Origin of the sequence: Streptomyces sp. NPDC047028, from assembly GCF_040644095.1 — a bacterium.
Classification (GTDB): Bacteria; Actinomycetota; Actinomycetes; order Streptomycetales; family Streptomycetaceae; genus Streptomyces.
Map to the genome: position 1 here is coordinate 1 of NZ_JBEYVS010000036.1, position 57,671 is coordinate 57,671.

A 57,671-nucleotide genomic window follows, 5' to 3' on the forward strand; every position below is an offset into this window, starting at 1 on the left:
GGCGCGTGGGCGCGACCAGGGGGGCGGCAGCGCCCCTGAAAGGGGCGCGGGGCTGTGTCGATGTGCGGCTCCGCCGCGTGGGCGCGACCAGCGGTGCGGCAGCGCCCCTGAAAGGGGCGCGGGGAACTGCGCGACAAGCCCCCACGCACCCGCGGACGAACTCGAAGGGCCGGACCCCGTCACGCGGGGGCAGGAAGGCGGCAGCCCCCGAACCGGCCGCCGAACCCACCCGCACCAAGAACAACCGCCGAACCGCCGGAGGCTCACGCGTCGTAGACGTCCGCCTTCCGCGGCGTAGGATCCTGCACCGCCCCGCTGAGGAACGCCGACCGCGTACCGAACTTCTCCGTGTTCACCCCGTTCTCGTCGAGGACGCGGATCGCCGCCGCGTGCACCACCCGCAGCACCGGCGTGGCTGCGCGCAGCGCGTCGTCGGCCATGAAGCGGTGCCGCCAGGGCTGGTCGGCCCAGGAGTGCCGCAGGCCGAACGGCTCGGGCAGGACGATGGAGCCGCCGAGCCAGTTGAGCGCGGGCGGGTACCAGGTCAGCGGGGCGCGCGCGGCGAGCCGTACCACCTCGTCGGTGCCGATCAGCGGCAGCGCGACCGTGCGGGTCTCCCAGGGCTTGAGGGACTTGGAGACCTCCTTGGTCGGCGCCTCCGGCTTGGTGGTGAACAGGGGGTTCACCGGGCCGAGGGCATGACCGGTGACCTCGATGCGGAGCGTCTCGTGCAGCACGGTCACCGTGATCAGCATGGTGATGACCAGCTGCCCGTCCCACAGGGTCCACTGCACGCCCAGGTAGTGCCGGTCGCCGCTGCCGAACTGCTGCTTGTTGCAGATCTCCTGTATCGCGTGCGTCTTGACCTGGAACACGTCGACGTCGGTGCCCTCGGGCCGGGACACCGCCTTGGCGTTCTCGCCGATCGGCGTGACGATCCAGTGCCGTATGGAGGGCCGGGGGAAGCCGCCGGTGTTCAGCGGGCCGCGCTCCAGCATGCGGAGCTGGTCGTGGATCGCCTTGACGACGTCCCAGCTGCGGAAGGGGTGGATCTCCCGGTCGGGGTCGGCCGGCACGAGGTCCTCGGCGAGCTGCCAGGAACCCCAGCGGGTGCCCATGCCGAGTATGCCCTTGGGGCCGGCGTAGAAGACGGAGTTGGACTGCTGTTCGGCGCTGAGCCGGGCCAGTGACTGGCGCAGCTGCTCGGCGGCGGTCTCGCCGGGGCTGCGCGGCACGGCCTCGGGGACCTTGGCGCCGACGCTGCTGCCGGACAGCAGGCCGTCCCAGCGGGCGCGCAGGTCGCCTGCGGTGCGTTCGCAGATCTGCTTGGCCCAGAACCAGCCGAGGACGGGGGCGACGACGGCCGCGCGCGCGTACCACCCCCAGAACCCGCCGAAGGGCATCTTCAGCAGGAAGAGGGCGGCGAGCACGCCGACGCCGAGGAGCAGGGCGGTGGCCAGCGTCCCGGCCCGCTTGTCGTCGCGTTTGGTGACGAGGGTGCGCAGCTGGAAGACGAGGAGCCAGCCCAGCATGCCGGGCAGGAAGAGCAGTCCGCAGAGCACGGTGACGGCGGTGAGCCGGTTGTCGCGTTCGCGGCGGATGTTGTTCGCGGCCAGGCAGTGCTCGACGACGACCTGGGGTTCGGCGCCGAAGGACTGGATGAGCGGTTTGCGGCCGGGGCCGAGCATGCGGTCGGCGACCGCGCGGGAGAACGCCTCGCCGAGGTTCGGCTTCAGCAGGTTCAGCCGGCCGGGCTTGAGGGTCGACTCGTGCCATTCGTTGTCGGCCTTCTTGATGTCCTCGAAGGCGTTGTCCCGGTAGGCCGCCGAGGCCAGCGCGAAGGTGGCCGCCTGGCCCTCGTCGCCGGAGACGGGCACCTGCGGCCCGTCCCACTCGGTTGAAAACGACATTCCCGCCCCCTCGCCGCCGGTGCTTCTGCGGCCTTCCCGACTTCCTCGCCCCGCACACCTGTTGACCGGTCCGTCGTACCGGTGTCGCACGAGTACGGCACCGTTGCGGCACGACGGGATCAGGTGATCAGCGTATCCGCAGCCGCCGACAGTCCGTCGGCGGACGGCCGAAGCCGCCCGCCCACGGGACACATCGAGCCGCGCCGGGCTACGGTTTCTCGCCCGCCTGTTCGCGGATCCGTTCGGCGATCTGCGGCGGCATGGGTTCGTGCCGCGCGTAGGAACGGCCGAAGCGGGCGGTGCCGTGCGAGATCGACCGCAGGTCAACCGCGTACCGGCCGATCTCGAACTCGGGCACCTCGGCCCGTACGAGGGTGCGCCCGGAGCCCACCTGTTCGGTGCCGAGCACCCGGCCGCGCCGGCCGGACAGGTCGCTCATCACCGCGCCGACGTAGTCGTCGCCCACCAGCACGGACACCTCGGCGACCGGTTCCAGCAGGTGGATCCGGGTCTCCGCCGCCGCCTCGCGCAGGGCGAGCGCGCCCGCGGTCTGGAAGGCGGCGTCGGAGGAGTCCACCGAGTGCGCCTTGCCGTCGAGCAGGGTGATCCGTACGTCCACGAGCGGGTAGCCGGCGGCGACCCCCTTGGCGGCCTGGGCGCGCACGCCCTTCTCGACGGAGGGGATGAACTGCCGGGGCACCGCGCCGCCGACGACCTTGTCCACGAACTCGATGCCGGACCCGCCGGGCAGCGGCTCCACCTCGATCTCGCAGATCGCGAACTGCCCGTGCCCGCCGGACTGCTTGACGTGCCGGCCGCGGCCGGCCGCCTTGTGCGCGAACGTCTCCCTGAGGGAGACCCGGTGGGGTACGACGTCGACCTGGACGCCGTAGCGGCTGCGCAGCCGTTCCAGGGCCACGTCCGCGTGGGCCTCGCCCAGGCACCACAGGACCACCTGGTGGGTGTCCTGGTTCTGTTCCAGGCGCATCGTCGGGTCCTCGGCGACCAGCCGGCCGAGCCCCTGGGAGAGCTTGTCCTCGTCGGCCTTGCTGTGGGCCTGGATGGCCAGCGGCAGCAGCGGGTCGGGCATCTGCCAGGGCTCCATCAGCAGCGGGTCGTCCTTGGCGGAGAGCGTGTCCCCGGTCTCGGCGCGGCTCAGCTTGGCCACGCACACCAGGTCGCCGGCGACCGCGTGGGAGACGGGGCGCTGCTGTTTGCCGAAGGCCATGGACAGCGCGCCGGTCTTCTCGTCGGCTTCGTGGAGGGCGCGGCCCTCGTGGCCGCGGTCGGCGAGCCCGTGCCCGGAGACGTGCACCGGCTGGTCGGGGCGCAGGGTGCCGGAGAAGACGCGGACCAGGGAGATGCGGCCGACGTAGGGGTCGGAGGAGGTCTTGACGACCTCGGCGACGAGGGGGCCGTCCGTGTCGCACGCCTTCAGTTCGCGCCGCTCGCCGTCGACGGTGGTGACGCCGGGCATCGGGTGCTCGAACGGGGTGGGGAACCCGCCGGTGACCAGTTCCAGCAGTTCGACGGTGCCGAGACCCTGCCGGCCGCCGTCGGCGGCGGGCGCGGCGGCCAGCACGGGGAAGAAGGTGCCGCGGGCCACGGCCCGTTCCAGGTCCTCGACGAGCGTCTTGACGTCGACCTGTTCGCCGCCGAGGTAGCGGTCCATGAGGGTCTCGTCCTCGCTTTCGGCGATGATCCCCTCGATGAGCCGGTCGCGGGCCTCCGCGATGCCGGGCAGCTGTTCCTCGCCGGGTTCGGACTCCTTGCGCTCGCCGGTCGAATAGTCGAACAGGCGCTGCGAGAGCAGCCCGATCAGCCCGGTCACGGGCGCGTGCCCGTCCGGACCCTGGGGGCCGTGCAGCGGCAGGTAGAGGGGGAGGACGGCGTCGGGGTCGTCGCCGCCGAACGCCTCCGCGCAGATCCGGGTCATCTCCTCGAAGTCGGCGCGGGCCGCCTCCAGGTGTGTGATGACGATCGCGCGGGGCATGCCGACGGCCGCGCACTCCTCCCACACCATGCGGGTCGAGCCGTCCACGCCGTCCGAGGCCGAGACGACGAAGAGGGCCGCGTCCGCGGCGCGCAGACCGGCCCTCAGCTCCCCGACGAAGTCGGCGTATCCGGGGGTGTCGAGCAGGTTGATCTTGATGCCGTCCGATTCGACGGGCACCAGGGAGAGCTGTACGGAACGCTGCTGCCGGTGCTCGATGTCGTCGTAGTCGGAGACCGTGCCGCCGTCTTCCACACGGCCCGCCCGGTTCACCGCGCCCGCGGTCAGCGCGAGCGCCTCCACCAGGGTCGTCTTGCCCGCTCCGGAGTGGCCGACCAGCACCACATTCCGTACGGACGCGGGCCGGTCGGCCGTCAGAGCCCTGCCGGCGGCCCCGGGGTGGTGTGTCTGTGCCTTGTCGCCCATGATCCTGCCTCCCGTGCACGGTGAGGTCACTGTGGGCGCGGACGCACTGGCTCCGCGGCGGTGCGGCTCCGGCGACGCCCGCGGTCCTTCGAGCTTTCCACTCCCGTCACGCCCCGTCCATACGACGGACGCCGGCCGTGCCGCGCGTGACGCCCCGTCCGGCGGCTTCGGGTGCCCGGCGGCCGGTCACGCGCGCGCGTGGCTACGATGGGCCAGCCAGTGGCCACCAGGGGCCGCGGCGACACCGACCGTCGGGAAGGCCATGCTGAACAAGTACGCGCGTGCATTCTTCACGCGTGTCCTCACACCGTTCGCCTCGTTCCTCATCCGCAGGGGCGTCAGCCCCGACACGGTCACCCTCCTCGGTACGGCCGGCGTGGTCGCGGGTGCGCTGGTCTTCTACCCCATGGGTGAGTTCTTCTGGGGCACGGTCGTCATCACGCTGTTCGTCTTCTCCGACCTGGTCGACGGCAACATGGCCCGTCAGCTGGGCCGGTCCAGCCGCTGGGGCGCCTTCCTGGACTCCACGCTCGACCGGGTCGCCGACGGAGCGATCTTCGGCGGCTTCGCCCTGTGGTACGCGGGCCGGGGCGACGACAACCTGCTGTGCGCGGTGTCGATCTTCTGCCTGGCCAGCGGCCAGGTGGTGTCGTACACCAAGGCGCGCGGCGAGTCGATCGGGCTGCCGGTCGCCGTCAACGGGCTGGTCGAGCGGGCCGAGCGACTGGTGATCTCGCTGGTCGCGGCCGGTTTCGCGGGCCTGCACAAGTTCGGTGTCCCGGGCATCCAGTGGCTGCTGCCGATCGCCCTGTGGATCGTCGCCGTCGGCAGCCTGGTCACGCTGGTCCAGAGGGTGGTCACGGTGCGCCGCGAGTCCGCCGAAGCGGAGGCCCAGGCACAGGCAGAGACCGACGCGCAGGCAGAGGCGGAGGCCGGGGGAGAGCCGGGGCCGGCCGGGCAGGCGTCGCGGGGGAGTGAGGCGGCGAAGTGAGCACCGTCGAACGGCTCACCGACACGCTGTACGGGCTCGGCTGGAGCACCGTCAAGAAGCTCCCCGAGCCGGTCGCCGTGCGGCTCGGCACCACCATCGCCGACCTCGCCTGGAAACGCCGCGGCAACGGTGTCCTGCGGCTGGAGGCGAACTACGCGCGCGTGGTGCCCGACGCCGGCCCCGAGCGGCTCGCCGAGCTCTCGCGCGCGGGCATGCGCTCCTACCTGCGCTACTGGATGGAGTCCTTCCGGCTGCCGGCCTGGAGCGCCGAACGGGTGCGCACCGGCTTCGACCCCAAGGACGTCCACCACCTCACCGACGGCCTCGCCTCCGGCCGGGGCGTGATACTTGCCCTGCCCCACCTGGCCAACTGGGACCTGGCCGGCGCCTGGGTCACCACGAAACTGGAGACACCGTTCACCACGGTCGCCGAGCGCCTGAAGCCCGAGACGCTGTACGACCGGTTCGTCGCCTACCGCGAGGGACTCGGCATGGAGGTCCTGGCGCACAGCGGCGCCTCCGCCTTCGGCACCCTGGCCCGGCGGCTGCGTGACGGCGGCCTGGTCTGCCTGGTCGCCGACCGCGACCTGTCCGCGTCCGGCGTCGAGGTCGGCTTCTTCGGCGAGCGCGCCCGGATGCCGGCCGGACCGGCGCTGCTCGCCCAGCAGACCGGCGCGCTGCTCCTGCCGGTCACCCTCTGGTACGACGACTCACCTGTCATGCGGGGACGCGTGCATCCCCCGATCGAGGTACCCGAGTCAGGTACGCGGGCCGAGCGGACGTCTGTCATGACACAGGCGCTGGCCGACGCCTTCGCCACCGGGATTGCCGACCATCCGGAGGACTGGCACATGCTCCAGCGGCTGTGGCTCGCCGACCTCGATCCGGCGAAGGGACCCTCGTGAGAATCGGGATCGTCTGCCCGTACTCCTGGGACGTGCCCGGTGGCGTCCAGTTCCACATCCGCGACCTCGCCGAGTACTTCATCCGCCTCGGCCACGAGGTGTCCGTGCTCGCCCCGGCCGACGACGACACCCCGCTGCCGCCGTACGTCGTCTCGGCGGGGCGCGCGGTCCCGGTGCCGTACAACGGCTCGGTGGCCCGGCTGAACTTCGGGTTCCTCTCGGCCGCGCGGGTGCGCCGCTGGCTGCACGAGGGCAAGTTCGACGTGATCCACATCCATGAGCCGACGTCCCCGTCGCTGGGCCTGCTGACCTGCTGGGCCGCGCAGGGGCCCATCGTCGCGACGTTCCACACGTCCAACCCGCGCTCGCGCGCGATGATCGCCGCGTACGCCATCCTCCAGGCGGCCCTGGAGAAGATCAGCGCGCGGATCGCGGTGAGCGAGTACGCCCGCCGCACCCTGGTCGAGCACCTCGGCGGGGACGCGGTGGTCATCCCCAACGGCGTCGACGTCGACTTCTTCGCGAAGGCCGAGCCGAACCCCGACTGGCAGGGGGAGACCATCGGCTTCATGGGGCGGATCGACGAGCCCCGCAAGGGCCTGCCCGTCCTGATGCGGGCCCTGCCGAAGATCCTCGCCGCCCGCCCGGGGACCCGGCTGCTGGTCGCGGGGCGCGGTGACGAGGAGGAGGCCGTCGCCTCGCTGCCCGTGGAGCTGCGATCGCGGGTGGAGTTCCTCGGCATGATCAGCGACGAGGACAAGGCGCGCTTCCTGCGCAGCGTCGACCTGTACGTGGCGCCCAACACCGGCGGCGAGAGCTTCGGCATCATCCTGGTCGAGGCGATGTCGGCGGGCGCCCCCGTCCTCGCCTCCGACCTGGACGCCTTCGTCCAGGTGCTCGACCAGGGCGCGGCCGGCGAGGTCTTCGCCAACGAGGACGCGGACGCACTCGCCGAGGCAGCCGTACGCCTCCTGGAGGACCCGGTGCGGCGGGCCGAACTGCGCGCGCGGGGCAGCGCGCACGTCCGGCGGTTCGACTGGTCGACGGTCGGCGCGGACATTCTCTCGGTCTACGAGACGGTGACCGCCGGAGCGGCGGCGGTCGCCACGGACGAACGGGGCCCGGGCCTGCGCGCCCGCTTCGGCCTGGCCCGGGACTGACCGCCGGGACTACCCCGCCGGTGCGGGACGAGTGCGTGACCGGCGCCCCGTCCCGCCCCGGTAGCCTTGCCGCCCGTGACCGCAACCCTCATCTGGATCCTCGTCGCGCTCGTGGCGATCGGGGTGTACCTCAGCTGGACGGCCGGACGGCTGGACCGGCTGCACGTGCGGATGGACGCCGCGCGGGCCGCGCTCGACGCCCAGCTGCTCAGGCGGGCCTCCGTGGCGCAGGAGCTGGCGACGTCCGGGGTGCTCGACCCGGCCGCGTCGATCGTGCTGTACGAGGCCGCGCACGCCGCCCGGCAGGCCGAGGAGGAGCACCGGGAGGTCGCGGAGAGCGAGCTCAGCCAGGCCCTGCGGGCGGTGTTCGAGGACCCGCGCCAGGTGGAGTCCGTCCGGGAGGCCCCGGGGGGCGAGGAGGCGGCCCGTGAGCTGGCCGAGGCGGTCCGCAGGGTCCCCATGGCCCGCCGCTTCCTGAACGACGCCGTGGGGGCCGCCCGCAGGCTCCGCGAGCACCGCAAGGTCCGCTGGTTCCGGCTGGCCGGCCACGCCCCGTTCCCGCTGGCCTTCGAGATGGACGACGAGCCCCCCACGGCGCTGGCGGAACGCGTCGCCTGAGCGCGCCGCTTTAGCCCCTTGACCGGCCACGGCGCTCAAAACGATCCACCGGCTTGTCATTGGCCCTTGCTGTGGCCTGGTCCTCTCGCGTTTCCTCGGTGGTGCAGAAAACCCTCTTTTCCCACCAGTGAGGTCACCCGTGTCCACCACCGAATTCCAGGCTCCCGAGACCGGCACCGCCCGCGTGAAGCGCGGCATGGCCGAGCAGCTCAAGGGCGGCGTGATCATGGACGTCGTCACGCCGGAGCAGGCGAAGATCGCCGAGGACGCGGGCGCCGTCGCCGTCATGGCGCTGGAGCGGGTCCCGGCCGACATCCGCAAGGACGGCGGCGTGGCCCGCATGTCCGACCCCGACATGATCGAGGGCATCATCGAGGCCGTCTCGATCCCGGTCATGGCCAAGTCCCGCATCGGCCACTTCGTCGAGGCCCAGGTGCTGCAGTCCCTCGGCGTCGACTACATCGACGAGTCCGAGGTCCTCACCCCGGCCGACGAGGTCAACCACTCCGACAAGTGGGCGTTCACCACCCCCTTCGTCTGCGGTGCCACCAACCTGGGCGAGGCCCTGCGCCGCATCGCCGAGGGTGCGGCCATGATCCGCTCCAAGGGCGAGGCTGGCACCGGCAACGTCGTCGAGGCCGTCCGCCACCTCCGCCAGATCAAGGGCGAGATCGCCAAGCTCCGCGGCTGCGACAATAACGAGATCTACGCCGCCGCCAAGGAGCTGCGTGCCCCGTTCGAGCTGGTCAAGGAGGTCGCCGAGCTCGGCAAGCTGCCGGTCGTGCTGTTCTCCGCCGGCGGTGTGGCCACCCCGGCCGACGCCGCGCTGATGCGCCAGCTCGGCGCCGAGGGCGTCTTCGTCGGCTCCGGCATCTTCAAGTCCGGCGACCCGGCCAAGCGCGCCGCCGCCATCGTGAAGGCCACCACCTTCTACGACGACCCGAAGATCATCGCGGACGCGTCCCGCAACCTCGGCGAGGCCATGGTCGGCATCAACTGCGACACCCTGCCCGAGGCCGAGCGCTACGCCAACCGCGGCTGGTAATCCCCTCATGCCGAACGAAGTCCCTGTCATCGGCGTCCTGGCCCTCCAGGGCGACGTACGGGAGCACCTCGTCGCCCTGGCCGCGGCCGACGCCGTGGCCAGGCCGGTAAGGCGCCCCGAGGAACTCGCCGAGGTCGACGGCCTCGTGCTGCCCGGCGGCGAGTCCACGACGATCTCCAAGCTGGCCGTCCTCTTCGGCGTGATGGAGCCCCTCCGCGCGCGCGTGCGCGCCGGCCTGCCCGTCTACGGCACCTGCGCGGGCATGATCATGCTCGCCGACAAGATCCTCGACCCGCGCTCGGGCCAGGAGACCGTCGGCGGGATCGACATGATCGTGCGCCGCAACGCCTTCGGCCGGCAGAACGAGTCCTTCGAGGCGGCGGTCGACGTCCGGGGAGTCGAGGGCCATCCTGTGGAGGGCGTCTTCATCCGCGCCCCCTGGGTGGAGTCCGTGGGCGCCGCGGCCGAGGTGCTCGCCGAGCACGACGGCCACATCGTCGCGGTCCGCCAGGGCAACGCGCTCGCCACGTCGTTCCACCCGGAACTGACCGGCGACCACCGCGTGCACGGCCTCTTCGTCGACATGGTGCGCGCGAACCGGACGCGGTAGTCCTAGTAGGATCTCCGAGTCGAGACAGAGATTGGTTACGCGAAGGAGACAGGCAGATGTCCGGCCACTCTAAATGGGCCACGACGAAGCACAAGAAGGCCGTGATCGATGCCAAGCGCGGCAAGCTCTTCGCGAAGCTGATCAAGAACATCGAGGTCGCTGCGCGCATGGGCGGCGTCGACCTCGAGGGCAACCCGACGCTCTTCGACGCCGTTCAGAAGGCCAAGAAGCAGTCGGTGCCGAACAAGAACATCGACTCCGCGATCAAGCGCGGTGGCGGCCTCGAGGCCGGCGGCGCCGACTACGAGACGATCATGTACGAGGGCTACGGCCCGAACGGTGTCGCGGTGCTCATCGAGTGCCTCACCGACAACCGCAACCGCGCCGCCTCGGACGTGCGCGTCGCCATGACCCGCAACGGCGGCTCCATGGCCGACCCGGGCTCGGTGTCGTACCTGTTCAACCGCAAGGGCGTCGTCATCGTCCCCAAGGGCGAGCTGACCGAGGACGACGTCCTCGGCGCCGTCCTGGACGCGGGCGCCGAAGAGGTCAACGACCTCGGCGAGAGCTTCGAGGTGCTCAGCGAGGCCACCGACCTGGTCGCGGTCCGCACCGCCCTCCAGGACGCCGGGATCGACTACGACTCCGCCGAGGCCAACTTCGTCCCGACCATGCAGGTCGAACTGGACGAGGAGGGCGCCAAGAAGATCTTCAAGCTGATCGACGCGCTGGAGGACAGCGACGACGTGCAGAACGTCTTCGCCAACTTCGACGTCAGCGACGAGGTCATGGAGAAGGTCGACGCGTAACGCGGCCGAGGGCTGCGCGGGTCTCACGGGCCGACGGGACACCCCGTCGGCCCGTCGCCGTACCGGGCGCGCGCCGTGCCGGGCACGGTTGCGGGGCGTTGTCAGTGGCAGCCGATAGCCTGCACGAACAGGCGGTCGACGGGAGGGGACAGCGGTGCGGGTGATGGGGGTGGACCCGGGTCTGACGCGGTGCGGCGTCGGCGTGGTCGAGGGCGTCGCCGGGCGGCCGCTGACCATGCTCGGCGTCGGCGTCGTCCGCACGCCCGCGGACGCCGACCTCAGCCACCGGCTGCTCGCCGTGGAGCAGGGCCTCGACGCCTGGCTCGACGAGCACCGCCCCGAGTTCGTCGCCGTGGAGCGCGTCTTCAGCCAGCACAACGTGCGCACGGTCATGGGCACCGCCCAGGCCAGCGCCGTCGCCATGCTGTGCGCCGCCCGGCGGGGCATCCCGGTCGCCCTGCACACCCCCAGCGAGGTCAAGGCCGCCGTCACCGGCAGCGGCCGCGCCGACAAGGCCCAGGTCGGCGCGATGGTCACCCGGCTGCTCAGGCTCGCCGCGCCCCCGAAGCCCGCCGATGCCGCCGACGCCCTCGCCCTCGCCATCTGCCACATCTGGCGCGCCCCCGCCCAGAACCGGCTGCAGCAGGCCGTGGCAACCAACCGCCTCCAGCAGGCCGCCGCCCGGCACACCGCCCACCCCACGAAAGGCCGTACGGCATGATCGCCTTCGTCAGCGGCACGGTCGCCGCACTCGCCCCCGACGCAGCGGTCGTCGAGGTCGGCGGCGTCGGCATGGCCGTCCAGTGCACTCCGGACACCCTGTCCACGCTCCGTCTCGGGCAGCCCGCGAAACTCCACACCTCCCTCGTCGTCCGCGAGGACTCCCTCACCCTGTACGGCTTCGCCGACGACGACGAGCGCCAGGTGTTCGAGCTGCTGCAGACGGCCAGCGGAGTCGGCCCCCGCCTGGCCCAGGCGATGCTCGCCGTGCACAGGCCGGACGCCCTGCGCCGCGCCGTGGCCACCAGTGACGAGAAGGCCCTCACCGCCGTCCCCGGCATCGGCAAGAAGGGCGCCCAGAAACTGCTCCTGGAACTGAAGGACCGGCTCGGCGAACCCCTCGGCGCCCCCGCGGTCGGCGCCCCGGTCACCCAGGGCTGGCGCGACCAGCTGCACGCGGCGCTCATCGGCCTCGGGTACGCCACCCGCGAGGCCGACGAGGCCGTCACCGCCGTCGCCCCCCAGGCCGAGGCCGCCGGCGGCACCCCGCAGGTGGGGCAGCTGCTGAAGGCGGCCCTGCAGACCCTGAACCGCGCACGCTGACCCCCCGACGATCGAGGCACACTCCATGAACTGGGACGACACGACCGGCACCCCCGCCCCCGAGCGGCTGGTGGGCTCGGTCGCCGACCGGGAGGACCAGGCCGTCGAGGCCGCCCTGCGCCCCAAGGACCTCGGTGAGTTCATCGGCCAGGAGAAGGTCCGCGAACAGCTCGACCTCGTCCTGCGCGCCGCCCGCGCCCGCGGCGCCACCGCCGACCACGTGCTGCTGTCCGGCGCGCCCGGCCTCGGCAAGACCACCCTGTCGATGATCATCGCCGCCGAGATGGGCGCCCCCATCCGCATCACCTCCGGCCCCGCCATCCAGCACGCCGGCGACCTCGCCGCGATCCTCTCCTCCCTCCAGGAGGGCGAGGTCCTCTTCCTCGACGAGATCCACCGCATGTCCCGGCCCGCCGAGGAGATGCTCTACATGGCGATGGAGGACTTCCGCGTCGACGTCATCGTCGGCAAGGGCCCCGGGGCCACCGCCATCCCCCTCGAACTGCCCCCGTTCACCCTCGTCGGCGCCACCACCCGGGCCGGCCTGCTGCCGCCCCCGCTGCGCGATCGCTTCGGCTTCACCGCGCACATGGAGTTCTACGAGCCGCACGAACTGGAGCGCGTCGTGCACCGCTCCGCCGACCTCCTCGACGTCGAGATCCGCCCCGACGGCGCCGCCGAGATCGCCGGCCGCTCCCGCGGCACGCCCCGCATCGCCAACCGCCTGCTGCGCCGCGTCCGCGACTACGCGCAGGTCAAGGCGGACGGCGTGATCACCCGCGAGATCGCCGCCGCCGCCCTCGCCGTGTACGAGGTGGACGCGCGCGGCCTCGACCGCCTGGACAGGGGCGTGCTGGAGGCCCTGCTCAAGCTGTTCGGCGGCGGCCCGGTCGGCCTGTCCACCCTCGCCGTCGCCGTGGGGGAGGAGCGCGAGACGGTGGAGGAGGTCGCCGAACCGTTCCTCGTCCGGGAGGGGCTTCTCGCCCGCACACCGCGCGGCCGGGTGGCCACCCCCGCGGCCTGGGCCCACCTCGGCCTCACCCCGCCCCGCCAGGCCGGCGGCGGAAACGGACAACAGGACCTGTTCGGGGCGTGACGGCTTCGTAACGGCGCGGGATTGGCCGGACCAGGAACCCTGGTGCCATGCTGAGCGTTGTTCCATGCGCGTGGACTCGCTTAGACTCCGCCGATGCCGCCCTTGCGGGCGGCGCCGACACACCCCCATCCAACAGGCCGCTCACCGCGCGGTCGCGCGAAGGAAATTCCGTCCTGTGAATATCTTGACCCTTCTCCCGTTCATCGTGCTCATCGCCGCCATGTTCCTCATGACGCGCTCCGCCAAGAGGAAGCAGCAGCAGGCCGCCTCCATGCGGAACGAGATGCAGCCCGGCTCCGGCGTGCGCACGATCGGGGGAATGTACGCCACGGTCAAGGAGGTCACCGAGGACACGGTCCTCCTCGACGCCGGACCGGGCGTCGAACTGCTCTTCGCCAAGAACGCGATCAGCGCCGTCCTCAGCGACGACGAGTACAACCGCATCGTCCACGGCATCGAGCACGACCTGAAGTCCGACGCCGACCTCGTCCCGGACGACGCCTCCTCCCTCACCGAGCCGCTCACCGGGACCGACGAGTCCGACGCCGCTGCCGCCGCCTCCGACGACAAGCCCGTCGACTTCGGTAAGAAGGACCCCGCCGAGGACAAGGCCGGGGACAAGGCCGCCGACGCCGACAAGGCCGACGTGACCGAGGCCGCCGACACCACGGCGGACGAACAGCCGAAGAAGACCGACGGCGACTCCGACGCGAAGTAGGCACGCCCCGGGGGACGCGGCGCGCCCCGCTCGCGCCCCGCGTACCCCGAGTGCGTCTGTTTCCCGCTGGGGAGCCCGACACCATGTCATGGCCGACCGCGCCGACCGGGCGCGGGGCGGCCCGAGAGGGAGTACGAGAAGGTGGCAGCACCTAAGAGGGGCCGGAGCGCGAGCGCCCAGAGCAAGCCAGGGCGCTCACTGGCCTTCATCCTGATCGCCATCGTGGCGCTCACCGGGGGAATGTTCCTCGCCGGAAGCACCACGCCACGTCTCGGCATCGATCTTGCCGGTGGTACGAGCATCACGCTCAAGGCGAAGGCCGACCAGGGGTCGGCGATCAACAAGGCCAACATGGACACCGCGGTCGACATCATGAACCGCCGTGTCAACGGTCTTGGCGTCTCCGAGGCGGAGGTGCAGACCCAGGGGAACGACCACATCATCGTCAACATCCCCAAGGGCACCAACTCCAAGCAGGCCGTGCAGCAGGTCGGCACCACGGCCAAGCTGTACTTCCGCCCCGTCCTGGCGCAGGGGCCCAGCGGCCCCGCCCCGTCGAGCCCCTCTCCGAGCGCCTCCTCCAGCGGCAAGACGTCGCCCAGCCCGTCGAGCAGCGCCTCGTCGAAGTCCGGCGAGAAGGCGTCCTCGTCCTCCACCGCGTCCCCGAGCAGCAGCACCGGCACGCAGGGCCGCGCGGTCACCGACGCCCTCAGGGCCGACGCCAAGAAGTCGCCCACTCCGTCGGGCAGCGCCTCGTCGACGCCAAAGACCTCGCCCAGCCCCTCGGCCTCCGGCGGCGCCTCCGCCGATGCGGCCAAGCTCCAGGCCGTGTACGCGGCTCTGGACTGCACCAAGCCCGACGAGCGGGCCAAGGTCGTCCAGAACACCAAGCCCAGTGACCCCATCGTGGCCTGCGGCGAGGAGAACAAGGTCTGGTCGAAGTACATCCTCGGCCCGGCCGCCGTGGACGGTACCGAGGTCAAGAAGGCCAGCGCGGTCTTCGACACCCAGGGAGCGTCCGGCTGGCAGGTCCAGATGACGTTCACCGGCACCGGGTCGAAGAAGTTCGCGGACATCACCGGCCAGCTCGCCCAGAAGCAGGGTGCGCAGACCGAGTTCGGCATCGTCCTCGACGGTGACGTCGTCTCCAGCCCCACCGTCCACGAGTCCATCACCGGCGGTCAGGCGGAGATCTCCGGCAGCTTCACCCAGTCCGAGGCGCAGAGCCTCGCCAACGTGCTGTCGTACGGCGCCCTGCCGCTCTCCTTCCAGAAGGAGACCATCACCACGGTCACCGCCGCGCTCGGCGGCGACCAGCTGCACGCCGGTCTCCTCGCCGGTGCGATCGGCCTCGCGCTGGTCGTGATCTACCTGGTGGCCTACTACCGCGGCCTGTCCCTCGTCGCGATGGCCTCGCTGGCCACGTCCGCCGCCCTCACCTACGTGCTCATGTCGCTGCTCGGCCCGGCCATCGGCTTCGCGCTGAACCTGCCGGCCGTCTGCGGTGCCATCGTCGCCATCGGTATCACCGCGGACTCGTTCATCGTGTACTTCGAACGCATCCGGGACGAGATCCGCGAGGGCCGCACGCTGCGCCCGGCCGTGGAGCGGGCCTGGCCGCGCGCCCGGCGCACCATCCTGGTCTCCGACTTCGTGTCGTTCCTCGCCTCCGCCGTGCTGTACATCGTCACCGTCGGCAAGGTGCAGGGCTTCGCGTTCACGCTCGGTCTGACCACCGTGCTCGACGTCGTCGTGGTCTTCCTGTTCACCAAGCCGCTGATGACGCTCCTCGCCCGCCGCAAGTTCTTCGCGGACGGGCACAAGTGGTCCGGACTCGATCCGAAGAGTCTCGGTGCCAAGCCTCCGCTGCGCCGTACCCGCCGTCCCGCCGGTCCCTCCGCCGGCCCTGTCGACCCGAAGGAGGCATGAGCGATGTCGAAACTCGGCAACCTCGGCGCTCGACTGCACCGCGGCGAGATCAGCTACGACTTCGTCGGCAAGCGCAAGATCTGGTACGGCGTCTCGATCCTGATCACCATCACGGCCATCCTCGGCCTGGCGGTGCGCGGCCTGAACCTGGGCATCGAGTTCCAGGGCGGCGCGGTCTACACGACGCCGCAGCACATGAGCGTCTCCGTGGCCCAGGCCGAGGACTACGCGCACACCGCCTCCGGCCAGGAGGCGATCGTGCAGAAGCTCGGCAACGGCAGCCTGCGCATCCAGATCGCCGGCATCGACACCGGCAAGTCCGACCAGATCAAGCAGGAACTGGCCAAGGACCTGAAGATCGACTCCAACAAGCTCGCCGCCGACCTGGTCGGCCCGAGCTGGGGTGAGCAGATCGCCAACAAGGCCTGGGAGGGCCTCGGGATCTTCATGGTCCTCGTGGTGATCTACCTGGCGATCGCCTTCGAGTGGCGCATGGCCGTCGCCGCCCTCGTCGCGCTGATCCACGACATCACGATCACGACCGGTATCTACGCCCTGGTCGGCTTCGAGGTCACCCCCGGAACGGTCATCGGTCTGCTGACCATCCTCGGTTACTCGCTCTACGACACGGTCGTCGTCTTCGACAGCCTCAAGGAGCAGACGAGGGACATCACCAAGCAGACCCGCTGGACCTACGCCGACATCGCCAACAAGTCCATCAACGGCACCCTGGTGCGGTCCATCAACACCACGGTCGTCGCGCTGCTGCCGGTGGCGGGCCTGCTGTTCATCGGCGGTGGCTTCCTCGGCGCCGGCACGCTGAACGACATCTCCCTGTCGCTGTTCGTGGGTCTCGCGGCCGGTGCCTACTCGTCGATCTTCATCGCCACGCCGCTCGTCGCGGACCTCAAGGAGCGCGAGCCGCAGATGAAGGCCCTGCGCAAGCGGGTGCTGGCCAAGCGGGCGCAGGCCGCGGCCGAGGAAGAGATGGTCGAGGCCCGCTCCGGCGGCGTCGCCGGCTCCGGCGGCGACGAGGACGACGCGGCGCCCGCCGTGGTCGGCCCGCGCAACCAGCCCGCGTCCCGTGGGCGCGGCCGTGGCGGCCGTCCCTCGGGGAAGCGCCGATGACCGACATCAAGGAGCTGCTGCTCAGCCGGATCCGCGACGTGGCGGACTATCCGGAGCCGGGAGTGATGTTCAAGGACATCACTCCGCTGCTGGCCGACCCGGCGGCGTTCACCGCACTCACGGACACCCTGGCCGGGATCGCGACGGACAGCGGGGCCACCAAGGTCGTCGGGCTGGAGGCGCGCGGGTTCATCCTGGGCGCCCCGGTCGCCGTCCGGGCGGGCCTGGGCTTCATCCCCGTCCGCAAGGCCGGCAAGCTGCCCGGGGCGACGCTGCGCCAGGCGTACGAGCTGGAGTACGGGTCGGCGGAGATCGAGGTGCACGCCGAGGACCTGACGGCCGGGGACCGGGTGCTGATCGTCGACGACGTGCTCGCCACGGGTGGTACGGCGGAGGCCGCGATCCAGCTGATCCGGCGGGCCGGCGCCGAGGTGTCCGCGCTCGCGGTCCTGATGGAGCTGGGGTTCCTGGGCGGGCGCGGGCGGCTGGCCGCGGCGCTCGGCGGGGCGCCGCTGGAGGCGTTGCTGCAAGTCTGAGCGGCGGGCGGGCGAAGCCGGGGCTCGGCCCCGGTTTCGCCTCCGGCCGCGTTTCCTTTTGCGCCCGCACCGCCCGTGCGGCTTTCGGCGTCGGGTGCGGGTGGCCCTCGTGGGGCGCCTGAACCGTCGGTGTCCGCGCGTCCGCTTCGGGGTCCCGGAATCCGGCGCACGCCCCTCGTGTTGCACAGGTAGACGGTCCTCACGTCTGGCTGGACGCGATGGCGAGGCGGAGGATCGCTACCATGGGGTCTCCGGAGCCTGACCGGGGGACCCGGATCGTGCACGAGGAGCCCTCTTGCCAGACGAGGCCCAGCCACTGACCGCCGCCAAGCCCGAGTCCGCCTCGGGACCCGCGGCCAAGCCCGCGCCGGACGCGCACAGCGCCAAGAGTGCGACGAACGACGTACGCGGGCCGGTGAAGCACGCCCCGTCCGCGCCCGTCGAGAAGGCTGCCGAGGCCGCCCGCCCCAAGCCGGCGCCGCCCGCCCCGCCCGCGGTGCGGCAGCCCGCCGGCCAGCCCGCCCGCAGCGGCTCCTCCAACCGTGTCCGCGCCCGCCTCGCCCGCCTCGGCGTGCAGCGCGCCAACCCGTACAACCCGGTCCTGGAGCCGCTGCTGCGGATAGTGCGCAGCAACGACCCGAAGATCGAGAACGCCACGCTCCGGCAGATCGAGCGGGCCTACCAGGTCGCCGAGCGCTGGCACCGGGGCCAGAAGCGCAAGAGCGGCGACCCGTACATCACCCACCCGCTCGCGGTCACCACCATCCTCGCCGAGCTGGGCATGGACCCGGCCACGCTGATGGCCGGGCTGCTGCACGACACCGTCGAGGACACCGAGTACGGCCTGGACGACCTGCGCCGCGACTTCGGCGACGTGGTCGCCCTCCTCGTCGACGGCGTCACCAAGCTGGACAAGGTCAAGTTCGGCGAGGCCGCGCAGGCCGAGACCGTGCGCAAGATGGTCGTCGCCATGGCCAAGGACCCCCGCGTCCTGGTCATCAAGCTCGCCGACCGCCTGCACAACATGCGCACCATGCGCTACCTCAAGCGCGAGAAGCAGGAGAAGAAGGCCAGGGAGACCCTGGAGATCTATGCCCCGCTGGCGCACCGGCTGGGCATGAACACCATCAAGTGGGAGCTGGAGGACCTCGCGTTCGCGATCCTCTACCCCAAGATGTACGACGAGATCGTGCGGCTCGTCGCCGAGCGCGCCCCCAAGCGGGACGAGTACCTGGCCATAGTGACCGACGAGGTCCAGGCCGACCTGCGCGCCGCCCGCATCAAGGCGACCGTCACCGGCCGCCCGAAGCACTACTACAGCGTCTACCAGAAGATGATCGTCCGCGGCCGTGACTTCGCGGAGATCTACGACCTGGTGGGGATTCGTGTACTTGTCGACACGGTCCGCGACTGCTACGCGGCCCTCGGCACCGTGCACGCGCGATGGAACCCGGTCCCCGGCCGGTTCAAGGACTACATCGCGATGCCCAAGTTCAACATGTACCAGTCGCTGCACACGACGGTCATCGGCCCCAACGGCAAGCCCGTCGAACTGCAGATCCGCACCTTCGACATGCACCGCCGCGCCGAGTACGGCATCGCCGCGCACTGGAAGTACAAGCAGGAGGCCGTCGCAGGCGCCTCCAAGGTCCGCTCCGACGCGCCGAAGAGCAGCGGCAAGGACGACCACCTCAACGACATGGCGTGGCTGCGCCAGCTCCTCGACTGGCAGAAGGAGACCGAGGACCCCGGCGAGTTCCTGGAGTCTCTGCGCTTCGACCTGTCCCGCAACGAGGTCTTCGTCTTCACGCCCAAGGGCGACGTGATAGCGCTGCCCGCCGGCGCCACCCCGGTGGACTTCTCGTACGCCGTGCACACCGAGGTCGGCCACCGCACCATAGGAGCCCGGGTCAACGGGCGTCTGGTACCGCTGGAATCCACCCTGGACAACGGCGACCTCGTGGAGGTCTTCACGTCCAAGGCGGCCGGTGCGGGTCCGTCCCGCGACTGGCTGGGCTTCGTGAAGTCGCCGCGCGCCCGCAACAAGATCCGGGCCTGGTTCTCCAAGGAGCGCCGCGACGAGGCCATCGAGCAGGGCAAGGACTCCATCGTCCGCGCGATGCGCAAGCAGAACCTGCCGATCCAGCGCATCCTCACCGGCGACTCGCTCGTCACGCTCGCCCACGAGATGCGCTACTCCGACATCTCCGCGCTCTACGCGGCGATCGGCGAGGGTCATGTCTCCGCGCAGAACATCGTGCAGAAGCTCGTCCAGGCCCTCGGCGGCGAGGAGGCCGCCACCGAGGAGATCGACGAGACGGTCCCGCCGGCCCGCGGACGGAGCCGCAAGCGCCGCTCCAGCGCCGACCCGGGTGTCGTCGTCAAGGGCGTCGAGGACGTGTGGGTGAAGCTGGCCCGCTGCTGCACGCCCGTGCCCGGCGACCCCATCATCGGCTTCGTCACGCGGGGTAGCGGTGTATCGGTTCACCGCACCGACTGTGTCAACGTGGAGTCACTGTCCCGCGAGCCCGAGCGCATCCTCGAGGTCGAATGGGCGCCCACCCAGTCCTCGGTGTTCCTCGTCGCCATCCAGGTCGAGGCCCTGGACCGGTCCCGGCTCCTCTCGGACGTCACCCGGGTCCTGTCCGACCAGCACGTCAACATCCTCTCCGCGGCCGTCCAGACCTCCCGCGACCGGGTGGCCACCTCCCGCTTCACCTTCGAGATGGGCGACCCCAAGCACCTGGGACACGTCCTGAAGGCGGTCCGAGGGGTGGAGGGCGTGTACGACGTCTACCGCGTCACCTCGGCGCGCAGCCGGTCGTAGGGGCACACGCCCACGCGAGCTGCGCACGCGTAAGGCCCCGTACGCTCCGTACGGGGCCTTACGCGTGACTGCTGAGGAGCTTAGCCGCCGAACTCCTGCAGGCCCTTCAGTGCCTGGTCCAGGAGGGCCTGGCGGCCTTCCAGCTCCCGCGCCAGCTTGTCGGCCTTCGCGGTGTTGCCCTGCGTGCGGGCCTGCTCGATCTGGCCGTTCAGCTTGTCCACGGCGGCCTGCAGCTGGCCGGTCAGACCCTCGGCACGCGCACGCGCCTCCGGGTTCGTCCGGCGCCACTCGGCCTCCTCGGCCTCCTGCAGCGCCCGCTCGACCGTGTGCATCCGGCCCTCGACCTTCGGACGCGCGTCGCGCGGGACGTGGCCGATGGCCTCCCACCGCTCGTTGATCGACCGGAACGCGGCCCGCGCCGACTTCAGGTCGCCGATCGGCAGCAGCTTCTCGGCCTCCTCGGCCAGCTCCTCCTTCAGCTTCAGGTTCTCCGCCTGCTCGGCGTCCCGCTCGGCGAACACCGAGCCACGAGCGGCGAAGAAGACGTCCTGCGCGCCGCGGAAGCGGTTCCACAGGTCGTCCTCGTGCTCGCGCTGGGCGCGGCCCGCGGCCTTCCACTGCGCCATCAGGTCGCGGTAGCGGGCCGCCGTCACACCCCAGTCCGTGGACCCCGACAGCGACTCGGCCTCGGCGACCAGCCGCTCCTTGGTCTGGCGGGCCTCCTCGCGCTGCGCGTCCAGCTGCGCGAAGTGCCCCTTGCGGCGCTTGGAGAACGCCGACCGGGCGTGCGAGAAGCGGTGCCACAGCTCGTCGTCCGACTTGCGGTCCAGCCGCGGCAGCCCCTTCCAGGTGTCCACCAGCGCCCGTAGCCGCTCACCGGCGGCCCGCCACTGGTCGGACTGCGCCAGCTCCTCCGCCTCGACGACCAGCGCCTCCTTGGCGTGCCGGGCCTCGTCCGACTGCTTGGCCCGCTGCGCCTTGCGCTCCTCACGCCGGGCCTCGACGGTCTGCACCAGCTTGTCCAGCCGGGTCCGCAGGGCGGCCAGGTCACCGACCGCGTGATGCGCGTCCACCTGCTCGCGCAGATGACCGATCGCTACCTGGGCGTCCTTCGCGGACAGGTCCGTCGTCTGTACGCGCTTCTCGAGGAGGCCGATCTCGACAACCAGGCCCTCGTACTTGCGCTCGAAGTAGGCCAGCGCCTCCTCGGGGGAGCCGGCCTGCCAGGATCCGACGACCTGCTCGCCGTCGGCCGTACGCACGTACACGGTCCCCGTCTCGTCGACGCGGCCCCACGGGTCGCTGCTCACAGCGCCTCCTCCACATGATGCCTGCGGGGGCCTCGAACACCCCCGGGCATCGTCCACAGTTTCGTCACGGCCAACATAGGCGACCAGCGGGTTGCCTGTCCGCATCCCGCGCGACCGAAATCGTCTGTCGGCCGTCTCGAGCGGTCAGGACTTGGTGACCGTCGCCTTGTTGATCACAACGGTCGCGTTCGGGGCACCGTCACCCTGGCCCGTGTTCTCACCGGCCGCCGCGATCTTGTCGAGCACCTTCAGGCCGGCCTTGCCGACCGTGCCGAACGGGGTGTAGCTGGGCGGCAGCGGACTGTCCTTGTAGACCAGGAAGAACTGGCTGCCACCGGTGTGCTTCTGGCCGGTGTTGGCCATCGCCACCGTGCCCGCCGGGTACTTGTTGCCCTTGAGGCTTTTGTCCTTCAGGTTCTCGTCCGGGATCGTGTACCCGGGGCCGCCGCTGCCGGTGCCCGTCGGGTCGCCGCACTGCAGCACGTAGATGCCGTTGGTCACCAGACGGTGGCACTTCGTGTGGTCGAAGAAGCCCTTGCCGGCGAGGAAGTCGAACGAGTTCACCGTGTGCGGGGCCGCCGACGCCTTCAGGTCGATGTCGATGTCGCCGCACGTCGTCGCGAGCTTCATCGTGTACTTCGCCGACGTGTCGATCGTCATCGCCGGCTCCTTCTTCCAGCTCAGCTTCTTCACCGAGCCCTTGGCCGGCTTCTCGCACGGATCCGGCGCCTTCTTCGTCGGCGAGGCGCTGGGCGTGACGTCGGCGGCCGCGTTCGTCTTCTTGTCGTCGCCGTTCTTCATCACGCCCGTCGTGTACAGCGCGACACTGCCGATCACGACCACGCCGAGCACCGACGCGATCACGGAGTTGCGCATGCGTGACTTGCGTCGCGCGCTGGTGCGCCGCTGCTGCTGCCGCAAGAACTTCTCCCGGGCGAGCTGACGCCGCCGCTGCTCCTGGCTGACCACCGGGTTCTCTCCTCATGCGTGTCGTGTGCCGTCCGGTACGCGTGTGTGCTGTGATCCGAACAGCCGCGTGTAGCCCCGTACCGTATATGGGTTGGCTGAGGAAACGGCAGCGCCGGTAGGCTCTGGGGCACAGGCCGGCCGCCCCCGAGCGCCGTGCAGACCACCCCGTACCGACACAACGAAGGACGATCGTGCTCATTGCCGGGTTCCCCGCCGGGGCCTGGGGGACGAACTGTTATCTCGTCGCCCCCGCCGCCGGTGAGGAGTGCGTGATCATCGACCCGGGCCACCAGGCCGCGCAAGGAGTCGAGGAAACGCTGAAGAAGCATCGGCTCAAGCCCGTCGCCGTCGTCCTCACCCACGGCCACATCGACCATGTGGCCTCGGTCGTCCCCGTGTGCGGCGCACACGACGTGCCGGCCTGGATCCACCCCGCGGACCGCTACATGATGAGCGACCCCGAGAGGTCGCTCGGCCGTTCCGTCGGCATGCCGCTCATGGGCGAGCTGACCGTGGGGGAGCCGGACGACGTGCGGGAGCTGACCGACGGCGCCGAGCTGAAGCTGGCCGGCCTCGGCTTCTCCGTCGCGCACGCACCGGGCCATACCAAGGGGTCGGTGACGTTCCGGATGCCCGAGGCGGCCGACATCCCGTCGGTCCTGTTCTCCGGGGATCTGCTGTTCGCCGGCTCCATCGGACGCACGGACCTGCCGGGTGGCTCCATGGCGGACATGATCGAGTCGCTGGGCCGGGTGTGCCTGCCGCTCGACGACTCCACCGTGGTGCTGTCCGGCCACGGCCCCCAGACGACCATCGGCCAGGAGCGCGCCACCAACCCGTACCTGCGGGAAGTGGCCGCGGGCCAGGGAGCCGCCGAGGCTCCCCGACGAGGAATGTGACGAGAGAGCTTCCGTGAGCACCTTCCAGGCCCCCAAGGGCACGTACGACCTGATCCCGCCGGACTCCGCGAAGTACCTGGCGGTCCGCGACGCCATCGCCGCCCCGCTGCGCAACTCCGGTTACGGCTACATCGAGACGCCGGGCTTCGAGAACGTCGAGCTGTTCGCGCGCGGGGTCGGCGAGTCCACCGACATCGTGACCAAGGAGATGTACGCCTTCGAGACCAAGGGCGGCGACATGCTCGCCCTGCGTCCGGAGGGAACCGCCTCCGTGCTGCGCGCCGCGCTGGAGGCCAACCTGCACAAGTCGGGCAACCTCCCCGTCAAGCTCTGGTACTCGGGCTCCTACTACCGCTACGAGCGCCCGCAGAAGGGCCGTTACCGCCACTTCTCCCAGGTCGGTGCCGAGGCGATCGGCGCCGAGGACCCGGCGCTGGACGCCGAGCTGATCATCCTCGCCGACCAGGCGTACCGCTCGCTGGGCCTGAGCGACTTCCGGATCCTGCTCAACAGCCTGGGCGACAAGGAGTGCCGCCCCGTCTACCGGGCCGCGCTGCAGGACTTCCTGCGCGGCCTGGACCTGGACGAGGACACTCTGCGCCGCGCCGAGATCAACCCGCTGCGCGTCCTGGACGACAAGCGCGAGTCGGTGCAGAAGCAGCTCGGGGACGCCCCGCTGCTGCGGGACTACCTGTGCGACGCGTGCAAGGCGTACCACGAGGAGGTGCGCGAGCTGATCACCGCGGCGGGCGTGGCCTTCGAGGACGACCCGAAGCTGGTGCGCGGCCTGGACTACTACACGCGTACCACCTTCGAGTTCGTCCACGACGGTCTCGGCTCCCAGTCGGCGGTGGGCGGCGGCGGCCGCTACGACGGCCTGTCCGAGATGATCGGTGGCCCCGCGCTGCCGTCCGTCGGCTGGGCCCTCGGCGTCGACCGCACGGTCCTCGCGCTGGAGGCGGAGGGCGTCGAGCTGGGCCTGCCGTCCACCACGTCGGTGTACGCGGTCCCGCTCGGCGAGGAGGCCCGCCGGGTGCTGTTCGCCAAGGTCACCGAGTTGCGCAAGGTCGGTGTCGCGGCGGACTTCTCCTACGGCGGCAAGGGCCTGAAGGGCGCCATGAAGAACGCCAACCGCAGCGGGGCGCGCTACGCGATCGTGGCGGGTGAGCGTGACCTCGCCGAGGGCGTCGTCCAGCTGAAGGACATGGAGTCCGGCGAGCAGACGGCGATCGGCGTCAACGAGATCGTGGCGGAACTGGAGTCCCGCGTGGGCTAGTTCGCCGGGGACCGGGGCTTTGCGGCCCCGGTCCGTGCGCCGTCAGGCCCGCAGGTAGGCGAGGACGGCCAGGACCCTGCGGTGGGTACCGTCCGCCGGCGGCAGGTCCAGCTCGCCGAGGATGCTGCCGATGTGCTTGCCGACCGCGGCCTCGGACACCACCATCTCCCGCGCGATCGCGCCGTTGGACCTGCCCTCGGCGACCAGGGCCAGCACCTCGCGTTCGCGCGGGGGTGAGCCGCTCCAGCGGATCGCGGCGGCGGCGCAGCAACTGGCGCACCACCTCGGGATCGACCACGGTCCCGCCGTCCGCCAATCGACCGCACGGCTCGGCCGGCCCGGCAGTTCGAGGTCCACGTCGACCGGGACCGGGCGACGCTCCGCCGCGTCGGCGACGGCGGCCTCGAGGCCGTAGTCGGTGAGAACGGCGGGGTTGATGCCGCGGATGAGCTCACGCAGCTCCGCGAGGGCCTTGCCCACCTCGTCGGCGGCCCGGGCGAGTTGGTCGGCCGGCGGGCCGGGCGGGGCGTCGAGCCGGGCCAGACCGAGGGCCACGGTCAGTGGCACGAGACGCTGCTTGGCGCCGTCGTGCAGATCGCGTTCGAAAGGTAGTGCGTGGTCAGCAGGATCGTCGTGCCCTCGTGGCCAGCAGCCGGATCAGGTCCCAGAACCGCCGCCGCGCGGCCGGGTCGAAACCGGTCGTCGGCTCGTCCAGAGCAGCAGCTCGGGGCCGCCGAACACCCCCAGGGCCACGTCCAGGCGGCGGCGCCGGCCGCCGGAGAGGGTCTTGATCCTGCTGTCCGCCTTCGGGCCGAGAGCGACCAGCTCGATCACCTCACCGGTGTCGCGCGGGCGCGGGTAGTAGCGGGCGAAATGCCCTACCGTCTCGGCGACCGTCAACTCGGCGGGCGCCGATTCGTCCTGCCAGACGATTCCCACACGGGACCTCCACGCGCGCGTGCCCCTCGCCGGGTCCGCGCCGAGGACCGAGACCTCGCCCGCGTCCCGCGACCGGTGGCCCTGGAGGATCTCCACCTTGGTGCTCTTGCCCGCGCCATCGGGTCCGAGCAGGCCGAACGCCTCGCCGCGCCGGATGCCGAGATCGATGCCGTCCACCGCGGTCACGTCGCCGTACTGCTTGCGCACCCCCCGTACGTACACCGCGAGTTCTTTCGCGTGTGCTGTCATGCGAGCGATCATCGGCCAGAACCGAACGGTCCGGGGCCCCCGTGCGTACTTCGTTGTGTCCACCGAACGGTGGACACACAGGGGGGTACGGCACAATGACCCCTGCCCGAAGTAGGTCCCAACCTCAAGCGACGGATCGGCGTGATGAGCAAGACGACAGTGACAGACGTCTCCGCGGAACCCGGGCCCGAGCGTGCCGCCGACGCACCCGGCGCGGTGGGCACCAGCCGTGCGCTCGCCCTCCTGCTGGTGATCACCGGCGCGGCCGGACTGCTCGCCGCGTGGGTCATCACGATCGACGAGTTCAAGCTCCTGAACGCCAAGATCGCGGGGAAGACCTTCACCCCGGGCTGCAGCCTCAACCCGATCGTGTCCTGCGGCAGCGTCATGCAGAGTAAGCAGGCGAGCGTCTTCGGCTTCCCCAACCCGATGCTCGGCCTGGTCTGCTACGGCATCGTCGTCTGCGTCGGCATGAGCCTGCTGACCCGCGCCCGCTTCCCCCGCTGGTACTGGCTCACCTTCAACTTCGGCACGCTCTTCGGCGCCGGCTTCTGCTGCTGGCTGCAGTTCCAGTCCCTGTACCGGATCAACGCGCTGTGCCTGTGGTGCTGCCTGGCCTGGGTTGCCACCCTCACCATGTTCTGGTACGTCACCTCGTTCAACGTCCGCAACGGCTTCCTGCCCGCCCCCCGCCGGCTGAAGTCCTTCCTGGACGAGTTCACCTGGGTGCTGCCCGTGCTGCACACCGGCGTGATCGGCATGCTGGTGCTGACCCGCTGGTGGGACTTCTGGACCAGCTGACGCCCTGCATGACCGGCCTTCTGGACGGCTGACACCCTGAATGACCGGCTGACGCCCACCCCGGCGACGGCCGGACTGTCAGTGCCGTGTCTTAGGGTTTCAGCGTGGAACCCGACCTCTTCACCGCCGCGGCGGAAGAACGCCAGGAGAAGGACCCGGCAGGCAGCCCCCTGGCGGTGCGGATGCGCCCGCGCACCCTCGACGAGGTCGTGGGCCAGCAGCACCTCCTCAAGCCCGGCTCGCCCCTGCGCCGGCTCGTCGGCGAGGGTTCCGGCGGCCCCGCCGGCCCCTCCTCGGTGATCCTCTGGGGCCCTCCCGGCACCGGTAAGACGACGTTGGCGTACGTCGTCTCCAAGGCCACCAACAAGCGGTTCGTGGAGCTGTCCGCGATCACCGCCGGCGTCAAGGAGGTCCGGGCCGTCATCGACGGCGCCCGCCGCGCCACCGGCGGCTACGGCAAGGAGACCGTCCTCTTCCTCGACGAGATCCACCGCTTCAGCAAGGCCCAGCAGGACTCCCTGCTCCCGGCCGTCGAGAACCGCTGGGTCACCCTGATCGCGGCCACCACGGAGAACCCGTACTTCTCGGTGATCTCCCCGCTGCTCTCCCGCTCCCTGCTGCTCACCCTGGAACCCCTCACCGACGACGACGTCCGGGGCCTGCTGCGCCGGGCGCTGGACGACGAGCGCGGCCTCAAGGGCGCCGTCTCCCTCCCCGAGAACACCGAGGCACACCTGCTGCGGATCGCCGGCGGCGACGCCCGCCGCGCCCTCACCGCCCTGGAGGCCGCCGCCGGGGCCGCCCTCGACAAGGGCGAGAGCGAGATCGCCCTGACCACCCTGGAGGAGACGGTCGACCGGGCCGCGGTGAAGTACGACCGCGACGGCGACCAGCACTACGACGTCGCCAGCGCCCTGATCAAGTCCATCCGTGGCTCGGACGTCGACGCCGCGCTGCACTACCTGGCCCGGATGATCGAGGCCGGCGAGGACCCCCGCTTCATCGCCCGCCGCCTGATGATCTCCGCCAGCGAGGACATCGGCCTCGCCGACCCGAACGCGCTGCCGATCGCCGTCGCCGCCGCCCAGGCCGTCGCCATGATCGGTTTCCCGGAGGCCGCGCTCACCCTCAGCCACGCCACCATCGCCCTGGCCCTCGCCCCCAAGTCCAACTCCGCCACCACCTCGATCGGCGCCGCCCTCGACGACGTGCGCAAGGGCCTGGCCGGACCGGTCCCCGGCCATCTGCGCGACAGCCACTACAGGGGCGCCACCAAACTCGGCCACGGCCAGGGCTACGTGTACCCGCACGACCTGCCCGAGGGCATCGCCGAGCAGCAGTACGCCCCGGACGCGCTGAAGGACCGCGCCTACTACACCCCGACCCGGCACGGCGCCGAGGCGCGGTACGCGGACGCGGTGGAGTGGACCAGGACACACCTCGGTCGCAAGCGGTCCTGAGCGCCCTGTAGACTTCCCCGAAGTGCTGACTCCCGTGCTGTCAGAGCGGGAGAGCCAGCCGGAGCCCCGGCCCCCAGGGGCCGGCTCCAGGAGCGTCGCGCACCGTCGATCGGTGTCGCGGGCAGCCCACCACCATCCGGGAATCCGGGAGCGGTCGGTGGGCCACTCGCGTGCTGCACGTATGTGCCCAGACCAGGGGAGCGGCTGCCCACCCGGCCCGGCAACGGACCAGGAGGGTTTCCCCGGCTGCGGATGCGACCTCCCGAGAACCACTGACAAGCCGAAACTGAGAGAAGAGACGAAAGACAGTGGCTAACCAGTCCCGTCCCAAGGTCAAGAAGTCGCGTGCCCTCGGCATCGCGCTGACCCCGAAGGCCGTCAAGTACTTCGAGGCCCGCCCCTACCCGCCGGGTGAGCACGGCCGCGGCCGCAAGCAGAACTCGGACTACAAGGTCCGTCTGCTGGAGAAGCAGCGTCTGCGCGCGCAGTACGACATCTCCGAGCGCCAGCTGGTCCGCGCCTACGACCGTGCGTCCAAGGTCCAGGGCAAGACCGGTGAGGCCCTGATCGTCGAGCTGGAGCGCCGCCTCGACGCGCTGGTCCTGCGTTCGGGCATCGCCCGCACGATCTACCAGGCCCGCCAGATGGTCGTCCACGGCCACATCCAGGTCAACGGCCAGAAGGTCGACAAGCCGTCCTTCCGCGTCCGCCCGGACGACGTCGTGCAGGTCCGCGACCGCTCCAAGGACAAGACGCTCTTCCAGATCGCCCGCGAGGGTGGCTTCGCCCCCGACGGCGAGACCCCGCGCTACCTGCAGGTGAACCTCAAGGCCCTGGCGTTCCGCCTGGACCGCGAGCCGAACCGCAAGGAAGTTCCGGTCATCTGCGACGAGCAGCTCGTCGTCGAGTACTACGCCCGCTGACCCTGGTCCCGGCGTAAGACTCTCAGCCCGCCGTCTCCCCGCCCTTCCGGGTGGGCGAGGCGGCGGGTTCGCGTTTCCCCGCGTCCCCGCCCGCGCCGGACTCCCCGGCTCCCTCGCCGTCGCCCGGTGGCACCGGCCCCCGCGGCGTGGGCAGCGCCCGCAGCGGCCGTCCGCCACCGTGCCCCAGCGCCCGGGCCACCGCCGCGCGGCGGTCCAGCGCGGCGCCCTCCTTCAGGCACTCCCCGTACCGCGCCTCACCCAGGGCCTCGCGCGCCGCCGCCGCGCACAGCTCGTGCGGCGCGTTGTAGTACGCGGATCCGAACAGCGGCAGCCCCACCGAGGGCCACAGCCGCCCCGCCGCGCCCTGCAGCACCGCCGCCTCCGCCGGATCGCCCTGCGTCACCGTCACCAGGGCCAGCAGCTCGATCGTCAGCACCGAGCCGAGCAGGTCGTGGAAGGCGTGCGCGTGCTCCAGGCAGTCCGCCAGCAACTCCCGCGCGGTCACCGGATCACCGCCCTGCCAGGCCGCGTACGCCAGCACGTACAGGGCGTACGACCGCGCCCACCGCTCCCCGTGGTCCTCGCACACCCGGCGCACGTCCTCGCACAGCCGCACAGCCTCCGGCAGGTCCCCCTGGAAGGCCCGCGCCATCGCCAGCTCGACCTGCCCCATCAGGACGTTGGAGTTGAGCTCGCCGATCTCCTGGTACCGCCCCAGCGCCGAGCGCAGCAGCGTCTCCGCACGCTCCATGTCGTCCGTGACCAGCGCCAGACAGCCCGTGCGGTGCTCCGCGTACGCCACGGCCGTCGCGTCCCCGGCCCGCTCGGCCTGCTCGCGGCACTCGCGCAGCGCGGCCAGCGCCGGCACCGTGTCGCCCTGCAGGATCGCCACGTAGCCGAGCACCCACAGCGCCTTCAGCCGGGACTGCTCGTACGCCGAGTCCAGTTCCACGCTGCGCTCCAGCCAGCGCCGCCCCTCCGACAGCCGCCCGCAGCCCGCCCAGCAGAACCACAGCGAGCCCGCCAGATACTGGCCGAGGTGCGCCTCGTCCGGCTCGCTCAGACAGAACTCCAGGGCCGTGCGCAGATTCGGCAGCTCCGCCTCGGTCCGCGCCGCCACCTCCCGCTGCCGCGGCGAGAACCAGTCCAGCTCGCACCAGGTCGCCAGGCCCAGGAACCAGTCCCGGTGCCGCCGGCGCAGCCGCCCCGCGTCCCCGGTCGCCGCCAGCCACTCGGCGCCGTACTCCCGGACGGTGTCGAGCATCCGGAAGCGGGAGCCCGCCGGGGTCTCCTCGCGCCAGAGCACCGACTGCGCGAGCAGCTCGGAGAGCACGTCGAGGACCTCGTCCGCGAGCAGCCCGTCGCCACTGCACACGTACTCGGCCGCCTCCAGGTCGAAGGTCCCCGCGAACACCGACAGCCGCGCCCACAGCAGTCGCTCGGCGGGCGTGCACAGCTCGTGGCTCCAGCCGATCGTCGTCCGCAGCGCGTGGTGCCGGGGCAAAGGGCCGCCCGGGACCGGGTACGGCGCCGGGCCCGGGGACGCGTCCCGGCCGCCGGTCAGCAGCCGGAACCGGTCGTCCAGCCGCTCCAGCAACTGCCCCGGGGACAACGCCCGCAGCCGTCCCGCGGCCAGTTCGAGAGCCAGCGGGATGCCCTCCAGCCGGCCGCACAGCTCCCGCACCTGCGGGCAGTCCCGCACCTCCACCCCCTGCTGCCGGGCCCGGTCGGCGAACAGCTCCACCGCCTCGTCCGCGCCGAGCGGCGCCAGCGGGAACAGCCGCTCGCCCGCCAACCCCAGCGGCCGCCGCCCCACCGCCAGCACCCGCAGCCCCGGCAGCCCGCGCAGCAGCTGTGCGACCAGCTCGGCAGCGGCCCGCGCCAGATGCTCGAACCCGTCCAGCACCAGCAGCGCCCGGCCGCCCGCGAGATGGTCCAGCAGGGTCCGCAGGGGCGGCCGCGTGGTGTGGTCGGTCAGCCCCAGCGCCTCCACGACGGCGTACGGCACGAACCGCGGATCCCGGACCGCCGCCAGCTCGACCCACACCCCGTCCGGCGCCGCGGCCCGCGCCGCCAGCCGCGACTTCCCGATGCCGCCGGCCCCGGTCAGGGTGACCAGCCGCGCGCTCTCCAGGGCCCCGGCGAGCGCGGCGGTCTCGGCCGATCGCCCGACGAAAGCGGTGAGTTCCAGGGGGAGACCACCGTCCGCCGAGGGACCGGGGCGCTGAGGATCTCGCATGGGACACGGAGCGTACTGAACTGTGTTCAGTCCGTACAATCGCTGCTACCGGCGTGGGCCGTCCACAGGCCGTAATCCGGTACGGAGCGCCGGGTGCGGCGCGATAGGCTCGGGACACTGCATTTTCAAGGTTCCGAAGCTCAGAACACGTTTCAGAGAGCGGGTGCGCACAGTGTCCGGTGGAGAGGTGGCCGGGATCCTGGTGGCCGTCTTCTGGGCGATCCTGGTCTCCTTCCTCGCTGTGGCGCTCGCGAGGCTGGCCCAGACGCTCAGGGCGACCACCAAGCTCGTGGCGGACGTGACCGACCAGGCCGTCCCGCTGCTCGCCGACGCCTCCGCGGCCGTGCGGTCCGCGCAGACCCAGATCGACCGGGTCGACGCGATCGCCTCGGACGTGCAGGAGGTCACCTCCAACGCCTCCGCGCTCTCGACCACCGTGGCCTCCACCTTCGGCGGCCCCCTGGTGAAGGTCGCGGCCTTCGGCTACGGCGTCCGGCGGGCCCTGGGCGGCCGCAAGGAGGACGTGCCCGCCAAGGCGCCGGGGCGTACCGTGATCGTGGGCCGGACCGTCCCGGCCGCGCGGCGGAGCAGGCGCGGGAAGAAGGACTAGGTCAGGGATGTTCCGCCGTACGTTCTGGTTCAGCACGGGCCTCGCCGCCGGTGTGTGGGCCACCACCAAGGTCAACCGCAAGCTGAGGCAGCTGACGCCGGAGAGCCTCGCCGCCACCGCGGCCAACAAGGCCCTGGAGACCGGTCAGCGCCTGAAGGACCGCGCGGTCGGCTTCGCGTTCGACGTCCGCGACAACATGGCGCAGCGGGAAGCGGAGCTGAGCGAGGCGCTGGGCATCGACGCGCAGCCCGGCCTCGTCGCCCCCCAGCAGCGCCCCGCCATCGAGAACAACCGCAGCACCCCCCAGTACATCGAGAACCCGCAGTACATCGAGAACCCGACGTACTCGTACAACCGGAATGAGGACCACTGATGGAGTCGGCTGAGATCCGCCGCCGCTGGCTGAGCTTCTTCGAGGAGCGCGGGCACACCGTCGTCCCTTCGGCGTCGCTCATCGCGGACGACCCGACTCTGCTGCTGGTCAACGCCGGCATGGTGCCCTTCAAGCCGTACTTCCTCGGCGAGGTCAAGCCGCAGTTCGACCGTGCCACGAGCGTCCAGAAGTGCGTGCGCACGCCGGACATCGAGGAGGTCGGCAAGACCACCCGGCACGGCACGTTCTTCCAGATGTGCGGCAACTTCTCCTTCGGTGACTACTTCAAGGAAGGCGCCGTCAAGCTGGCCTGGGAGCTGCTCACCAGCCCTCAGGACAAGGGCGGTTACGGCCTCGACCCCGAGCGTCTGTGGGTCACCGTCTACCTGGACGACGACGAGGCCGAGCGCATCTGGCACGAGGTCGTCGGGGTGCCCATGGAGCGCATCCAGCGCCTGGGCAAGAAGGAGAACTTCTGGTCCATGGGCGTCCCCGGACCCTGCGGTCCCTGCTCCGAGATCAACTACGACCGTGGCCCCGAGTTCGGCGTCGAGGGCGGCCCCGCCGTCAACGACGAGCGGTACGTGGAGATCTGGAACCTGGTCTTCATGCAGTACGAGCGCGGCCAGGGCATCGGCAAGGAGGACTTCGAGATCCTCGGGGACCTGCCGAGCAAGAACATCGACACCGGTCTCGGCCTCGAACGCCTCGCCATGATCCTCCAGGGCGTGCAGAACCTGTACGAGATCGACACCTCCATGGCCGTCATCGACAAGGCCACCGAGCTGACCGGCGTCCGCTACGGCGACGCCCATGCCTCGGACGTGTCCCTGCGCGTGGTCACCGACCACATGCGCACCTCCGTGATGCTCATCGGCGACGGCGTCACCCCGGGCAACGAGGGCCGCGGCTACGTGCTGCGCCGCATCATGCGCCGCGCCATCCGCAACATGCGGCTGCTCGGCGCCACCGGTCCGGTCGTCAAGGACCTGATCGATGTCGTCATCGCCATGATGGGCCGGCAGTACCCGGAGCTGATCACCGACCGCGAGCGCATCGAGAAGGTCGCCCTCGCCGAGGAGAACGCCTTCCTGAAGACGCTGAAGGCCGGCACCAACATCCTCGACACCGCCGTCACCGAGACCAAGCAGTCCGGCGGCACCGTCCTGGCCGGCGACAAGGCCTTCCTGCTCCACGACACCTGGGGCTTCCCGATCGACCTCACCCTGGAGATGGCCGCCGAACAGGGCCTCTCCGTGGACGAGGACGGCTTCCGGCGCCTGATGAAGGAGCAGCGGGAGCGCGCCAAGGCCGACGCCCAGGCCAAGAAGACCGGCCACGCCGACCTCGGCGCCTACCGCGAGATCGCCGACACCGCCGGTGAGACCGAGTTCATCGGCTACGACGGCACCGAAGGCGAGTCCACGATCGTCGGGCTCCTCGTCGACGGCCTCTCCTCGCCCGCCGCCACCGAGGGCGACGAGGTCGAGGTCGTCCTGGACCGCACCCCGTTCTACGCCGAGGGCGGCGGCCAGATCGGCGACACCGGCCGCATCAAGGTCGACTCCGGTGCCGTCATCGAGGTCCGCGACTGCCAGAAGCCGGTTCCGGGCGTCTACGTCCACAAGGGCGTCGTCCAGGTCGGCGAGGTGACGGTGGGCGCCAAGGCCCACGCCTCCATCGACCACCGCCGCCGCAAGGCCATCGCCCGCGCCCACTCGGCCACCCACCTCACCCACCAGGCGCTGCGCGACGCCCTCGGCCCGACGGCCGCCCAGGCCGGTTCCGAGAACCAGCCCGGCCGCTTCCGCTTCGACTTCGGCTCCCCGTCCGCCGTCCCGACGGCCGTGATGACCGACGTCGAGCAGAAGATCAACGAGGTGCTCGCCCGCGACCTGGACGTGCACGCCGAGGTCATGGGCATCGACGAGGCCAAGAAGCAGGGCGCCATCGCCGAGTTCGGCGAGAAGTACGGTGAGCGGGTCCGGGTCGTCACCATCGGCGACTTCTCCAAGGAGCTGTGCGGTGGCACGCACGTGCACAACACCGCCCAGCTGGGCCTGGTGAAGCTGCTCGGCGAGTCCTCCATCGGTTCGGGTGTGCGCCGCATCGAGGCCCTGGTCGGTGTCGACGCCTACAACTTCCTCGCCCGTGAGCACACGGTCGTCGCCCAGCTCCAGGAGCTGGTCAAGGGCCGCCCGGAGGAGCTTCCGGAGAAGGTCTCCGCCATGCTCGGCAAGCTCAAGGACGCCGAGAAGGAGATCGAGAAGTTCCGCGCCGAGAAGGTGCTGCAGGCCGCCGCCGGTCTCGCCGAGTCCGCCCGGGACGTGCGCGGGGTCGCCGTGGTGACCGGGCAGGTCCCGGACGGCACCACCCCGGACGACCTGCGCAAGCTGGTGCTGGACGTGCGCGGCCGCATCCAGGGCGGCCGGGCCGCCGTCGTGGCCCTGTTCACGGTGAACAACGGCAAGCCGCTCACGGTCATCGCCACCAACGAGGCCGCCCGTGAGCGCGGCCTGAAGGCCGGCGACCTGGTCCGCACGGCCGCCAAGACCCTCGGCGGTGGTGGCGGCGGCAAGCCGGACGTCGCCCAGGGCGGCGGCCAGAACCCGGCCGCCGTCGGCGAGGCCGTCGACGCCGTCGAGCGGCTCGTGGCGGACACGGCCAAGTGACCTCTCCGATGCGCAGGGGCCGCAGGCTCGCGATCGACGTCGGGGACGCCCGGATCGGGGTCGCCTCGTGCGACCCCGACGGGATCCTCGCCACCCCGGTGGAGACGGTCCCCGGCCGGGACGTCCCGGCCGCCCACCGCCGGCTGCGTCAGCTGGTGGCGGAGTACGAGCCGATCGAGGTCGTCGTCGGTCTCCCTCGCTCCCTGAAGGGGGGCGAGGGGCCGGCCGCCGTGAAGGTCCGCGCCTTCGCCCAGCAACTCGCCAAGGGCATCAAGCCGGTGCCCGTCCGCCTGGTCGACGAGCGGATGACGACCGTCACGGCGAGCCAGGGGCTGCGAGCCTCCGGCGTGAAGTCCAAGAAGGGACGCTCCGTCATCGACCAGGCGGCCGCCGTCATCATCCTGCAGCAGGCCCTGGAATCCGAACGGGTGTCAGGTAAACCACCCGGCGAGGGCGTCGAAGTGGTCATCTGATCGCGATACGGTAACGTTCCGCGCGATGCGGCGGTGTTCGAACAGCCCCCGCACAGCAAATGAGGCGGAACGCAAGCCGGCCCGGGCCGCGCGACCGTCGGCCTCGCGGCTCTAGGGGATCGATGACTGAGTATGGCCGGGGCCCAGGCTCCGAACCGTGGCATCCGGAGGACCCGTTGTACGGGGACGGCGGATGGGAAGGGCAGCAGGCGCACCCCGGCCAGTCTGCCTACGGCGGCCAGCAGCAGTACCCGCAGCAGCCGCGGCACGGCGACTGGACGCAGGGCCGGCAGCAGTACCCGTACTACGACACGCAGGGCCAACCGCAGTACGACCAGCAGTACGCCGGTCACGCCCAGCCCCAGTACCAGGGCGGCTGGGACGCGACCGGCACCCACGGCCACGTCCCGTACGCCGCCGACCCCGGTGACCCCTACGGCCAGCAGCCCCTCGCCTACGGCGCCCAGCAGCCCGACTTCTACGGCACCGAGGACGCCTACCCGCCACCGGAGCCGCCCGGCCGCAGGCGCCCCGAACCCGAGGCGGAACCGGCCCCGGCACCGCTCGCGGCCCCCAGGGACGGCGCGCCCCCCGGCTCCGGCCCGGGCGCCGGCCCCGACGAGGAGGAGCACGCCTTCTTCGCGGGCGGGGGCGGCACGGACGGGGCGGACGACGAGGAGCACGAACTCCAGAGCCGACGCGAGCGGCGCGGCAAGGGCCGCAAACCGGTCAAGGGCAAGAAGCGGCGCACCGGCTGCGCCTGCATGGTGGTCGTCATGGTCTTCGGCGGCGGCCTGGCCGGGGTCGGCTACTTCGGCTACCGCTACTACCAGAACCGTTTCGCCCCGGCGCCGGACTACGTGGGCGACGGCATCGACCAGAAGGTCACCGTCGAGATCCCCAAGGGAGCCGGCGGCTGGGAGATCGGGCGGCGGCTGAAGGAGGCCGGGGTCGTCAAGAGCGTCGACGCATTCGTGCACGCCCAGTCGCAGAACAACAAGGGCGACAGCATCCAGGCCGGCGCCTATCTGATGCGCAAGCAGATGTCCGCCGCCAGCGCCGTCCTGCTGATGCTCGACCCGAAGACGCAGAGCAATGTGCTCGTGAAACCGGGCGAGCGGAATTCCGCCGTCTACCAGGCCATCGACAAACAGCTCGAACTCTCCTCCGGCACCACGAAGAAGGCCGCCGAGAAGGAATACAAGGATCTCGGTCTGCCCGACTGGGTGGAGAACAACAGCGACATCAAGGACCCGCTGGAGGGATTCCTGTGGCCGGGCACCTATCCGGCCGCCAAGGGCATGAAACCCGGCGCGATCCTGAAACAGATGGTCGGCCAGGCCAAGCAGAAGTACACCGCCTACGGCCTCCAGGCGAAGGCCAGGACGCTCGGTCTGCACAACGCCTTCGAGCTCGTCACCGTCGCCAGCCTGGTCCAGGCCGAGGGCAAGACGCACGACGACTTCCGCAAGATGGCGGAGGTGGTCTACAACCGGCTGAGCCCCTCGAACCACGAGACGTACCAGCTGCTGCAGTTCGACTCGACGTACAACTACGCCAAGGGCACGAGTCACATCCACATCTCCGAGAAGGAGATCAACAGCAACCACAGCCCGTACAACACGTACACCCACAAGGGGCTGCCGCCCGGTCCGATCGGCAATCCCGGCGAGGAAGCGCTGAAGGCGGCACTGAACCCGACGCACGACGGCTGGCTGTACTTCGTGGCGACCGACGGGACGAACAACACCGAATTCGCCAAGACCAATGCCGAGTTCCTGCGACTCAAGGAAAAGTTCAATGCCAGCTCGGGCAACTGACGCCCGCCGGGCCGCCGTGCTCGGTAAGCCCATCGCCCACTCCCTCTCACCGGTCCTGCACCGGGCCGCGTACGACGCGCTCGGGCTCACCGAGTGGTCGTACGACCGCTTCGAGACCGACGAGGACGCGCTGCCCGGCTTCTTCGAGAAGCTGGGGCCCGAGTGGGCGGGGCTGTCGCTGACCATGCCGCTGAAGCGAGCGGTCATCCCGCTGCTCGACGAGATCAGCCCGACGGCCGCCTCGGTGGACGCCGTCAACACGGTGGTCCTCAGCGAGGACGGCCGCCGCCTCGGCGACAACACCGACATCCCGGGCATGGTGGCCGCCCTGCGCGAGCACGGCATCGAGCAGGTCGAGTCCGCCGCGATCCTCGGCGCCGGCGCCACCGCCTCCTCCGCGCTCGCCGCCCTCGCCCGGATCTGCACCGGCGAGGTCGTCGCCTACGTCCGCAGCGAGGCCCGCGCCGCCGAGATGCGCCGCTGGGGCGAGCGCCTCTACGTCGAGGTCCGTACGGCCCCCTGGTCCGACGCCGAGGAGGCGCTCGGCGCCCCGCTGGTCATCGCCACCACCCCCACCGGCACGACCGACGCCCTCGCCGCCGCCGTGCCCGAGCGGCCCACCACCCTCTTCGACGTGCTCTACGACCCCTGGCCGACCGAGCTGGCCGCCCGCTGGTCCATGTTCGGCGGGGCCGTCGTCAGCGGCCTCGACCTGCTGGTGCACCAGGCCGTCCTCCAGGTCGAACAGATGACCGGCAGGGCTCCGGCTCCGCTGGAAGCCATGCGGCACGCCGGCGAGGAGGCGCTCGCCGCCCGCTGACCCCGTTGCCTGTGCGGGCGCGCGTCCGCCTGCTGGACCGTCGGCCGGATCCGGCGCCCGGACGTGGGAGGATCGTAGGGAGGCGGGCCGGGGCCGCGCACCCGGTCTGGCCGTCGCCGCGCGCGAGGACACGCGCGCGCAGGGCAGTACCAGGGCGCGAGCATGGAGGAGCACCGTTGAGCAGGCTGCGTTGGCTGACCGCGGGGGAGTCCCACGGTCCCGCACTCGTCGCGACGCTGGAGGGCCTCCCGGCCGGCGTGCCGATCACCACGGAGATGGTGGCGGACCACCTGGCGCGGCGGCGGCTCGGTTACGGCCGTGGTGCGCGCATGAAGTTCGAGCGGGACGAGGTCACCTTCCTCGGCGGTGTCCGGCACGGTCTCACCCTCGGCTCCCCGGTCGCGGTCATGGTGGGCAACACGGAGTGGCCCAAGTGGGAGCAGGTCATGGCGGCCGACCCGGTCGACGCCGAGATCCTCGGTGGCCTGGCCCGTAACGCGCCGCTGACCCGCCCCCGCCCCGGCCACGCCGACCTCGCCGGCATGCAGAAGTACGGCTTCGAGGAGGCCCGCCCGATCCTGGAGCGCGCCTCCGCCCGCGAGACCGCCGCCCGCGTCGCGCTCGGCGCGGTCGCCCGCTCCTACCTGAAGGAGACGGCCGGCATCGAGATCGTCTCCCACGTCGTCGAGCTGTGCTCGGTGAAGGTCCCGCAGGGCACCCTGCCCACCCCGGCGGACGTGGAGAGGCTGGACGCGGACCCGCTGCGCTGCCTGGACGCGGACACCTCCAAGGCGATGGTCGCGGAGGTCGACCAGGCCCACAAGGACGGCGACACCCTCGGCGGTGTGGTCGAGGTCCTCGCCTACGGCGTCCCGGTCGGTCTCGGCTCTCACGTGCACTGGGACCGCAAGCTGGACGCCCGGCTCGCCGGTGCGCTGATGGGTATCCAGGCGATCAAGGGCGTGGAGATCGGTGACGGTTTCGAGCTGGCCCGGGTGCCGGGATCGAAGGCGCACGACGAGATCGTGAACACGCCTGAGGGCATCCGGCGTGTCTCCGGCCGCGCGGGCGGCACCGAGGGCGGTCTGTCCACCGGTGAGCTGCTGCGGGTGCGGGCGGCGATGAAGCCGATCGCGACCGTGCCGCGCGCGCTGCGGACGGTGGATGTCACCACGGGCGAGGAGGCGCAGGCCCACCACCAGCGTTCCGACGTCTCCGCGGTGCCGGCCGCCGGTATCGTCGCCGAGGCCATGGTGGCGCTCGTCCTGGCGGACGCGGTCGCGGAGAAGTTCGGGGGCGACTCGGTGGCCGAGACCCGCCGCAACGTCCGGTCCTACCTCGACAACCTGTCGATCCGGTGAGCGCCGTGCCCGCTGTCGTCCTGGTCGGCCCGATGGGTGTGGGCAAGTCCACCGTCGGCCGGCTGCTCGCCGAACGCCTCGGCGTCGGCTACCGCGACACCGACGACGACATCGTCACCGCCGAGGACCGCACGATCGCCGAGATCTTCGTCGACGACGGTGAGCCCGCCTTCCGCGCCATCGAGAAGCGGGCGGTGCGCACCGCACTCGCCGAGCACGCGGGCGTCCTCGCGCTCGGCGGCGGCGCGATCCTCGACGCCGACACCCGCGGCCTGCTGGCCGGGCACCGGGTCGTCTACCTCTCGATGGACGTCGAGGAAGCCGTGCGGCGCACCGGCCTGAACGTGGCCCGCCCGCTGCTAGCCGTCAACCCGCGCAAGCAGTGGCGCGAACTGATGGAGGCACGCCGGCACCTGTACGAGGAGGTCGCCACGGCCGTCGTGGCGACGGACGGCCGGACGCCCGAAGACGTCACCGAAGCGGCGCTGGACGCCTTGGAGTTGAAGCAGGCATGAGCGAGTCAGTCACCCGGATCCAGATCGCCGGCAGCGCGGGCACCGACCCCTACGAGGTGCTGGTCGGCCGTCAGCTCCTGGGCGAGCTGGGCGCCTTGATCGGAACCAGGGCCAAACGGGTCGCCGTGATCCACCCGGAGGCACTCGCCGAGACCGGGGACGCGCTGCGCGCCGACCTGGCCGGGCAGGGCTACGAGGCCGTCGCCATCCAGGTGCCCAACGCCGAGGAGGCCAAGACCGCCGAGGTCGCCGCCTACTGCTGGAAGGCGCTCGGCCAGTCCGGCTTCACCCGCACCGACGTCATCGTCGGCGTCGGCGGCGGCGCCACCACCGACCTCGCCGGGTTCGTGGCCGCGACCTGGCTGCGCGGGGTCCGCTGGATCGCCGTCCCCACCACCGTCCTCGCCATGGTCGACGCGGCCGTCGGCGGCAAGACCGGCATCAACACCGCCGAGGGCAAGAACCTGGTGGGCGCCTTCCACCCGCCGGCCGGCGTGCTGTGCGACCTCGCCGCGCTCGACTCGCTGCCCGTCAACGACTACGTCTCCGGGCTCGCCGAGGTCATCAAGGCCGGCTTCATCGCCGACCCGGTGATCCTCGACCTCATCGAGTCCGACCCCGAGGCCGCCCGCACCCCCGCGGGCCCGCACACCTCCGAGCTCATCGAACGCTCGATCCGGGTGAAGGCCGAGGTCGTCTCATCCGACCTGAAGGAGTCGGGCCTCAGGGAGATCCTCAACTACGGCCACACGCTGGGCCACGCCATCGAGAAGAACGAGCGCTACAAGTGGCGGCACGGCGCGGCCGTCGCCGTCGGCATGCACTTCGCCGCCGAACTCGGCCGGCTGGCGGGCCGGCTGGACGACGCGACCGCGGACCGCCACCGCACGGTCCTCGAAGCGGTCGGCCTCCCCCTGCACTACCGCCACGACCAGTGGCCCAGGCTCCTGGAGACCATGAAGGTCGACAAGAAGTCCCGCGGTGACCTGCTGCGCTTCATCGTCCTCGACGGACTCGCCAAGCCCACCGTCCTGGAGGGCCCGGACCCCGCCGTCCTGCTCGCCGCCTACGGCGAGGTCGGCCAGTAGCGCCGGCCCGCCACAGCGGGTCGCCCGAAACTCCCTCGCGGACCGGGCACTTCGGACCGCCCCCGGTCGTTTCACCAAACGACGGCCGCGGGCGGTACCGTTCGGTGTCGAGCGGGACACGAACCCGCGGCCGACGCCAGTAGTTGTGTACGAGACGGAGTGGCAACGGATGCAGCACGCAGTGGGGTCTCCGCTGCCGCCCCACCAGCCGGGGCACGGACCACACGCCGCCTGGGCGTCGTCCGCCCACCACCCGGGAGCACATCCGGCGGTCCCGCACGGCCCGCCGGCCGGGCCGGGTCCCGCAGTGTCCCCCGGATCCGTCCCACCCGCACCCCCGCAACCCCCGGCACAGCACCCTCCGGCGCCACAGCCGCCCGTGCCGCCCCACCCGGCACCGGCCACGCGGCACGCCTCCATGCCGCCACCGCCCGACACCACCGGGCACGTTCCGTTGCCGCCCGGCGGCCCCGTCGGCATCCCCGCCGCACCCCCGGCCGCGGCCGCCGTCCCCGATCCCACGACCACCACGCTGGCCGTCCTGCTGATCGGCCCGGCGGGCGCGGGCAAGACGAGCGTGGCGAAGTACTGGGCGGAGCACCGCCGGGTCCCGACCGCCCACATCAGCCTCGACGACGTACGCGAATGGGTCCGCTCCGGCTTCGCCGACCCCCAGTCCGGCTGGAACGACCACTCCGAGGCCCAGTACCGCCTGGCCCGCCGGACCTGCGGTTTCGCCGCCCGGAACTTCCTGGCCAACGGCATCTCCTGCATCCTCGACGACGCCGTCTTCCCGGACCGCCCGGTCGTCGGCCTCGGCGGCTGGAAGCGCCACGTGGGCCCGGGCCTGCTCCCCGTCGTCCTCCTCCCCGGCCTCGACATCGTCCTGGAGCGCAACGCCGAGCGCTCCGGCAACCGCCGCCTCACCGACGAGGAGGTGGCCCGCATCCACGGTCGCATGGCCGGCTGGTACGGCTCGGGCCTCCCCATCATCGACAACTCCCAACTCGACGTCCCCGCCACCGCCCAGCTCCTGGACGAGGTCCTCACCAGAGCCATAGCTAGCCCCCCGACCTGGTAACGGGGCCCCTGCCCCAACCCCAGGCGTGCGGGGCTGATCGATATCCGGCTCCGCCGCGCGGGCGCGCCCCCCTCACCCTCCGGCACACGCCCACCGTCCCCACCCCAGGGGCGCGGGGAACTGCGCGATCAAGCACCACGCACCCGCACCGGACAACGCACCCGACCCCCCACCCCCCAGGGGCGCGGGGAACTGCGCGACAAGCCACACCGCACCCGCACCGGACAACGCACCCGACCCCCCACCCCCCAGGGGCGCGGGGAACTGCGCGACAAGCCACACCGCACCCGCACCGGACAACGCACCGCCCCCACCCCACTCGGCCCCCACCAACCAGCACAACCCACCCAAAACTCCTACGCTCATCTCATGTCAGAGGTGTACGCGACCCGCCGAGCCCGTCTCAGGGAACGCTGCCACGCGGCCGGCACCGCGGCAGCGCTCATCTCCCGCCCCGCCAACGTGCGCTACCTCGCCGGCGCCGCCCCGCAGGGCTCCGTCCTGCTGCTCGGCAAGCACGAGGACCTCCTCGTCTGCACCGGCCCGCCGGACGATCCCCCCACCGAGGGCCGACCCGACGAGAACCTGCGGGCCCACGTCCTCTCCGCGCCGGACGGCGACCCCGCCGTCGCCGCGGCCGACCTCGCCGCCGGTCAGGGCGCCGACGCCGTGGCCGTCGAGGAGCACCACCTCACGGTCACCCGGTACCGCGCCGTCGCCTCGGTGGCCCCCCGCCTCCGCCTCTCCGACCTCGGCGGAGCCGTGGAGCAGCTCCGGGTCGTCAAGGACGAGGAGGAGATCTCCTGCCTGCGCATCGGCGCGGAGATCGCCGACCAGGCCCTCGGCGAGCTCCTGGAGTCCATCCTGGTGGGCCGCACCGAGCGCCACCTCGCGCTCGAACTCGAACGACGCCTCGTCGACCACGGCGCCGACGGCCCCGCCTTCCCGACCTCCGTCGCCACCGGACCGCACGCCGGCCGCCGCCGGCACCGGCCCACCGACCGGCGCGTGGAGGAGGGGGACTTCCTCTCCGTCTGCCTGGGCGCCACCTACCGCGGCTACCGCTGCGAGATCGGCCGTACCTTCGTCATCGGCACCTCGCCCGCGGACTGGCAGATCGAGCTGTACGACCTCGTCTTCGCCGCCCAGCGCGCCGGACGCGAGTCCCTCACGCCCGGCGCCGCCTACCGCGACGTGGACCGCGCGGCCCGCCAGGTGCTGGACTCCGCGGGCTACGCGGAAGCGCTTCCACCGCTGTCGGGACACGGTGTCGGACTCGAAATCGACGAGGACCCGCAGTTGGCCCCCGCGGCCATGGGTAAACTGGACGCTTGCGTGCCGGTCACCGTCGAACCGGGGGTCCACCTCCCGGGCCGGGGCGGCGTCCGGATCGATGACACGCTCGTCGTACGCCCCGAGGCGGACGGCGGACCCGAGCTACTCACCATCACGACCAAGGAGCTGCTCGCACTCTAGGCAAGGTGCGTGCCCCGGGGTCGTCCACGTCAGTCCAGGAGATTCCGCAACCGTGGCTTCCACGAACGACCTCAAGAACGGCCTGGTGCTCAAGCTGGAAGGCGGCCAGCTCTGGTCCGTCGTCGAGTTCCAGCACGTCAAGCCCGGCAAGGGCCCGGCCTTCGTGCGCACCAAGCTCAAGAACGTGCTCTCCGGCAAGGTCGTCGACAAGACCTTCAACGCCGGCGTCAAGGTCGAGACGGCCACTGTCGACAAGCGCGACATGCAGTTCTCGTACATGGACGGCGAGTACTTCGTCTTCATGGACATGGAGACCTACGACCAGCTCATGGTCGACCGCAAGGCCGTCGGTGACGCCGCCAACTTCCTCGTCGAGGGCTTCACCGCCACCGTCGCGCAGCACGAGGGCGAGGTGCTCTTCGTCGAGCTGCCGGCCGCCGTCGAGCTGACCATCCAGGAGACCGAGCCCGGCGTGCAGGGCGACCGCTCCACCGGCGGCACCAAGCCGGCCACGCTGGAGACCGGCCACCAGATCCAGGTCCCGCTCTTCATCACCACCGGTGAGAAGATCAAGGTCGACACCCGCACCAGCGACTACCTCGGCCGGGTGAACAGCTAACCGTGGCTGCCCGCAACACGGCCCGCAAGCGCGCCTTCCAGATCCTCTTCGAGGGCGACCAGCGCGGCGCCGACGTCCTCACCGTCCTCGCGGACTGGGTCCGGCTCTCCCGGAGCGACACCCGGCAGCCGCCGGTGAGCGAGTACACGATGCAGCTGGTCGAGGGCTACGCGGAGCACGCGACGCGGATCGACGAGCTGATCGCCCAGTACGCGGTGGGCTGGACGCTGGACCGGATGCCGGTCGTCGACCGCAATCTGCTGCGGCTCGGGGCGTACGAGCTGATCTGGGTCGACGAGACGCCCGACGCGGTCGTCCTGGACGAGATGGTGCAGCTGGCGAAGGAGTTCTCCACGGACGACTCGCCGGCCTTCGTCAACGGCCTGCTGGGCCGCCTCAAGGAGCTGAAGCCGACACTGCGTCGCGCATAGCCGACGAGGGGCGCCGTGGGACTGCGGCTGCCGGCGACCTGTGGGCCGCCTGTGGTTGCTCGCGCAGTTCCCCGCGCCCCTTCGTCGCGCTTGCGGTGCCCGGTGCCCGCACAGCGCCCTCAGTGTCGCCAAACACCGCCGGGGTGGCCGGAGCCGTCTGGTTCCGGCCACCCCGGCGGCACGTTTCTGCTCAAGCGGTGCGGGCGCTCACGCCTCTTCGTGCGTGGCCACCGCGCGGCGCGCGTCCGCGTCCAGGACGCCCCATCCGATCAGCTGCTCGGTGAGGACCGAGGGGGACTGGTCGTAGATGACGGCGAGTGTGCGCAGGTCGTCCTGGCGGATCGAGAGCACCTTGCCGTTGTAGTCGCCGCGCTGCGACTGGATCGTCGCCGCGTAGCGCTGCAGGGGGCCCGCCTTCTCGGCCGGCACCGTGGCCAGCCGCTCCAGGTCCAGGACCAGCTTCGGCGGCGGCTCGGCGGCCCCGCCCGGCGTGGTGCCCGGCAGCAGCTCCTGCACGGGAACGCCATAGAAATCGGCCAGCTCGGCAAGGCGCTGCACGGTGACGGCGCGGTCCCCGCGCTCGTAAGAACCGACCACCACGGCCTTCCAGCGGCCCTGGGACTTCTCCTCGACACCGTGGAGGGAAAGGCCCTGCTGGGTGCGGATGGCCCGGAGCTTGGCCCCGAGCTGTTTGGCGTATTCGCTGGACATATAGCTCCCCGGACACTGTGTCGACGCGGCTGACGGTGTTTCCCGCCGCGCGGCTGGTAACTCACTGTGAGGTTACGCAGCGTGACTCTGGTGCGTCAAGCCGAATGGTCCACACCGACTCTTCCGTGGTAGTGATGGCCGAATACGCCAAGGGGGTGATCAGGGACCGCTGAGGGACCTGGTACCGTGGATGGCGCAAATTCGACGTCCTTTAAGATCCGTCCCGTGAGGCGGAGAAGGGGGTCCGTTTCGTATGGACAAGCAGCAGGCATCCGATGCCCGGCCCGTGCTCGAAGGCCCTGACATCGTGCGGGTGCTGACCCGCATCGCCCACGAGATCGTCGAGCGCGCCAAGGGTGCCGACGACGTGGTGCTCCTCGGCATTCCGACCCGGGGTGTCTTCCTCGCCCAGCGGCTCGCCGCCAAGCTGGAGCAGATCACCGACCGCAAGATCCCGGTCGGCTCCCTCGACATCACGATGTACCGCGACGACCTGCGCATGCACCCGCCGCGCGCGCTGGCCCGCACCGAGATCCCCGGTGACGGCATCGACGGCAAGCTCGTGGTCCTCGTCGACGACGTGCTCTTCTCCGGCCGCACCATCCGCGCCGCCCTCGACGCGCTGAACGACATCGGCCGCCCGCGCGCGGTGCAGCTCGCCGTCCTCGTCGACCGCGGCCACCGCGAACTGCCCATCCGCGCCGACTACGTCGGCAAGAACCTCCCCACGTCGCTGCGGGAGACGGTCAGGGTCCAGCTCGCCGAGGAGGACGGTCGCGACACCGTGCTGCTCGGCGTCACGCCGGCCGGCCAGTAGCGAGTCAGGCGCGCGAGGCCGCTTCGGCGTGCCGAACCGCGCACCGGTTCGTCCCGAATCTCCCGAACTGAACTGCCTTACGGAGCCTGACAGATGCAGCGTCATCTCATCTCGGCCGCCGACCTCACCCGCGACGACGCCGTCCTGATCCTCGACACCGCCGAGGAGATGGCCCGGGTCGCGGACCGGCCGATCAAGAAACTGCCGACCCTGCGCGGCCGCACGATCGTCAACCTCTTCTTCGAGGACTCCACCCGGACCCGGATCTCGTTCGAGGCCGCCGAGAAGCGCCTGTCCGCGGACGTCATCAACTTCACCGCCAAGGGCTCGTCGGTGTCCAAGGGCGAGTCCCTGAAGGACACCGCCCAGACCCTGGAGGCGATGGGCGTCGACGCCGTCGTCATCCGGCACGGCGCCTCAGGTGCCCCCTACCGCCTGGCCAACTCCGGCTGGATCGACGCCGCCGTGATCAACGCGGGCGACGGCACCCACCAGCACCCCACCCAGGCCCTGCTGGACGCCTTCACCATGCGCCGCCGTCTCGTCGGCCGCGACGCCGGCCTCGGCCAGGACCTGTCCGGCCGCCGCGTCACGATCGTCGGCGACATCCTGCACAGCCGCGTCGCCCGCTCCAACGTCGACCTGCTGCACACCCTCGGAGCCGAGGTCACCCTCGTCGCCCCGCCCACCCTGGTGCCCGTCGGCGTCGAGACCTGGCCCTGCGAGGTGTCGTACGACCTCGACAGCGCGCTGCCGAAGTCCGACGCGGTGATGATGCTCCGCGTCCAGCGCGAGCGCATGAACGCCGCCTTCTTCCCCACCGAGCGCGAGTACTCGCGGCGCTACGGCCTCGACGGCGACCGCATGGCCAAGATGCCGCAGGACGCCATCGTGATGCACCCCGGCCCGATGGTCCGGGGCATGGAGATCACCGCCGAGGTCGCGGACTCCCCGCGCTGCACGGTCGTCGAGCAGGTCGCCAACGGGGTCTCCATCCGCATGGCCGTCATGTACCTGCTGCTGGGCGGCAACGAGCCCGCCGTCACCCACGCCCGCACTGCTGAGGAGAAGTAAGCACGATGAGCAAGATCCTGATCCGTGGTGCGAAGGTGCTCGGCGGCGAGCCGCAGGACGTCCTGATCGACGGCGAGACGATCGCCGAGGTGGGCGCGAACCTCCAGGCCGACGGCGCGGAGGTCGTCGAGGCCGGCGGCAAGGTGCTGCTCCCCGGCCTGGTCGACCTGCACACCCATCTGCGCGAGCCCGGCCGCGAGGACTCCGAGACCGTCCTGACCGGCACCCGCGCCGCCGCCTCCGGCGGCTACACCGCCGTCTTCGCCATGGCCAACACCTTCCCGGTCGCCGACACCGCCGGTGTCGTCGAGCAGGTCTGGCGGCTCGGCAAGGAGTACGGCTACTGCGACGTCCAGCCCATCGGCGCTGTCACCGTCGGCCTGGAGGGCAGGAAGCTCGCCGAACTCGGCGCCATGCACGAGTCGGCCGCCGGGGTCACCGTCTTCTCCGACGACGGCAAGTGCGTCGACGACGCCGTGATCATGCGCCGCGCGCTGGAGTACGTGAAGGCCTTCGGCGGAGTCGTCGCCCAGCACGCTCAGGAGCCCCGGCTCACCGAGGGCGCCCAGATGAACGAGGGCGTCGTCTCCGCCGAGCTGGGCCTGGGCGGCTGGCCGGCCGTCGCCGAGGAGTCGGTCATCGCGCGGGACGTGCTCCTCGCCGAGCACGTCGGCTCCCGCGTCCACATCTGCCACCTGTCGACCGCCGGCTCCGTGGAGATCGTCCGCTGGGCCAAGTCCCGCGGCATCGACGTCACCGCCGAGGTCACCCCGCACCACCTGCTCCTCACCGACGAGCTGGTGCGGACGTACAACCCGGTCTACAAGGTCAACCCGCCGCTGCGCACCGAGCGCGACGTGCACGCCCTGCGCGAGGCGCTCGCCGACGGCACGATCGACATCGTCGCCACCGACCACGCCCCGCACCCGCACGAGGACAAGGACTGCGAGTGGGCCGCCGCCGCCATGGGCATGGTCGGCCTGGAGACCGCGCTGTCCGTCGTCCAGGAGACCATGGTCGACACCGGCCTGCTGGACTGGGCGGGCGTCGCCGAGCGCATGTCGGCGAACCCCGCGCGCATCGGGCAGGCGCACGGTCACGGGCGTCCCGTCTCGGCTGGTGAGCCCGCCAACCTCACGCTCGTCGACACGGCATACCGTGGGCAGGTGGACCCCGCGGGCTTCGCCTCGCGCAGCCGGAACACCCCGTACGAGGGACGCGAGCTGCCGGGCCGTGTCACCCACACGTGGCTGCGGGGCAAGGCCACGCTCGTCGACGGGAAGCTCACGTGACACCTGTAATCCTGCTGGCCGAGGCGAAGAAGTCGGCCGATGTGACCGACTGGGGCGCCCGGATCGGCTGGCTCGTCGGACTCGCCCTCTTCGTGGCGCTCGTCTACTGGCTGATGCGCGAGGGCTGGAAGTGGCGCGGCACCCTCCAGGGTGACCTGCCCGAGCTGCCCAGCGCGCCGGAGGAGCCCGGTGAGGCGAGACTGACGATGAGCGGCCGCTACCACGGCTCCACCACCGCCGGGCAGTGGCTGGACCGCATCGTGGCCCACGGCCTCGGCACCCGCAGCCGGGCCGAGCTCACCCTGACCGACGCGGGCCTTGACGTCGTACGCCCCGGGGCGGCCTGCTTCTTCGTCCCCACCGCCGCCCTGCGCGGCGCCCGGCTCGACAAGGGCATCGCCGGCAAGGTCCTCACCGAGGGCGGCCTGCTGGTGGTGACCTGGGCGCACGGCGACAAGCTGATCGACTCCGGCTTCCGCTCCGACCACGCGGCCGAGCACCACGCCTGGGTCGACGCCCTGAACCAGATGACCAACGACACGGAAGGCGCACGATGACGACCTCCACCAGGGGAGCCGCGAAGGCTCCCGCCGTACTCGTCCTGGAGGACGGCCGCATCTTCCGCGGCCGCGCCTACGGGGCCGTGGGGGAAACCTTCGGCGAAGCCGTGTTCTCCACCGGCATGACCGGCTACCAGGAGACCCTCACCGACCCGTCGTACGACCGCCAGATCGTCGTCGCGACCGCCCCGCAGATCGGCAACACCGGCTGGAACGACGAGGACGACGAGTCCGGGCGGATCTGGGTCTCCGGCTACGTCGTGCGCGACCCCGCGCGCGTGCCGTCCAACTGGCGCTCCAAGCGCTCCCTGGACGAGGAGCTCCAGCGGCAGGGCGTCGTCGGCATCAGCGGCATCGACACCCGCGCCCTCACCCGCCACCTGCGCGAGCGCGGCTCGATGCGCGCCGGCGTCTTCTCCGGCGAGGCGATCGCCCCCGACGCGGACCTGGTCGAGCGCGTGCAGGCCCAGCCGCACATGAAGGGCGCGAGCCTCTACGAGGAGGTCGCGACGAAGGAGGCGTACGTCGTCCCCGCCGTCGGCGAGAAGCGCTTCACCGTCGCCGCCGTCGACCTCGGCATCAAGGGCATGACCCCGCACCGCATGGCCGAGCGCGGCATCGAGGTGCACGTGCTGCCCGCCACCGCCACCGCCGACGAGATCTACGCCGTCGCCCCCGACGGGGTCTTCTTCTCCAACGGCCCCGGCGACCCCGCCACCGCCGACGGCCCGGTCGCGCTGATGCAGGCCGTGCTGGAGCGCAGGACGCCGCTGTTCGGTATCTGCTTCGGCAACCAGATCCTCGGCCGCGCCCTCGGCTTCGGCACCTACAAGCTGAAGTACGGCCACCGGGGCATCAACCAGCCGGTCCAGGACCGTACGACCGGCAAGGTCGAGGTCACCGCGCACAACCACGGCTTCGCGGTGGACGCGCCGCTCGACAAGGTCAGCGACACGAAGTTCGGGCGCGCCGAGGTCTCCCACGTCTGCCTCAACGACAACGTCGTGGAGGGGCTGCAGCTGCTCGACCAGCCGGCCTTCTCCGTCCAGTACCACCCCGAAGCGGCCGCCGGCCCGCACGACGCCGCCTACCTGTTCGACCGCTTCGTTTCCCTGATGGAGGGCCAGCGTGCCTAAGCGCACCGATATCCAGTCCGTCCTGGTCATCGGCTCCGGCCCGATCGTCATCGGCCAGGCCGCCGAGTTCGACTACTCCGGCACCCAGGCGTGCCGCGTCCTGCGGGCCGAGGGCCTGCGCGTCGTCCTGGTGAACTCCAACCCGGCGACGATCATGACCGACCCGGAGATCGCCGACGCCACCTACGTCGAGCCGATCACCCCCGAGTTCGTCGAGAAGATCATCGCCAAGGAGCGCCCCGACGCGCTCCTGCCCACCCTGGGCGGCCAGACGGCCCTGAACACCGCGATCTCGCTGCACGAGAACGGCGTCCTGGAGAAGTACGGCGTCGAGCTGATCGGCGCCAAGCCCGAGGCGATCCACAAGGGCGAGGACCGCGACCTGTTCAAGGAGGTCGTGGAGGAGGTCCGCCGGAAGATCGGGCACGGCGAGTCCGCCCGCTCGGTCATCTGCCACACCATGGACGACGTCCTGGGGGGCGTCGACACGCTCGGCGGCTACCCGGTCGTCGTCCGCCCGTCCTTCACCATGGGCGGCGCCGGCTCCGGCTTCGCCCACGACGAGGACGAGCTGCGCCGCATCGCCGGCCAGGGCCTGACGCTCTCCCCGACCACCGAGGTGCTCCTGGAGGAGTCCATCCTCGGCTGGAAGGAGTACGAGCTGGAGCTGATGCGCGACAAGAACGACAACGTCGTGGTCGTCTGCTCCATCGAGAACTTCGACCCGATGGGCGTGCACACCGGCGACTCGATCACCGTCGCGCCCGCCATGACGCTCACCGACCGCGAGTACCAGGTCCTGCGCGACATGGGCATCGCGATCATCCGCGAGGTCGGCGTCGACACCGGCGGCTGCAACATCCAGTTCGCGATCAACCCGGACGACGGCCGCGTCATCGTCATCGAGATGAACCCGCGCGTCTCCCGCTCCTCGGCCCTCGCCTCGAAGGCCACCGGCTTCCCCATCGCCAAGATCGCCGCGAAGCTCGCCGTCGGCTACACCCTCGACGAGATCCCGAACGACATCACCCAGGAGACCCCGGCCTCCTTCGAGCCCACGCTCGACTACGTCGTCGTCAAGGCCCCCCGGTTCGCCTTCGAGAAGTTCCCGCAGGCCGACTCCACGCTGACCACCACCATGAAGTCGGTCGGCGAGGCCATGGCCATCGGCCGCAACTTCACCGAAGCCTTCCAGAAGGCGCTGCGCTCCCTGGAGAAGAAGGGCAGCCAGTTCGCCTTCACCGGCGAGCCCGGAGACAAGGACACCCTGCTGCGCGAGGCCGTACGGCCCACCGACGGCCGGATCAACACGGTCATGCAGGCCATCCGCGCCGGCGCCACCCCGGAGGAGGTCTTCGAGTACACGAAGATCGACCCCTGGTTCGTCGACCAGCTCTTCCTGATCAAGGAGATCGCCGACGAACTGGCCGAGGCCCCCGAGCTGACGACTGAGCTGCTCGCCGAGGCCAAGCGGCACGGCTTCTCCGACCTCCAGGTCGCCGAGATCCGCGGCCTGCGCGAGGACGTCGTCCGCGAGGTCCGGCACGCCCTCGGCATCCGCCCGGTCTACAAGACGGTCGACACCTGCGCCGCCGAGTTCGCCGCGAAGACGCCGTACTTCTACTCCTCCTACGACGAGGAGAGCGAGGTCGCCCCGCGCGAGAAGCCGGCCGTCATCATCCTGGGCTCCGGCCCCAACCGCATCGGCCAGGGCATCGAGTTCGACTACTCCTGCGTCCACGCCTCCTTCGCGCTGAGCGACGCCGGGTACGAGACCGTGATGGTCAACTGCAACCCCGAGACCGTCTCCACCGACTACGACACCTCCGACCGGCTGTACTTCGAGCCGCTCACCCTGGAGGACGTGCTGGAGATCGTCCACGCGGAGTCCCTCGCCGGCCCGATCGCCGGTGTGGTCGTCCAGCTCGGCGGCCAGACCCCGCTCGGCCTCGCGCAGGCGCTGAAGGACAACGGCGTGCCGATCGTCGGCACGTCCCCCGAGGCGATCCACGCCGCCGAGGACCGCGGTGCCTTCGGCCGCGTCCTCGCCGAGGCCGGCCTGCCCGCCCCGAAGCACGGCACGGCCACCACCTTCGACGGCGCCAAGGCCATCGCCGACGAGATCGGCTACCCGGTCCTGGTCCGCCCCTCGTACGTCCTCGGCGGGCGCGGCATGGAGATCGTCTACGACGAGACGCGCCTCGCCTCCTACATCGCCGAATCGACCGAGATCAGCCCCTCCCGGCCGGTCCTCGTCGACCGCTTCCTGGACGACGCGATCGAGATCGACGTCGACGCCCTCTACGACGGCGAGGAGCTGTACCTCGGCGGCGTCATGGAGCACATCGAGGAGGCCGGCATCCACTCCGGCGACTCCGCGTGCGCGCTGCCCCCGATCACGCTCGGCGGCTTCGACATCAAGCGGCTGCGCGCCTCCACCGAGGCCATCGCGCGCGGGGTCGGGGTGCGCGGTCTGATCAACATCCAGTTCGCGATGGCGGGCGACATCCTGTACGTCCTCGAAGCGAACCCGCGCGCCTCGCGCACGGTCCCCTTCACCTCGAAGGCGACCGCGGTGCCGCTGGCCAAGGCCGCCGCCCGGATCTCGCTGGGCGCGACGATCGCCGAGCTGCGTGCCGAAGGCCTGCTCCCGGCGAACGGCGACGGCGGCGAGCTGCCGCTGGACGCGCCGATCTCCGTCAAGGAGGCCGTCATGCCCTGGTCGCGCTTCCGCGACATCCAGGGCCGCGGCGTCGACACCATCCTCGGCCCGGAGATGCGCTCCACCGGCGAGGTCATGGGCATCGACTCCGTCTTCGGCACGGCGTACGCCAAGTCGCAGGCGGGCGCCTACGGCCCGCTGCCCACCAAGGGCCGCGCGTTCATCTCGGTCGCCAACCGCGACAAGCGGTCGATGATCTTCCCGGCGCGCGAGCTGGTCGCCCACGGCTTCGAGCTGCTGGCGACCTCCGGCACGGCCGAGGTCCTCAAGCGCAACGGCATCAACGCGACCGTCGTGCGCAAGCAGTCCGAGGGGACCGGGCCGAACGGTGAGAAGACCATCGTCCAGCTCATCCACGACGGCGAGGTCGACCTCATCGTCAACACGCCGTACGGCACGGGCGGCCGGCTCGACGGCTACGACATCCGCACCGCCGCGGTGGCGCGCTCGGTGCCCTGCCTGACGACCGTCCAGGCGCTCGCCGCGGCCGTCCAGGGCATCGACGCCCTCAACCACGGCGACGTGGGCGTCCGCTCACTCCAGGAACACGCGGAACACCTGACCGCGTCCAGGGACTAGCAGCAAGCCCCGAGGGGGACACCGGAAACGGTGTCCCCCTCTTCATGAGGACACCCAGAGGACACCTGAGGACTCCTGAGATGTACAAGTTCTTCTTCCGCCTGGTCTTCAAGCGGATGGATCCCGAGAAGGCCCATCACCTCGCCTTCCGCTGGATCCGGCTCGCCGTCCGCGTCCCCGTGCTGCGGACCTTCGTCGCCGCCGTTCTCGCGCCCCGGTACAAGGAGCTGCGGACGGAGGCGTTCGGGCTGCGGATGCACGGCCCCTTCGGGCTGGCCGCCGGGTTCGACAAGAACGCCGTGGCGATCGACGGGATGTCGATGCTGGGCTTCGACCACGTCGAGATCGGCACGGTCACGGGCGAGCCGCAGCCCGGCAACCCCAAGAAGCGGCTGTTCCGGCTCGTCGCGGACCGCGCGCTGATCAACCGCATGGGCTTCAACAACGACGGCTCCCTGGCCGTGGCCGCCCGCCTGGCGTCCCGCGAGCCGGTCTTCCGGACGGTCGTCGGCGTCAACATCGGCAAGACCAAGGTCGTCCCCGAGGCGGAGGCCGTCGGCGACTACGTGAAGTCGGCGGAGCGTCTCGCGCCGTACGCCGACTACCTGGTCGTCAACGTCTCCTCGCCGAACACGCCGGGCCTGCGCAACCTCCAGGCCACCGAGGCGCTGCGCCCGCTGCTGAGCGCCGTGCGCGAGGCCGCCGACCGGGTCGTGCCGGGCCGGCGCGTCCCGCTGCTGGTGAAGATCGCCCCCGACCTCGCCGACGAGGACGTCGACGCCGTCGCCGACCTGGCCGTGGAGCTGGGTCTGGACGGCATCATCGCCACGAACACCACCATCGCGCGCGAGGGCCTCGGACTGGCCTCCCCGGCCTCCCTGGTCAAGGAGACCGGCGGCCTGTCCGGGGCACCGCTCAAGGAGCGCTCCCTGGAGGTCCTGCGCCGCCTGTACGCGCGCGTGGGCGACCGGACCACCCTGGTGGGCGTCGGGGGCGTCGAGAGCGCCGAGGACGCCTGGCAGCGCATCCTGGCGGGCGCCACGCTGGTCCAGGGCTACAGCGCCTTCATCTACGAGGGGCCCTTCTGGTCCCGCGCCCTGCACAAGGGTCTCGCCGCCCGCCTGCGCACCAGCGCGTACGCCACCCTCGCCGACGCCGTCGGCGCCGACGTGAGGAAGCCCGCATGAGCCCGATGGAGCCCTTCGGCGCCCGCCTGCGCCGCGCCATGGACGCGCGCGGCCCGCTGTGCGTCGGCATCGACCCGCACGCCTCCCTGCTCGCCGAGTGGGGGCTGAACGACGACGTGGCCGGTCTGGAGCGGTTCAGCCGCACGGTCGTCGAGGCGATGGCCGACCGGGTCGCCGTCCTGAAGCCGCAGAGCGCCTTCTTCGAGCGGTTCGGCTCGCGCGGCCTCGCCGTCCTGGAGGCATCGGTCCGGGAGGCCCGAGAGGCCGGCGCCCTGGTCGTGACGGACGCCAAGCGCGGCGACATCGGCTCGACCATGGCCGCCTACGCCGAGGCGTTCCTGCACAAGGACGCCCCGCTGTTCTCGGATGCCCTGACCGTCTCGCCGTACCTCGGCTACGGCTCGCTCAGCCCGGCCGTCGCGCTGGCCCGGGAGAGCGGCGCCGGACTGTTCGTGCTGGCGCTGACCTCCAACCCGGAGGGCCGCGAGGTGCAGCACGCGGTGCGCGCCGACGGCCGCAGCGTGGGCACGACCATGCTGGCCCACCTGGCGGCGGAGAACGCGGGGGAGGAACCGCTGGGCTCCTTCGGCGCGGTCGTCGGCGCCACGCTCGGCGACCTGTCCACGTACGACCTGGACATCAACGGCCCGCTCCTCGCGCCCGGCATCGGCGCCCAGGGGGCGAAGGCCGCCGATCTGCCGCGGGTCTTCGGCGCGGCGGTGCGCAACGTGGTGCCGAACGTCAGCCGCGGGGTGCTGCGGAAGGGGCCCGACGTCGGGGCGCTGCGCTCGGCCGCGGAGCGGTTCGCGGAGGAGATCCGGGCCGCCGTCGTGGGGGCCTGAGCCGCCACCGGGGCGACTTGAGTGTGAATACATCCTCAAATCCGGGGCATTATGTCCAAAATGTCCGGCCTGGCGGAGGCTGACCAGGACTTTTCCGCTGTTCTCGCTGACTCTGGCGGACTTGGCCGCTAGTCTCCGAGCAGGGTCAACGGGCGAAGCGTGTTGCTCGTGGCTCCCCAGGTGTGGGGCGACTAGGTTCCTCACCGGTCCGTATCCGACAGTTCGACATCCGAGGTGACGTAGGCGTGGCTCTTCCGCCCCTTACCCCTGAACAGCGCGCAGCCGCGCTCGAAAAGGCCGCCGCGGCTCGCCGGGAGCGGGCCGAGGTCAAGAATCGACTCAAGCACTCCGGCGCCTCCCTGCACGAGGTCATCAAGCAGGGCCAGGAGAACGACGTCATCGGCAAGATGAAGGTCTCCGCCCTGCTGGAGTCCCTGCCGGGCGTGGGCAAGGTCCGCGCCAAGCAGATCATGGAGCGTCTGGGTATCTCCGAGAGCCGCCGCGTGCGGGGTCTCGGTTCCAACCAGATCGCGTCCCTGGAGCGTGAGTTCGGCAGCACCGGCTCCTGAGTCCGGTTGCCGGGTCCGGGGGCGACCGGACCGGGAGTCCCGGGCACGGGGGGATTGCTGGAATAATCGCCCCATGGCTGTAGCACCCCGGGGGACGACCCCCGAGCCCCCGGACGTACGTCCGCGGCTGACCGTGCTCTCCGGCCCCTCCGGGGTCGGCAAGAGCACGGTCGTCGCTCATATGCGCAAGGAACACCCCGAGGTCTGGCTCTCGGTGTCGGCGACGACCCGCAAGCCGCGCCCCGGCGAGCAGCACGGCATCCACTACTTCTTCGTCACCGACGACGAGATGGACAAGCTGATCGCCAACGGCGAGCTGCTGGAGTGGGCCGAGTTCGCCGGCAACCGGTACGGCACGCCCCGCACGGCGGTGGCGGAGCGGCTGGAGAAGGGCGAGCCCGTCCTGCTGGAGATCGACCTCCAGGGCGCCCGGCAGGTCCGCGAGTCCCTGGCCGACGCCCAGCTGGTGTTCCTGGCCCCGCCCTCCTGGGAGGAGCTGGTGCGCAGGCTGACCGGCCGCGGCACCGAACCGCCCGAGGTCATCGAGCGCCGTCTGGACGCCGCGAAGACCGAGCTGGCCGCCGAGCCGGAGTTCGACGAAACCCTGGTCAACACCTCCGTCGAGGACGTGGCCCGCGAGCTGCTAGCCTTGATGGACGTTGTGTGATCGTGACTGCCGTGCTCGGACATGTCACACCGGTCACACCGACTGATTCTTTCCCACCCATCGGAAGGCAGAGCGTGTCCTCTTCCATCACCGCGCCCGAGGGCATCATCAACCCGCCGATCGATGAGCTTCTCGAGGCCACCGACTCGAAGTACAGCCTGGTGATCTACGCGGCCAAGCGGGCCCGTCAGATCAACGCGTACTACTCGCAGCTCGGCGAAGGCCTCCTCGAGTACGTCGGTCCGCTCGTCGACACCCACGTCCACGAGAAGCCGCTCTCGATCGCCCTGCGCGAGATCAACGCGGGTCTGCTGACGTCCGAGGCCGTCGAGGGCCCGGCGTAAGTACGACCGTCTGATCGCAGTAGGTTTATCCACAGGCCCGGCAGCGCGCTGCCGGGCCTGTGGTGTCTCATGGGTGTGCACGGTCGCCGGGCACCGGTGTCGTGTGGTGCACACGGGTTTCGAGTCCGGGGAGAGATGGTGGACAAGCCGAGGGTCGTTCTGGGTGTCAGCGGCGGCATCGCCGCGTACAAGGCCTGTGAGCTGCTGCGCAGGCTGACCGAGTCGGGGCATCACGTCCGGGTCGTGCCCACCGCCTCCGCGCTGCACTTCGTCGGCGCCCCCACCTGGTCCGCCCTCTCCGGCAACCCGGTCTCCACCGAGGTCTGGGACGACGTGCACGAGGTCCCGCACGTCCGCATCGGCCAGCACGCCGACCTCGTCGTGGTCGCCCCCGCCACCGCCGACATGCTCGCCAAGGCCGCGCACGGCCTCGCCGACGACCTGCTCACCAACACACTGCTGACCGCCCGCTGCCCGGTCGTCTTCGCGCCGGCCATGCACACCGAGATGTGGGAGCACCCCGCCACCCAGGAGAACGTGGCCACGCTGCGCCGCCGGGGCTGCGTCGTCATCGAGCCCGCCGTCGGCCGGCTCACCGGGGTCGATACCGGCAAGGGGCGGCTCCCCGACCCGGCCGAGATCTTCGAGGTCTGCCGCCGGGTCCTGGCCCGTGGCATCGGCGAGCCGGACCTGAAGGGCCGGCACGTGGTCGTCTCCGCCGGCGGCACCCGCGAACCCCTCGA

General features: G+C 71.3%; 51 protein-coding genes and 3 pseudogenes (1 of these 54 running past the window's edge). 45 read left to right on the forward strand and 9 right to left on the reverse strand.

Annotated elements, in window-relative coordinates; all coding sequences use genetic code 11:
* Positions 1–263: 263 nt before the first annotated feature.
* Positions 264–1,910 carry a hypothetical protein gene (locus ABZ854_RS27690; protein WP_361215689.1) on the reverse strand — a complete coding sequence of 549 codons (1,647 nt, stop codon included), beginning with the start codon at positions 1,908–1,910 and terminating at the stop codon, positions 264–266.
* Positions 1,911–2,118: 208 nt separating this feature from the next.
* Positions 2,119–4,329 (reverse strand): elongation factor G-like protein EF-G2, encoded by a 2,211-nt coding sequence (locus ABZ854_RS27695; protein WP_361215691.1) that lies wholly within the window; start codon positions 4,327–4,329, stop codon positions 2,119–2,121.
* Positions 4,330–4,591: 262 nt separating this feature from the next.
* Between ABZ854_RS27695 and pgsA the strand changes: the two genes are divergently transcribed.
* The 15 genes from pgsA to relA all read left to right on the forward strand — a co-directional run bounded on the left by pgsA (position 4,592) and on the right by relA (position 20,024).
* Entirely contained in the window at positions 4,592–5,320 is a 729-nt protein-coding gene (gene pgsA / locus ABZ854_RS27700) for a phosphatidylinositol phosphate synthase (protein WP_361215694.1), read from the forward strand.
* The gene (locus tag ABZ854_RS27705; RefSeq protein WP_361215697.1) at positions 5,317–6,225 is read left to right on the forward strand and encodes a phosphatidylinositol mannoside acyltransferase; all 909 of its coding nucleotides are present in this window, start codon (positions 5,317–5,319) and stop codon (positions 6,223–6,225) included. Before pgsA ends, ABZ854_RS27705 begins: the two co-directional genes overlap by 4 nt.
* Positions 6,222–7,385: a glycosyltransferase family 4 protein gene (locus ABZ854_RS27710; RefSeq protein WP_361215700.1), complete on the forward strand. Its 1,164-nt coding sequence runs from the start codon at positions 6,222–6,224 to the stop codon at positions 7,383–7,385. The genes ABZ854_RS27705 and ABZ854_RS27710 overlap by 4 nt, the downstream gene beginning before the upstream one ends.
* A gap of 75 nt (positions 7,386–7,460) precedes the next feature.
* Positions 7,461–8,003 (forward strand): hypothetical protein, encoded by a 543-nt coding sequence (locus tag ABZ854_RS27715; RefSeq protein WP_361215703.1) that lies wholly within the window; start codon positions 7,461–7,463, stop codon positions 8,001–8,003.
* A 139-nt stretch (positions 8,004–8,142) separates the two neighbouring features.
* The gene (gene pdxS / locus ABZ854_RS27720) at positions 8,143–9,048 is read left to right on the forward strand and encodes a pyridoxal 5'-phosphate synthase lyase subunit PdxS (RefSeq protein ID WP_129310226.1); all 906 of its coding nucleotides are present in this window, start codon (positions 8,143–8,145) and stop codon (positions 9,046–9,048) included.
* 7 nt (positions 9,049–9,055) lie between these two features.
* Complete coding sequence (gene pdxT, locus ABZ854_RS27725) at positions 9,056–9,658, forward strand: pyridoxal 5'-phosphate synthase glutaminase subunit PdxT (protein ID WP_361215707.1); 603 nt, start codon at positions 9,056–9,058, stop codon at positions 9,656–9,658.
* 56 nt (positions 9,659–9,714) lie between these two features.
* Positions 9,715–10,467 (forward strand): YebC/PmpR family DNA-binding transcriptional regulator, encoded by a 753-nt coding sequence (locus ABZ854_RS27730; protein ID WP_361215709.1) that lies wholly within the window; start codon positions 9,715–9,717, stop codon positions 10,465–10,467.
* Positions 10,468–10,621: 154 nt separating this feature from the next.
* The gene (ruvC, locus tag ABZ854_RS27735; protein WP_361215711.1) at positions 10,622–11,188 is read left to right on the forward strand and encodes a crossover junction endodeoxyribonuclease RuvC; all 567 of its coding nucleotides are present in this window, start codon (positions 10,622–10,624) and stop codon (positions 11,186–11,188) included.
* On the forward strand, positions 11,185–11,790 hold the full coding sequence (gene ruvA / locus ABZ854_RS27740; RefSeq protein ID WP_129310234.1) for a Holliday junction branch migration protein RuvA: 606 nt from the start codon (positions 11,185–11,187) through the stop codon (positions 11,788–11,790). The genes ruvC and ruvA overlap by 4 nt, the downstream gene beginning before the upstream one ends.
* Positions 11,791–11,815: 25 nt before the next feature.
* The gene (gene ruvB / locus ABZ854_RS27745) at positions 11,816–12,886 is read left to right on the forward strand and encodes a Holliday junction branch migration DNA helicase RuvB (protein ID WP_361215715.1); all 1,071 of its coding nucleotides are present in this window, start codon (positions 11,816–11,818) and stop codon (positions 12,884–12,886) included.
* A 175-nt stretch (positions 12,887–13,061) separates the two neighbouring features.
* On the forward strand, positions 13,062–13,604 hold the full coding sequence (gene yajC / locus ABZ854_RS27750) for a preprotein translocase subunit YajC (RefSeq protein WP_361215718.1): 543 nt from the start codon (positions 13,062–13,064) through the stop codon (positions 13,602–13,604).
* A gap of 141 nt (positions 13,605–13,745) precedes the next feature.
* On the forward strand, positions 13,746–15,533 hold the full coding sequence (secD, locus tag ABZ854_RS27755; protein ID WP_361215720.1) for a protein translocase subunit SecD: 1,788 nt from the start codon (positions 13,746–13,748) through the stop codon (positions 15,531–15,533).
* Between the two features lie 3 nt (positions 15,534–15,536).
* Positions 15,537–16,661, forward strand: a complete 1,125-nt coding sequence (secF, locus tag ABZ854_RS27760) for a protein translocase subunit SecF (RefSeq protein WP_361215723.1) — start codon at positions 15,537–15,539, stop codon at positions 16,659–16,661.
* Positions 16,658–17,197 carry an adenine phosphoribosyltransferase gene (locus ABZ854_RS27765; protein ID WP_361215726.1) on the forward strand — a complete coding sequence of 180 codons (540 nt, stop codon included), beginning with the start codon at positions 16,658–16,660 and terminating at the stop codon, positions 17,195–17,197. Before secF ends, ABZ854_RS27765 begins: the two co-directional genes overlap by 4 nt.
* Positions 17,198–17,492: 295 nt before the next feature.
* Entirely contained in the window at positions 17,493–20,024 is a 2,532-nt protein-coding gene (gene relA / locus ABZ854_RS27770) for a GTP pyrophosphokinase (protein WP_361215728.1), read from the forward strand.
* A gap of 80 nt (positions 20,025–20,104) precedes the next feature.
* Here relA and ABZ854_RS27775 read toward each other — a convergent pair whose 3' ends face one another.
* Both ABZ854_RS27775 and ABZ854_RS27780 read right to left on the reverse strand, forming a co-directional pair.
* On the reverse strand, positions 20,105–21,334 hold the full coding sequence (locus ABZ854_RS27775) for a DUF349 domain-containing protein (protein ID WP_361215731.1): 1,230 nt from the start codon (positions 21,332–21,334) through the stop codon (positions 20,105–20,107).
* A 144-nt stretch (positions 21,335–21,478) separates the two neighbouring features.
* Positions 21,479–22,303: a peptidylprolyl isomerase gene (locus ABZ854_RS27780; RefSeq protein ID WP_361215734.1), complete on the reverse strand. Its 825-nt coding sequence runs from the start codon at positions 22,301–22,303 to the stop codon at positions 21,479–21,481.
* 191 nt (positions 22,304–22,494) lie between these two features.
* Between ABZ854_RS27780 and ABZ854_RS27785 the strand changes: the two genes are divergently transcribed.
* A complete protein-coding gene (locus ABZ854_RS27785; RefSeq protein ID WP_361215736.1) occupies positions 22,495–23,202 on the forward strand; it encodes an MBL fold metallo-hydrolase in 708 nt (235 codons plus the stop codon).
* Between the two features lie 13 nt (positions 23,203–23,215).
* On the forward strand, positions 23,216–24,478 hold the full coding sequence (gene hisS, locus ABZ854_RS27790; protein WP_361215739.1) for a histidine--tRNA ligase: 1,263 nt from the start codon (positions 23,216–23,218) through the stop codon (positions 24,476–24,478).
* A 42-nt stretch (positions 24,479–24,520) separates the two neighbouring features.
* Here hisS and ABZ854_RS27795 read toward each other — a convergent pair.
* The 3 pseudogenes from ABZ854_RS27795 to ABZ854_RS27805 all read right to left on the reverse strand — a co-directional run.
* Positions 24,521–24,794 (reverse strand): annotated as a pseudogene (locus ABZ854_RS27795) (helix-turn-helix transcriptional regulator); the annotation flags it as partial.
* A pseudogene (locus tag ABZ854_RS27800) lies at positions 24,794–25,081 on the reverse strand (histidine kinase); the annotation flags it as partial. The pseudogenes ABZ854_RS27795 and ABZ854_RS27800, both read right to left, overlap by 1 nt.
* Positions 25,082–25,083: 2 nt before the next feature.
* A pseudogene (locus ABZ854_RS27805) lies at positions 25,084–25,666 on the reverse strand (ABC transporter ATP-binding protein); the annotation flags it as partial.
* 144 nt (positions 25,667–25,810) lie between these two features.
* Between ABZ854_RS27805 and ABZ854_RS27810 the strand changes: the two are divergent.
* The 3 genes from ABZ854_RS27810 (at position 25,811) to rpsD (ending at position 28,850) form a co-directional block, all read left to right on the forward strand.
* The gene (locus ABZ854_RS27810) at positions 25,811–26,467 is read left to right on the forward strand and encodes a vitamin K epoxide reductase family protein (RefSeq protein WP_361215742.1); all 657 of its coding nucleotides are present in this window, start codon (positions 25,811–25,813) and stop codon (positions 26,465–26,467) included.
* A gap of 104 nt (positions 26,468–26,571) precedes the next feature.
* Entirely contained in the window at positions 26,572–27,927 is a 1,356-nt protein-coding gene (locus ABZ854_RS27815) for a replication-associated recombination protein A (RefSeq protein ID WP_361215745.1), read from the forward strand.
* A 308-nt stretch (positions 27,928–28,235) separates the two neighbouring features.
* Positions 28,236–28,850, forward strand: coding sequence for a 30S ribosomal protein S4 (gene rpsD, locus ABZ854_RS27820; protein ID WP_129310266.1), 615 nt, complete (start codon positions 28,236–28,238; stop codon positions 28,848–28,850).
* A 22-nt stretch (positions 28,851–28,872) separates the two neighbouring features.
* Here the strand turns inward: rpsD and ABZ854_RS27825 are convergent, their stop codons facing one another.
* Positions 28,873–31,089 carry a regulator gene (locus tag ABZ854_RS27825; protein ID WP_361215748.1) on the reverse strand — a complete coding sequence of 739 codons (2,217 nt, stop codon included), beginning with the start codon at positions 31,087–31,089 and terminating at the stop codon, positions 28,873–28,875.
* A gap of 163 nt (positions 31,090–31,252) precedes the next feature.
* Here ABZ854_RS27825 and ABZ854_RS27830 point away from each other — a divergent pair, with 163 nt between their 5' ends.
* The 13 genes from ABZ854_RS27830 (at position 31,253) to nusB (ending at position 44,428) form a co-directional block, all read left to right on the forward strand.
* Positions 31,253–31,699 carry a DUF948 domain-containing protein gene (locus tag ABZ854_RS27830; RefSeq protein ID WP_129310269.1) on the forward strand — a complete coding sequence of 149 codons (447 nt, stop codon included), beginning with the start codon at positions 31,253–31,255 and terminating at the stop codon, positions 31,697–31,699.
* Positions 31,700–31,706: 7 nt separating this feature from the next.
* Positions 31,707–32,072 carry a hypothetical protein gene (locus ABZ854_RS27835; protein ID WP_361215751.1) on the forward strand — a complete coding sequence of 122 codons (366 nt, stop codon included), beginning with the start codon at positions 31,707–31,709 and terminating at the stop codon, positions 32,070–32,072.
* Positions 32,072–34,744, forward strand: a complete 2,673-nt coding sequence (alaS, locus tag ABZ854_RS27840; RefSeq protein ID WP_361215754.1) for an alanine--tRNA ligase — start codon at positions 32,072–32,074, stop codon at positions 34,742–34,744. The genes ABZ854_RS27835 and alaS overlap by 1 nt, the downstream gene beginning before the upstream one ends.
* An 8-nt stretch (positions 34,745–34,752) precedes the next feature.
* A complete protein-coding gene (gene ruvX, locus ABZ854_RS27845) occupies positions 34,753–35,217 on the forward strand; it encodes a Holliday junction resolvase RuvX (RefSeq protein WP_361215848.1) in 465 nt (154 codons plus the stop codon).
* Between the two features lie 122 nt (positions 35,218–35,339).
* Entirely contained in the window at positions 35,340–37,037 is a 1,698-nt protein-coding gene (gene mltG / locus ABZ854_RS27850) for an endolytic transglycosylase MltG (protein ID WP_361215757.1), read from the forward strand.
* Complete coding sequence (locus ABZ854_RS27855; RefSeq protein ID WP_361215759.1) at positions 37,018–37,857, forward strand: shikimate dehydrogenase; 840 nt, start codon at positions 37,018–37,020, stop codon at positions 37,855–37,857. The genes mltG and ABZ854_RS27855 overlap by 20 nt, the downstream gene beginning before the upstream one ends.
* A 176-nt stretch (positions 37,858–38,033) precedes the next feature.
* The gene (aroC, locus tag ABZ854_RS27860) at positions 38,034–39,218 is read left to right on the forward strand and encodes a chorismate synthase (protein ID WP_361215761.1); all 1,185 of its coding nucleotides are present in this window, start codon (positions 38,034–38,036) and stop codon (positions 39,216–39,218) included.
* 32 nt (positions 39,219–39,250) lie between these two features.
* Positions 39,251–39,733 (forward strand): shikimate kinase, encoded by a 483-nt coding sequence (locus ABZ854_RS27865; protein WP_361215851.1) that lies wholly within the window; start codon positions 39,251–39,253, stop codon positions 39,731–39,733.
* Positions 39,730–40,821, forward strand: coding sequence for a 3-dehydroquinate synthase (gene aroB / locus ABZ854_RS27870; RefSeq protein ID WP_361215764.1), 1,092 nt, complete (start codon positions 39,730–39,732; stop codon positions 40,819–40,821). The genes ABZ854_RS27865 and aroB overlap by 4 nt, the downstream gene beginning before the upstream one ends.
* 169 nt (positions 40,822–40,990) lie before the next feature.
* Entirely contained in the window at positions 40,991–41,902 is a 912-nt protein-coding gene (locus ABZ854_RS27875) for a Pro-rich N-terminal domain-containing protein (RefSeq protein ID WP_361215767.1), read from the forward strand.
* 369 nt (positions 41,903–42,271) lie between these two features.
* Positions 42,272–43,378, forward strand: a complete 1,107-nt coding sequence (locus ABZ854_RS27880; RefSeq protein ID WP_361215769.1) for an aminopeptidase P family protein — start codon at positions 42,272–42,274, stop codon at positions 43,376–43,378.
* 52 nt (positions 43,379–43,430) lie between these two features.
* Positions 43,431–43,997 carry an elongation factor P gene (efp, locus tag ABZ854_RS27885; protein WP_361215772.1) on the forward strand — a complete coding sequence of 189 codons (567 nt, stop codon included), beginning with the start codon at positions 43,431–43,433 and terminating at the stop codon, positions 43,995–43,997.
* Between the two features lie 2 nt (positions 43,998–43,999).
* Positions 44,000–44,428 (forward strand): transcription antitermination factor NusB, encoded by a 429-nt coding sequence (gene nusB / locus ABZ854_RS27890; RefSeq protein ID WP_129310288.1) that lies wholly within the window; start codon positions 44,000–44,002, stop codon positions 44,426–44,428.
* A 207-nt stretch (positions 44,429–44,635) separates the two neighbouring features.
* On the opposite strand, the gene bldD is transcribed toward nusB, so the two are convergent.
* Positions 44,636–45,139 carry a transcriptional regulator BldD gene (gene bldD, locus ABZ854_RS27895; RefSeq protein ID WP_129310290.1) on the reverse strand — a complete coding sequence of 168 codons (504 nt, stop codon included), beginning with the start codon at positions 45,137–45,139 and terminating at the stop codon, positions 44,636–44,638.
* Between the two features lie 253 nt (positions 45,140–45,392).
* Here bldD and pyrR point away from each other — a divergent pair, with 253 nt between their 5' ends.
* The 12 genes from pyrR to coaBC all read left to right on the forward strand — a co-directional run.
* Entirely contained in the window at positions 45,393–45,956 is a 564-nt protein-coding gene (gene pyrR / locus ABZ854_RS27900; protein ID WP_361215776.1) for a bifunctional pyr operon transcriptional regulator/uracil phosphoribosyltransferase PyrR, read from the forward strand.
* A 93-nt stretch (positions 45,957–46,049) separates the two neighbouring features.
* Positions 46,050–47,030 (forward strand): aspartate carbamoyltransferase catalytic subunit, encoded by a 981-nt coding sequence (locus ABZ854_RS27905; RefSeq protein ID WP_361215779.1) that lies wholly within the window; start codon positions 46,050–46,052, stop codon positions 47,028–47,030.
* Between the two features lie 5 nt (positions 47,031–47,035).
* Complete coding sequence (locus ABZ854_RS27910; RefSeq protein WP_361215782.1) at positions 47,036–48,322, forward strand: dihydroorotase; 1,287 nt, start codon at positions 47,036–47,038, stop codon at positions 48,320–48,322.
* Positions 48,319–48,879: a hypothetical protein gene (locus ABZ854_RS27915; RefSeq protein ID WP_361215785.1), complete on the forward strand. Its 561-nt coding sequence runs from the start codon at positions 48,319–48,321 to the stop codon at positions 48,877–48,879. The genes ABZ854_RS27910 and ABZ854_RS27915 overlap by 4 nt, the downstream gene beginning before the upstream one ends.
* Positions 48,876–50,018, forward strand: coding sequence for a glutamine-hydrolyzing carbamoyl-phosphate synthase small subunit (gene carA / locus ABZ854_RS27920; protein ID WP_361215788.1), 1,143 nt, complete (start codon positions 48,876–48,878; stop codon positions 50,016–50,018). The genes ABZ854_RS27915 and carA overlap by 4 nt, the downstream gene beginning before the upstream one ends.
* Positions 50,011–53,319, forward strand: a complete 3,309-nt coding sequence (gene carB / locus ABZ854_RS27925) for a carbamoyl-phosphate synthase large subunit (RefSeq protein WP_361215791.1) — start codon at positions 50,011–50,013, stop codon at positions 53,317–53,319. Before carA ends, carB begins: the two co-directional genes overlap by 8 nt.
* A gap of 80 nt (positions 53,320–53,399) precedes the next feature.
* Complete coding sequence (locus ABZ854_RS27930) at positions 53,400–54,506, forward strand: quinone-dependent dihydroorotate dehydrogenase (protein WP_361215794.1); 1,107 nt, start codon at positions 53,400–53,402, stop codon at positions 54,504–54,506.
* Positions 54,503–55,348 (forward strand): orotidine-5'-phosphate decarboxylase, encoded by an 846-nt coding sequence (gene pyrF / locus ABZ854_RS27935; RefSeq protein WP_361215797.1) that lies wholly within the window; start codon positions 54,503–54,505, stop codon positions 55,346–55,348. The genes ABZ854_RS27930 and pyrF overlap by 4 nt, the downstream gene beginning before the upstream one ends.
* A gap of 245 nt (positions 55,349–55,593) precedes the next feature.
* Positions 55,594–55,917 (forward strand): integration host factor, encoded by a 324-nt coding sequence (locus ABZ854_RS27940; RefSeq protein ID WP_003977346.1) that lies wholly within the window; start codon positions 55,594–55,596, stop codon positions 55,915–55,917.
* A gap of 73 nt (positions 55,918–55,990) precedes the next feature.
* Positions 55,991–56,584: a guanylate kinase gene (gene gmk, locus ABZ854_RS27945; protein ID WP_361215799.1), complete on the forward strand. Its 594-nt coding sequence runs from the start codon at positions 55,991–55,993 to the stop codon at positions 56,582–56,584.
* 74 nt (positions 56,585–56,658) lie between these two features.
* Entirely contained in the window at positions 56,659–56,928 is a 270-nt protein-coding gene (gene rpoZ / locus ABZ854_RS27950; RefSeq protein ID WP_129310310.1) for a DNA-directed RNA polymerase subunit omega, read from the forward strand.
* 138 nt (positions 56,929–57,066) lie between these two features.
* Positions 57,067–57,671 carry the 5' portion of a bifunctional phosphopantothenoylcysteine decarboxylase/phosphopantothenate--cysteine ligase CoaBC gene (coaBC, locus tag ABZ854_RS27955; protein WP_361215854.1) on the forward strand. Its footprint extends 598 nt past the window's final position, so only the first 605 of its 1,203 coding nucleotides appear in the window; its start codon is at positions 57,067–57,069; its stop codon lies off the right edge, out of view.

Excerpts from the sequence above, each read along its gene's own strand:
- bldD (WP_129310290.1), bottom strand. The coding sequence starts at position 45,139 with ATGTCCAGCGAATACGCCAAACAGCTCGGGGCCAAGCTCCGGGCCATC.
- ABZ854_RS27825 (WP_361215748.1), bottom strand. The coding sequence starts at position 31,089 with ATGCGAGATCCTCAGCGCCCCGGTCCCTCGGCGGACGGTGGTCTCCCC.
- ABZ854_RS27730 (WP_361215709.1), top strand. The coding sequence starts at position 9,715 with ATGTCCGGCCACTCTAAATGGGCCACGACGAAGCACAAGAAGGCCGTG.
- ruvX (WP_361215848.1), top strand. The coding sequence starts at position 34,753 with ATGCGCAGGGGCCGCAGGCTCGCGATCGACGTCGGGGACGCCCGGATC.
- ABZ854_RS27875 (WP_361215767.1), top strand. The coding sequence starts at position 40,991 with ATGCAGCACGCAGTGGGGTCTCCGCTGCCGCCCCACCAGCCGGGGCAC.
- mltG (WP_361215757.1), top strand. The coding sequence starts at position 35,340 with ATGACTGAGTATGGCCGGGGCCCAGGCTCCGAACCGTGGCATCCGGAG.
- pdxT (WP_361215707.1), top strand. The coding sequence starts at position 9,056 with ATGCCGAACGAAGTCCCTGTCATCGGCGTCCTGGCCCTCCAGGGCGAC.
- ABZ854_RS27810 (WP_361215742.1), top strand. The coding sequence starts at position 25,811 with ATGAGCAAGACGACAGTGACAGACGTCTCCGCGGAACCCGGGCCCGAG.
- ABZ854_RS27930 (WP_361215794.1), top strand. The coding sequence starts at position 53,400 with ATGTACAAGTTCTTCTTCCGCCTGGTCTTCAAGCGGATGGATCCCGAG.
- aroB (WP_361215764.1), top strand. The coding sequence starts at position 39,730 with ATGAGCGAGTCAGTCACCCGGATCCAGATCGCCGGCAGCGCGGGCACC.
- ABZ854_RS27880 (WP_361215769.1), top strand. The coding sequence starts at position 42,272 with ATGTCAGAGGTGTACGCGACCCGCCGAGCCCGTCTCAGGGAACGCTGC.
- ABZ854_RS27690 (WP_361215689.1), bottom strand. The coding sequence starts at position 1,910 with ATGTCGTTTTCAACCGAGTGGGACGGGCCGCAGGTGCCCGTCTCCGGC.
- ABZ854_RS27855 (WP_361215759.1), top strand. The coding sequence starts at position 37,018 with ATGCCAGCTCGGGCAACTGACGCCCGCCGGGCCGCCGTGCTCGGTAAG.
- ABZ854_RS27835 (WP_361215751.1), top strand. The coding sequence starts at position 31,707 with ATGTTCCGCCGTACGTTCTGGTTCAGCACGGGCCTCGCCGCCGGTGTG.
- ABZ854_RS27695 (WP_361215691.1), bottom strand. The coding sequence starts at position 4,329 with ATGGGCGACAAGGCACAGACACACCACCCCGGGGCCGCCGGCAGGGCT.
- ABZ854_RS27905 (WP_361215779.1), top strand. The coding sequence starts at position 46,050 with ATGCAGCGTCATCTCATCTCGGCCGCCGACCTCACCCGCGACGACGCC.
- pyrR (WP_361215776.1), top strand. The coding sequence starts at position 45,393 with ATGGACAAGCAGCAGGCATCCGATGCCCGGCCCGTGCTCGAAGGCCCT.
- ABZ854_RS27865 (WP_361215851.1), top strand. The coding sequence starts at position 39,251 with ATGGGTGTGGGCAAGTCCACCGTCGGCCGGCTGCTCGCCGAACGCCTC.
- ABZ854_RS27765 (WP_361215726.1), top strand. The coding sequence starts at position 16,658 with ATGACCGACATCAAGGAGCTGCTGCTCAGCCGGATCCGCGACGTGGCG.
- pgsA (WP_361215694.1), top strand. The coding sequence starts at position 4,592 with ATGCTGAACAAGTACGCGCGTGCATTCTTCACGCGTGTCCTCACACCG.
- pyrF (WP_361215797.1), top strand. The coding sequence starts at position 54,503 with ATGAGCCCGATGGAGCCCTTCGGCGCCCGCCTGCGCCGCGCCATGGAC.
- ruvA (WP_129310234.1), top strand. The coding sequence starts at position 11,185 with ATGATCGCCTTCGTCAGCGGCACGGTCGCCGCACTCGCCCCCGACGCA.
- gmk (WP_361215799.1), top strand. The coding sequence starts at position 55,991 with ATGGCTGTAGCACCCCGGGGGACGACCCCCGAGCCCCCGGACGTACGT.
- alaS (WP_361215754.1), top strand. The coding sequence starts at position 32,072 with ATGGAGTCGGCTGAGATCCGCCGCCGCTGGCTGAGCTTCTTCGAGGAG.
- carA (WP_361215788.1), top strand. The coding sequence starts at position 48,876 with ATGACGACCTCCACCAGGGGAGCCGCGAAGGCTCCCGCCGTACTCGTC.
- ruvB (WP_361215715.1), top strand. The coding sequence starts at position 11,816 with ATGAACTGGGACGACACGACCGGCACCCCCGCCCCCGAGCGGCTGGTG.
- secF (WP_361215723.1), top strand. The coding sequence starts at position 15,537 with ATGTCGAAACTCGGCAACCTCGGCGCTCGACTGCACCGCGGCGAGATC.
- ABZ854_RS27910 (WP_361215782.1), top strand. The coding sequence starts at position 47,036 with ATGAGCAAGATCCTGATCCGTGGTGCGAAGGTGCTCGGCGGCGAGCCG.